This is a genomic window from Streptomyces griseus (assembly GCF_001715295.1).
Taxonomy (GTDB): Bacteria; Actinomycetota; Actinomycetes; order Streptomycetales; family Streptomycetaceae; genus Streptomyces; species Streptomyces griseus_G.
On record NZ_MDKB01000001.1, the window covers coordinates 1,047,550 to 1,105,220 of the forward strand.

Genomic DNA, 57,671 nt, shown 5'->3' on the forward strand with positions numbered 1-57,671 from the left:
CGGCGCTGGAGGCCCTCCCCGCCGACCCCGGGCTCGTCGTCTGCGACGGCTACGGACGGGCGCACCCGCGAAGGTTCGGGCTCGCCAGCCACCTCGGCGTCCTCACCGGCCTGCCGGTCATCGGCGTGGCGAAGAATCCCTTCACTTTCCGCTACCGGGAACCGGGCCCCGAACGCGGTGACTTCAGCCCGCTCCTGGACGGGGACGAGGAGGTGGGGCGGGCGTTGCGCACCCAGCACGCGACCAAGCCCGTGTTCGTCTCCGTCGGCCATCGCACCGGGCTGGACAACGCCTGCGCCCACACCCTGGCGCTGGCCCGCGACTTCCGTCAGCCGGAGACCACCCGCAGGGCCGACGCGCTGTGCCGGGCCGCGCTGCGGGAAGCGGTCGCCTGAACAGCGCCGGAGGCGCGTGCGCGGGACGGCTGCCGTACGCACGCCGGATCGTTTCCGCCCGAGTACGCCGGACTGTTTCCGTCTGAGTACACGGACGGATGTTGGTTGTCGTACCTATGGGGCAGGCTGATACACATGATCGACCAGCACGCACCTCGCATGAGCGCCGGAACCGTACGACTCTCCCAGCGCGGCGTCGCCGTGGGCATGACCCTCGGCGTGGTCGCGGGAGCGGCCTGGACCGTCTCCATGGTGGTCACCCTCGCCTCCTGGATGTTCTGACCGCTTCCCGCCGGCGCCCGGCCACGACGCCCCGCGCCGCGACGGCCGGGACCACGACGCCGACGCCCCGGCCGGGGGAGCGGCTCAGCGCGCCGCCGCGACCCGGAAGCGCAGTCCGGCGGTCCGCAGCCGGGCCAGCAGCGCGTCGCCCATCGCCGCGGCAGTGGTGACCTGGCCGGATGTCGCCGGCAGCTCGTCCAGCGCGAGGGCGAGCGCCGCTTCGGCGAGCATCTTCGCCGTCTCGTCGTAGCCGGGATCCCCGCCGGCCACCTCCGTGAAGACCCGCCGCCCGCCGCCCTCCCCGACGAAGCGGACCGTGAACCAGCTGCGCTTGCGCTGCTCGGCGTCGGGGCCCGAGCCCGGCGCATAACGGCCCGTCAGCCGGTCGCGCACGGCGGGGATCTGTGCGGCTGCCACCAGAGCGCCCACGGCCGCGGTCCCGCCGAGCGCCACCGGCAGGTGCTTCACCGAGGCGAAGTGCCGGTAGCGGAAGTCGGGGCCGTAGCGGTCCAGGGCCCGCGCCGAACGCTCCACGATCCGCGGGTCCAGGGTCGGCAGCGGCAGCGCCCAGGCGCCCGTCGGCGCGCTGAAGTGGGGGGTGCCCTGCGGGGCCCGGACCCGGCGGCCGACGAGGCGGGGCTCGTGCAGCCGGCGTTCCCCGGCGGCCCGCGCCATCTGCGGGCCGCGGGCCATCGCGGTGAGCGCGGAGGCGAACGTACCGCCCGAGAACGCGGCGTTGCTGCGGACGAACCCGTCGACGGTAAGCGGCACGTCCTGCGGGAGCTGCCGGACGGTGAAGAAGACGCCGAGGTCGTGCGGTACGGAGTCGAAGCCGCAGGCGTGCACGAGGCGGGCGCCGGTCTCCCGGGCGCGGGCGTCGTGCGCCAGGTACATCCGGTCGACGAACTCCGCCTCGCCGGTGAGGTCGGCGTAGTCGGTGCCCGCCTCCGCGCAGGCGGCGACCAGCTTCTCGCCGTACCAGAGGTAGGGGCCGACCGCCGACGCCACCACGTGGGCCGATTCGGCGAGCGTGCGCAGGGCCGCGGAGTCGTCCGCGTCGGCCGTCAGCAGGGGCAGGTCCGCACAGCGCGGGTCGATCGTGGCGAGGTGGTCGCGCAGCTCCCGCAGCTTGTCGCGACTGCGGCCCGCGAGGGCCCAGCGGCAGCCGTCCGGGGCGTGCTCGGCCAGGTACGTGGCGGTGAGTCTCCCCACAAAGCCGGTGGCACCGAAAAGGACGACGTCGTAGGGGCGTTCCGCCCCGTTCTGCCTGTTCACGAGTGCCTCCGCGGGAAGTGGCGCCGATGTGGCACGCAGAGGGTAGCGGAGGCTCCGTGGCGTCGTACGTGCGGGCGGGCCCCCGTGGGAGAGGATCCGGGGAAAGGCTAAGCGCTTGCTCGGCCAAAAGGGTTGTGCGGAGCGCGGTCCATTCTTAGCATCGTCGGTGTTACATCGTTTGTGTCATACCGTTGGGGGCTTGATGGCAACGACAGGGCAGGGCCCGCTGTCCGGGGTGCGCGTCGTCGAACTGGCGGGCATCGGCCCCGGGCCGTTCGCCGCCATGCTCCTCGCCGACCTGGGCGCGGACGTGGTACGCCTCGACCGTCCCGGCGGCGCCGTCCTCGGCATCGACCCCGCCCGAGACCTCACCAACCGCAACAAGCGGTCGGTCGTCGTCGACCTGAAGACCGAGGAGGGCGTCCGGCACGCGCTGGACCTCGTGAAGCGCGCCGACATCCTGATCGAGGGCTATCGCCCGGGGGTCGCCGAACGCCTCGGGGTCGGCCCGGACGTCTGTCTGGCCCTCAACCCACGCCTCGTCTACGGGCGGATGACCGGCTGGGGCCAGGACGGCCCACTGGCCCGGCGGGCGGGCCACGACATCGCGTACATCGCCCTCACCGGCACCCTCTCCATGATCGGCAAGGCCGAGGAGCCGCCCACCGTCCCGGCCAACCTGGTCGGCGACTACGCGGGCGGCTCCCTCTACCTCGTCGTCGGGGTGCTCGCCGCGCTCCAGCACGCCCGTACGTCCGGTGGCACCGGCCAGGTCGTGGACGCCGCCATCGTGGACGGTGCCGCCCACCTCGCCACGATGATCCACGGCATGCTCGCGGCGGGTGGCTGGCAGGACCGGCGCGGCTCCAACCTCCTGGACGGCGGCTGCCCCTTCTACGGTACCTACGCGACCTCCGACGGCGGTCACATGGCGGTCGGAGCGCTCGAGGAGCCGTTCTACGAGCAGTTCGCCGCGCTGCTCGGGATCCAGGACCGGGCGCCCGACCGCAACGACCCCGGCCGCTGGGAGGAACTGCGCACCGTCGTCGCCGAGCGGTTCGCGCAACGCACCCGCGCCGAGTGGACCGAGGTCTTCGAGGGGACGGACGCCTGCGTGGCGCCCGTGCTCTCCCTCCGTGAGGCGCCGCACCACCCGCACCTCGCCGCCCGCTCCACCTACGTGGAGCACGGCGGCCTCACCCAGCCCGCCCCGGCCCCCAGGTTCTCGGCCACCCCGGTCTCCGTGCGCTCCGGGCCCGCGCTGCCCGGGGCGGACGCCGAGTCCGTCGCCGCGGACTGGGACGTGCCGGGCCTGCGGGGGAAGGAAGCCACCGGCTGATGCGACCTCCCACGCCACCGCCCAGCGCGGTCCCGCGCGGCCGGGCCGTCACAGGCACCGGCTCCACCGTCCGGAACCAGCCCCAGGGGGCCTGAAGTGCAACGGCAGATCTTCACCGGGGAGCACGAGGCGTTCCGTGAGACGGTACGCACCTTCCTGGCCAGGGAAGTCCTCCCGTCCTACGACCAGTGGGAGCAGGACCGCATCGTCCCGCGCGAGGCGTGGCTCGCGGCCGGGCGGCAGGGGCTGCTGGGCCTCGCCGTACCCGAGGAGTACGGCGGCGGAGGAGAGACCGACTTCCGCTACAGCGCCGTCCTGGCGGAGGAGTTCACCCGGGCCGGCGCCTCCGGGCTCGCGCTCGGCCTGCACAACGACATCGTCGGCCCCTATCTCACCGGTCTCGCCACCGAGGAGCAGAAGCGGCGCTGGCTGCCCGGCTTCTGCAGCGGCGCGACGATCACCGCGATCGCCATGACCGAACCCGGCGCGGGCTCGGACCTCCAGGGCATCCGCACCGGTGCCGAGGACAAGGGCGACCACTGGCTCCTCAACGGCTCCAAGACCTTCATCTCCAACGGCATCCTCGCCGATCTGGTGATCGTCGTCGCCAGGACCTCGCCCGAGGGTGGCGCCAAGGGCCTCTCCCTCCTGGTCGTCGAGCGCGGCGCCGAGGGCTTCGAGCGGGGCCGCAACCTCGACAAGATCGGCCAGAGGTCCCAGGACACCGCGGAGCTCTTCTTCCACGACGTACGCGTCCCCAAGGAGAACCTCCTGGGCGAACGCGACGGCGCCTTCGTCCACCTCATGACCCGTCTGGCCCAGGAACGGATGGGCATAGCGGTCGCTGGCATCGCCGCCGCCGAGCACCTCCTGGAGATCACCACGCGGTACGTCAAGGAGCGTGAGGCCTTCGGCCGCCCGCTCTCCACGCTCCAGCACGTCCGGTTCGAGATCGCCGAGATGGCCACCGAATGCGCCGTCACCCGGGCCTTCCTCGACCGGTGCATCGTCGAACACTCGGACGGCACGCTCGACGCCGTACACGCCTCGATGGCCAAGTGGTGGGCCACCGAACTGCAGAAACGCGTCGCCGACCGCTGTCTGCAACTGCACGGCGGGTACGGGTACATGGCGGAGCACCGGGTCGCCAGAGCCTTCACCGACGGCCGGATCCAGACCATCTACGGCGGCACGACCGAGATCATGAAAGAGATCATCGGCCGCTCGCTGCTCGCCTGACCCCCCTTGCCCCGCTCCCCTTCCGAAAGGCAGCTGTCTTGAGTACCGAAGCGTTCCTCTACGACGCGATCCGCACCCCGCGCGGCCGCGGCAAGGCCGACGGAGCCCTGCACGGCACCAAGCCGATCGACCTCGTCGTCGGCCTCATCCACGAGATCCGTGCCCGCTTCCCGGGCCTGGACCCGGCCGCCATCGACGACATCGTCCTCGGCGTGGTCAGCCCGCTCGGCGACCAGGGCTCCGACATCGCCCGGATCGCGGCCATCGCGGCCGGACTCCCGGACTCCGTCGCCGGCGTGCAGGAGAACCGCTTCTGTGCCTCCGGACTGGAGGCCGTCAACCTGGCCGCGGCGAAGGTCCGCTCCGGCTGGGAGGACCTCGTGCTGGCCGGCGGCGTCGAGTCGATGTCCCGCGTGCCGATGGGCTCCGACGGCGGCGCCTGGGCCATGGACCCGATGACCAGCTTCGAGACGGGCTTCGCCCCGCAGGGCGTCGGCGCCGACCTCATCGCCACCATCGAGGGCTTCTCGCGCCGGGACGTCGACGAGTACGCCGCCCTGTCCCAGGAGCGTGCCGCCACCGCGTGGAAGGAGGAGCGCTTCGCTCGCTCCGTCGTCCCCGTCAGGGACCGCAACGGCCTGCTCGTCCTCGACCACGACGAGCACATGCGGCCCGGCACCACGGCCGACTCGCTCGCCTCCCTCAAGCCGTCGTTCGCCACCATCGGCGAGATGGGCGGCTTCGACGCCGTGGCCCTGCAGAAGTACCACTGGGTCGAGAAGATCGACCACGTCCACCACGCCGGCAACTCCTCCGGCATCGTGGACGGCGCCGCTCTCGTCGCGATCGGATCCAAGGAGGTGGGTGAGCGCTACGGCCTCACCCCGCGCGCCCGGATCGTCTCCGCCGCCGTCTCGGGCTCCGAGCCGACCATCATGCTGACCGGTCCCGCGCCCGCGACCCGCAAGGCACTGGCCAAGGCGGGGCTCACCATCGACGACATCGACCTCGTCGAGATCAACGAGGCGTTCGCCGGAGTCGTCCTGCGCTTCGTCCGGGACATGGGCCTCTCCCTCGACAAGGTCAACGTCAACGGCGGTGCCATCGCGCTCGGACACCCCCTCGGGGCGACCGGCGCCATGATCCTCGGCACCCTCGTCGACGAGCTGGAGCGGCGCGACCGGCGCTACGGCCTCGCCACCCTCTGCGTCGGCGGCGGCATGGGCGTCGCCACCGTCATCGAGCGTCTCTGACCGTCCTGGCCCCTTCCTGCCGGACCCTCTCTAACGGAGAAGACAAGCAATGACCGAGAGCACGACCATCCGCTGGGAACAGGACGGGACCGGCGTCGTCACCCTCGTACTCGACGATCCCGGCCAGTCCGCGAACACGATGAACCAGGCCTTCAGGGACTCCATCGCGGCCGTCGCCGACCGCGCCGAGGCCGAGAAGGACTCCATCCGCGGCATCATCTACGCCTCCGCGAAGAAGACCTTCTTCGCGGGCGGCGACCTCAAGGACATGATCACGGTCGGGCCGGAGAACGCGCAGGCCGCGTTCGACACGGGCATGGCCATCAAGAAGGCGCTGCGCCGCATCGAGACCCTCGGCAAGCCCGTCGTCGCCGCGATCAACGGCGCCGCGCTCGGCGGCGGTTACGAGATCGCCCTCGCCTCCCACCACCGCGTCGCCCTGGACGCCCCCGGATCCCGCATCGGGCTGCCCGAGGTCACCCTCGGCCTGCTGCCCGCGGGCGGCGGCGTCACCCGGACCGTACGGCTCATGGGCGTCACCGACGCCCTGCTCAAGGTGCTCCTCCAGGGAACCCAGTACACCCCGCGGCGGGCGCTGGAGAACGGTCTGGTCCACGAGGTCGCCGACACCGCCGAGGACATGCTCGCCAGGGCCTACGCGTTCATCGACGCGCACCCCGAGTCGCAGCAGCCCTGGGACGTCAAGGGATACCGGATTCCCGGCGGGACCCCGGCCAACCCGAAGTTCGCGGCCAACCTGCCGGCCTTCCCGGCCAACCTGAAGAAGCAGCTCGCCGGCGCACCCATGCCCGCGCCGCGCAACATCCTGGCCGCCGCCGTCGAGGGATCGCAGGTCGACTTCGAGACCGCGCTGACCATCGAGGCCCGTTACTTCACGGAGCTGGTCACCGGCCAGGTCGCGAAGAACATGATCCAGGCGTTCTTCTTCGACCTCCAGGCCGTGAACTCCGGCGCCAGCCGCCCGCAGGGGATCCCGGAGCGTCAGGTACGCAAGGTCGCCGTCCTGGGCGCCGGGATGATGGGCGCGGGCATCGCGTACTCCTGCGCCCGCGCCGGCATCGACGTCGTCCTCAAGGACGTGTCCACCGAGGCCGCCGCCAAGGGCAAGGCGTACAGCGAGAAGCTGCTCGCCAAGGCGCTCTCCCGGGGCCGCACGACCGAGGCACGGCGTGACGAGCTGCTGGCCCGCATCACCCCGACCGGCGACCCGGCCGACCTCGCGGGCTGCGACGCCGTGATCGAGGCCGTCTTCGAGGACACCGCGCTCAAGCACAAGGTGTTCCAGGAGATCCAGGGCATCGTGGAGCCCGACGCGCTCCTGTGCTCCAACACCTCCACCCTGCCCATCACCGTGCTCGCCGAAGGGGTGGAGCGGCCGGACGACTTCATCGGGCTGCACTTCTTCTCGCCCGTCGACAAGATGCCGCTCGTCGAGATCATCAAGGGCGCACGCACGGGCGACGAGGCTCTGGCGCGCGCCTTCGACCTCGTACGGCAGATCAGGAAGACCCCGATCGTCGTCAACGACTCGCGTGGCTTCTTCACCTCCCGTGTCATCGGGCACTTCATCAACGAGGGCGTCGCGATGGTCGGTGAAGGCGTCGAGCCCGCGTCGGTCGAACAGGCGGCGGCACAGGCCGGATACCCGGCCAAGGTGCTCGCCCTCATGGACGAGCTGACCCTCACCCTGCCGCGCAAGATCCGCAACGAGACCCGGCGCGCCGTCGAGGAGGCGGGGGGGACCTGGACCCCGCACCCCGCGGACGAGGTCGTCGACCGCATGGTCGAGGAGTTCGGGCGCCCCGGGCGCAGCGGGGGAGCGGGCTTCTACGAGTACGGCGAGGACGGCAGCCGCGGCGCGCTCTGGCCGGGGCTGCGGGAACACTTCGGGCCTTCCGGGGACGGGCCCGGGGCCCGGCCGGGGATCCCGTTCGAGGACATGAAGGAGCGGATGCTCTTCTCCGAGGCGCTGGACAGCGTCCGCTGCCTCGAGGAGAACGTCCTCATGACGGTCGCCGACGCCAACATCGGCTCCGTCATGGGCATCGGCTTCCCCGCCTGGACCGGCGGCGTCCTCCAGTACATCAACGGGTACGAGGGTGGGCTGCCCGGCTTCGTGGCCCGCGCCCTGGAGCTCGCGGAGCGCTACGGCGACCGCTTCCTGCCGTCCCCGCTCCTGCTGGAGAAGGCGGAGAAGGGCGACACCTTCCACGACTGACCGTGGCGCCCCCGCGGGCCGTGTCCACGCGGTTCACTCCGCGGTGAACGCGGCCCGCAGCTCCTCCTTCAGGGACCGCTGGAACGCCGTCACCAGCGCCTGGAGCACCATCGGCTGCATATGGGCCGACAGCGACTTCATCGCCTTGACGTGCTCGGGGTCCGCCTCCCGCTCCCGGTACGGATTCCACACCTCGTCCCGGAACAGCCGGGTCATCTCGTGCGCTGCCGACCGGGTGTGTTCCAGCAGGACCGTGCGCGCCGCCAGGATCGTCTCGTGCGCGATCGGCACGTCCAGGAGCTCGACCCCGAGCCGCAGCAGCCCCACATCCACCCGGTAGGCGTCCTCGGCGTCCTCCGGGCGCTCCAGGACGCCCATGGCGGCCAGCCGGTCCAGGTCGGGCCCGGTGAGCGCCCGCCCCGCGCGCCGCTCCAGCTCCGCCCGCCCCACGGACTCGTGCGAGTCGGGCGCCCACGACGCCACCAGGGCGCGGTGGATCGCCAGGTCGTGCGCGCTCAGATCGGGCGGCAGCTGCTCCAGATACCGTTCGATCGCGGCGAGCGTCATGCCCTGGTGCTGCAGCTCCTCGATCAGCGCGAGCCGCGAGAGGTGGTCCGGCCCGTAGTGCCCGACGCGGCGCGGCCCGATCACCGGGGGCGGCAGCAGCCCGCGGGTGCTGTAGAAGCGCACCGTACGCACGGTCACCCCGGCGCGCGCCGCCAGTTCGTCGACGGTGAGCGTCGGTTCCTCGGCCCCGGTGGCCATGTCTGCTGCTCCTTGTCGTCGGACGGGCGTCGGACAGGTGCAACAGTATTGCTGTCTCACCACTTCGGTGAAAGGGCTCGTTGTCAGTGGGGGACCCTACGGTGGTCGCATGCCGGAGATCACGTACGTACGGGGCGACGCCACAGCCCCCCAGGGCAAGGGCGTCAAGCTCGTCGCGCACGTCTGCAACGACCTGGGCGGCTGGGGCAAGGGCTTCGTCCTCGCCCTCTCGCGGCGGTGGCCCGAGCCGGAGGCGGCCTACCGCCGCTGGCACCGCGAGCGCGCGGACAACGACTTCGGCCTCGGGGCCGTGCAGTTCGTCCAGGTCCAGCCGCACCTGTGGGTCGCCAACATGGTGGGCCAGCGGGGCATGCGCACGGGCAGCAAGGGCGTACCGGTGCGCTACGAGGCGATCGACACGGCCCTGGGCGCCGTGGCCGACCGGGCCGAGGAGCTGGGTGCCTCGGTGCACATGCCGCGCATCGGATGCGGTCTGGCCGGGGGCAGGTGGTCCCGGATCGAACCGCTGGTCGAGCAGCGGCTGTCGCGCCGGGGCATACCGGTCACGGTGTACGACATCGGCTGACGCGGGCCCCGGCCCACCGTGGGGCGCAGCCGGAGGGCCGCCCCGGGGGTGCCCCGCCTGCTCCGACACCCGCCCTCCCCGCATACTGGACCGCAGGGGGCGGGCAGCGAAGCCGTCGCGCCCGTCCGCCGTGGGGAGCACCGTATGAGCAGCGCAGCAGCCGGGGGCGACGCGCCCGCCCCGCCTCCGCCGGGCGGCGTCCTGTGGAGCCTCACGGGCGACATCCGGTCGCTGCTCATGCTGCCGGCCGCCCTCACACTCCAGGTCGCCCACCCGGCGGTGGGCGCGGGGGTCGACGAGCACTCGGTCTTCCGCACCGACCCGTGGGGCCGCGGCGAACGCTCCCTGCGCTCCCTCCAGCTCTGGGTGTACGGAGGCGAGGCCGCCGCCGAGGAGGGGCGCAGGCTCCGGAAGCTGCACCGCACCGTCCAGGGCACCGACACCCGCGGCCGCCGCTACCACGCCCTGGCGCCCGAGAACTACGCGTGGGTCCACGCCACGGGATTCCCCGTGTACCAGCACGCGGCGCGCTACCTCGTACGCCCGCTCACCGGGGCGCAGGAGCGTGCCCTGTACCGCGAATGGCTCCAGGTCGGCCGGATACTCGGCATCCACGACCGGGACATGCCCCGGACCATCGAGGAGTTCTGGCCGTACTACCGCACGATGCTGGCCGAGGAGATCGAGGCGACCGCCGTCGTACGGGAACTGGTCGCGCCCGACGCCTCGGTGCCGCCGCCCGACCGCGGCCCCGCCGCCGTACGGCTGCTCCTGCGGGCGGCGTGGCCGCTGCTGCTCCCGCCGCTGGCCCGGTTCCGCGCCTTCGTCACCGTCGGGCTGATGCCGCCGGACGCGCGCGAGGCCATCGGCCTGCGGTGGAGCCCCGCCCAGGAGCGCAGACTCCGCCGCCTGTGCGCCGTGGTCCGGCTGGTGGTGCCGGTGCTTCCGGAGCGGCTGCGCTATCTGCCCCTCGCCCGTTCCGCCCGGGCCGCGTGGCGGGCCGAGCGGAACGGGGTGCGGTCGGGCCTGACGGGGAACCCCGGTGCCGTCGGCGTGACCGGCCGTCGTTGACGACACGGGAGACCGTCGCCGACGCGGAGCGGTGCCAGGGGCGCCGGAGACGAACCCGCCCCGCACGGCGTCACGGCCCGCCGCGCCGGTGACGGAGCGTACGCACCGCTCCGGCAGCCCGGCCCGGAGGCGACGCCGCCGTCACCGGCCGGGCGGGCCGCGTATCACCGCGTAAACGGGCACGACCATACGGCTTGTTGCTCCCGTGTGATCCGATGTCCATGTGGTACTGCCTACGGAGAGCGAAATTCCGTACCGCGTGAAAGGTGCCATCTGTGTCACAGGACGAGCAGGGATCCGGCGACCGGGGGGAGCCGCCGGCGGTCACGGCCGATCTGCCCGCCGAGCCGCACCACGGCCGGCGTCCCACTACCGACCGGGTGGTCTTCGGCGTCACGGCCGTGCTCACTGTCGCGTTCGTGGTGTGGGGTTCCGCAGCCACCGAGTCGTTGGAGGACGCCTCCAACACTCTGCTCAACGGGCTCATCCACAACGGTGGCTGGGCCTTCATGCTGGCGGCCTCGGGCTTCGTGGTCTTCGCCCTCTGGCTCGCGATCAGCCGGTACGGGAACATCTCGCTCGGCCAGGAGGGGGAGGAACCGGAGTTCCGGACGATCTCCTGGGTCGCCATGATGTTCAGCGCCGGCATGGGAATCGGCCTGATGTTCTACGGCGTGAGCGAGCCGCTGGCCCACTTCATCCATCCGCCGCCCGGCACCCACCCCGCCGACGCCGCCGAGGCCATGCAGACGGCGATGGCGACCACACTCTTCCACTGGACACTGCACCCCTGGGCGATCTACGCCGTGGTCGGGCTCGCCATCGCGTACAGCACCTACCGCAAGCGCCGGCGCCAGACGATCAGCGCGGTGTTCGAGCCGCTCATCGGGGAACGGCACGCACACGGCGGCGGTGGCCGGGTCATCGACATCCTCGCCATCTTCGCCACGCTCTTCGGCTCCGCGACCTCCCTGGGCCTGGGCGCGCTCCAGGTGGGCAGCGGCTTCCAGGAGCTGAACTGGATGGAGAAGACGGGCACCGGCCTCCTGATCGTGATCATCGGTGTCCTGACGGCCGCCTTCGTCTTCTCCGCCGTCACGGGCGTGGAGAAGGGCATCCAGTGGCTGTCCAACATCAACATGGTGCTCGCGCTGGTCCTGGCGGTCTTCGTCTTCATCGCCGGACCCACCATCATCGTGCTGGACCTGCTGCCCACCTCGATCGCCGCGTACGTCGGCGAGCTGCCGCAGCTCGCCGGACGCACCGAGGCGACCGGGGAGGGGGAGGTGGCCCAGTGGCTCGCCAGCTGGACCGTCTTCTACTGGGCCTGGTGGATCTCCTGGACCCCCTTCGTGGGGATGTTCATCGCCAGGATCAGCCGCGGCCGGACGATCCGTCAGTTCGTCGGCGGGGTCATCCTGGTGCCCAGCGCGGTCAGCCTCATCTGGTTCGCCATCTTCGGCGGTTCGGCGATCCGCCTCCAGGAGGCCGGCCGGCTCGGGGGGGTCGGAAGCACCCCGGAGGCCCAGCTCTTCGGAGTGCTCCGCGAGTTCCCGATCCCCACGGTCATGAGCGTGCTCGTCATGGTCCTGGTCAGCATCTTCTTCGTTTCCGGCGCCGACGCCGCGTCGATCGTCATGGGCACGCTCTCCCAGAAGGGGGTCCTGGAGCCTGCCACCTGGGTCGTCATCTTCTGGGGTGTCGTCACGGGGGCCGTCGCCGCCGTCATGCTGCTCATCGGCAACGGGCAGGGCGACGCGCTGGCAGGGCTGCAGAACCTGACCATCCTGGTGGCCGCGCCGTTCACCCTCGTGATGATCGGCATGTGCGTCGCCCTGATGAAGGACCTGCGCCGGGACCCCATGATCATCCGGAGGGAGTTCGGGGTGGAGGCCGTCGAGAGCGCGGTCATCCAGGGGCACGCCAAGTACGACGGGGACTTCGAGATCCGGATCGGCCCGGGTCCCGCGGAGGTCACGTCCGACGAGCGCCACAAGCACGAGCCACCGGCCTGACCGGTCCGGCGCCCGCCGTACGGCCCGGCCCCGTTCGTGGCCGGCTGTTCTCCTCGTTCCGTTCGCCGGGATCGGTGCGGTATCGGGCGGGTGGTGCGAGCAGGGTGTCCCTCGGCCGTGCGCTGTCGGCGAGGTGCTTCTTCCCGCTGTGCCGGTGCCGGCCGTTCCGGCTGCGGGCGGGGCCCGTTCGTGCCGGTCGTCCCCTCGTGCCGCCCGTCCGGATCGGTCCCGGACCAGGGGGGCGGGTGGCGCGAGCAGGGGCGCTTGGCCGGCGCTCGCCGTTCGGCGCGCGCCTTCCCGCCGTGCCCGCGCCGGCCCCGCCAGGGCCTGCGCCGTGGTTCAGCCCACCAGCTCGGCAGCGGCCCGCGCACAGCCCCAGGCCACCGTCACCCCGGCGCCGCCGTGCCCGTAGTTGTGCACCAGCAGCCCACCGCCCGGCAGCTCCTGCGTCTCGATCCGCACTCCCGCGTCCCGGGCGGGCCGTAGCCCGACCCGGTGACCGATGATCCGCGCCCCGGCTATCTCCGGCCGCACCCGCGCACAGCGCGCCACGATCTCCGCAGCGGTACGCGGATCCGGCTCCGTGCGCACGTCGTCCACCTCGGCGGTACCACCCAGGACCAGCCCGCCCGGCTGGGGGAAGAGGTACGTCGTCGCGCTCGAAGCCGGATCGGCCCGGGTGAACCACTCCTCGATGCCCGGGTTCTCCACCACCACCAGCTGCCCCCGCACCGGCCGTACCCCGGGGTCCGGTACCAGATCCCGCGCACCGAGCCCCGTGCAGTTGACGACCACGGGTGCCTCGGCCGCAGCCTCCGCGAAGCCACGCACCGTCCGCCTCTCGACCGCACCGCCCACTGCGGCCAGCCGGCCTTCCAGCCAGGCCAGGTGGACCGGCATGTCGATCAGCGGCAGCGTCATCCGCAGGCCCTCCGCCACCTCGGACACGTCATCGAGACCGCGGGCCCACGGTCCGAGCGCGGACAAGCGCTCACCCCCGTGCACCCCGGCGACCATCCGTACACCGGTCCGCCCGGGCCCGTCGGCCAGCTTCTGGTAGACCCGGAGCGTCTCCAGCGACCAGTCACCGACACGGGCGGCGGGCTCGATCCGGTACGGCCACCACAACGCACCCGCCACCGCCGACGTCGTGGCCGAGGCCGCGACCCGCGACCAGACGCGTACCCGGTGGCCGCCCTCCGCCAGCAGCAGCGCCGTGGTCAGCCCGCTGACCCCGCCGCCCACCACGATCACATCCGTCACCGTGTTTACCCCTCCCGGACCTCCCCCGGCGCCGGGGGCAGCAGGGGCCATGCTCCCATCCGCCGTCCGGCGGGAACACGGCCCCACCGGTTCGTTAGGATCGGCACCCTGATGACTGCCACCCTCGTCGCCAAGGAACTCGCCGCCGGGCACGGCGACCGCACCCTCTTCGCCGGCCTCGACCTCGTCGTCGCGCCCGGTGACGTGATCGGTCTCGTCGGAGCCAACGGCGCCGGAAAGTCCTCCCTGCTCCGCCTGCTCGCCGGCCTCGACCGGCCGGAGGAGGGCGACATCCGGCTCTCCCCGCCCACCGCCACCGTCGGGCACCTCCCGCAGGAGCCCGAGCGCCGGGCGGGGGAGTCCGTTCGGGCGTTCCTCGCCCGCCGCACCGGGGTGGCCGACGCACAGGCCGCGATGGACGCCGCGACCCAGGCCCTGGTCGACGGAGCGCCCGGCGCCGACGACGCGTACTCCGAGACCCTGGAGCGCTGGCTCGCCCTCGGCGGCGCCGACCTGGACGAGCGGGCGGAGGAGGTGGCCGCCGACCTCGGCCTCACCGTCGGCCTCGACCTCCCGATGACCGCACTCTCCGGCGGCCAGGCGGCCCGCGCCGGCCTGGCCTCGCTCCTGCTCTCGCGCTACGACGTCTTCCTGCTCGACGAGCCCACCAACGACCTGGACCTCGACGGCCTGGAGCGGCTCGAGCGCTTCGTGTCCGGACTCCGGGCCGGCACCGTGGTCGTCAGCCACGACCGCGAGTTCCTGATGCGCACGGTCACCAAGGTCCTGGAACTCGACCTGGCCCAGCAGCAGATCACCCTCTACGGCGGCGGCTACGCTTCCTATCTGGAGGAACGCGAGCGGGCGCGGGCGCACGCCCGCGAGGAGTTCGAGGAGTACGCCGACAAGCGCTCCGCGCTCGAAGGGCGCGCACAGACCCAGCGGGGCTGGATGGAGAAGGGCGTCAAGAACGCCCGGCGCAAGGCCACCGACAACGACAAGATCGGCCGCAAGTTCCGCAGCGAGGCCAGCGAGAAGCAGGCGGCGAAGGCCAGGCAGACCCAGCGCATGATCGAACGCCTCGACGTGGTCGAGGAACCGCGCAAGGAGTGGGAGCTGCGGATGGAGATCGCCTCCGCACCCCGCTCGGGATCGGTCGTCGCCACTCTCCGTGACGCCGTGGTCGCCCGCGGTGACTTCTGCTTCGGTCCCGCCACCCTGCAGATCGACTGGGCCGACCGTGTCGCCATCACGGGGGCCAACGGGTCGGGCAAGTCCACACTCCTCGCCGCGCTCCTCGGCCGGCTCCCGCTCGACGCGGGCCACGCCTCGCTCGGCTCGGGCGTCGTGGTGGGCGAGGTCGACCAGGCCCGCCGGCTGTTCCACGGGACGGAGAGCCTGCTGGACGCCTTCTGCGCGGCGGTCCCCGACACCGAGCCCGCCGAGGTCCGCACGCTCCTCGCCAAGTTCGGCCTGCGCGCCGACCACGTGCTGCGCCCCGCCACGACCCTCTCCCCGGGCGAACGCACGCGGGCGGGCCTCGCGCTCCTACAGGGCAGGGGAGTCAATCTCCTCGTTCTGGACGAGCCGACCAACCACCTGGACCTGCCCGCGATCGAGCAGCTGGAGTCGGCGCTCGACGCGTACACCGGGACCCTGCTGCTGGTCACGCACGACCGGCACATGCTCGACGCCGTCCACGTGAACCGCCGCGTCGAGGTCGCCGACGGCAAGGTCACCGAGGCCGGCTGAGAGGCCGCCCGGTTCCAGGCCCCCGCGAGCGCGTCACCGCGCCCGGCCTTCCGCCCGGAGCCCGCCGGACGGGCGGGGATGCGGCGAGGCCGGTGCGCGGACGGGCGGGCAGGAGTGACCTCCCGCCCGCCCGCCTCTGCTCAGTGCTTACGGCCGCCCGGTTCGGAGCCCCCCAGCCCGGCCCGCCGCAACGCGTCCGCCATCGCGCTGTTGGCCGGCGCGGCCGCCGGACGCGGAGCGCCGCCCTGGCCGCCGCCGCGCCGGTCCCCGCCCTGGCCGCCGCCCTGACGGGCCCCCTGGCCGCCGTTCCTGCCCTGCCGCTGGCGCGGCGGACGATCGCCGCCGCCCTGCCCGGCCTTCTCGCGGCGGGGGCCCTGACCACCGCCCTGGGAGGCCCCCGCCTCGTCGTCCAGCCGCAGCGTCAGCGAGATGCGCTTACGCGGGATGTCGACCTCCATGACCTTGACCTTCACCACGTCGCCCGGCTTCACGACGTCCCGCGGGTCCTTGACGAACGTCCGCGACATGGCCGACACATGCACCAGGCCGTCCTGGTGGACGCCGATGTCCACGAAGGCGCCGAAGGCGGCGACGTTCGTGACGACCCCTTCGAGCACCATCTCGGGAGCGAGGTCGCCGATCTTCTCGACGCCCTCCCTGAAGGTGGCCGTCCGGAAGGCCGGCCGCGGGTCGCGGCCCGGCTTCTCCAGCTCCCGCAGGATGTCCGTCACCGTCGGCAGGCCGAACTTATCGTCCACGAAGTCGTCGGGCCTGAGCGACCGCAGGACGCCGGTGTTGCCGATCAGTGCGGCGACGTCACCGCCCGTCCGCTTCACCATGGTCCGCACCACCGGGTAGGCCTCCGGGTGGACACTCGACGCGTCCAGCGGGTCGTCGCCCTCCCGGATCCGGAGGAAGCCCGCACACTGCTCGTACGCCTTCGGTCCCAGGCGCGGCACGTCCTTCAGGGCCCGGCGGGAGCGGAACGGGCCGTGCGCGTCCCGGTGCGCCACGATGTTCTCGGCCAGCCCCGCACCGATGCCCGACACCCGTGAGAGCAGCGGCGCCGAGGCGGTGTTGACGTCGACTCCCACACCGTTCACGCAGTCCTCGACCACCGCGTCCAGCGACCGCGACAGCTTCACCTCGGACAGGTCGTGCTGGTACTGGCCGACGCCGATCGACTTCGGGTCGATCTTCACGAGCTCGGCCAGCGGGTCCTGCAGCCGCCGTGCGATCGACACGGCGCCCCGCAACGAGACGTCCATGTCGGGGAGTTCCTGTGAGGCGAAGGCCGACGCCGAGTACACGGAGGCGCCGGCCTCCGACACCATCACCTTGGTGAGCTTGAGTTCGGGGTGTCTCTCGCACAGTTCACCGGCGAGCTTGTCCGTCTCGCGGGACGCCGTGCCGTTGCCGATCGCGATCAGGTCGACGTGGTGCTCCCGCGCGAGCCGCTCCAGCGTCGCCAGCGCCTGGTCCCACTTGTTCGCCGGCACGTGCGGGTGGATGACGTCCGTCGCGACCACCTTGCCGGTCGCGTCCACCACGGCCACCTTCACACCCGTACGGAAACCCGGGTCGAGCCCGAGCGTCGCCCGCGTCCCCGCGGGGGCGGCCAGCAGCAGATCACGCAGGTTCGACGCGAAGACGCGTACCGCCTCGTCCTCCGCCGCGGTACGCAGCCGCAACCGCAGATCGATTCCCAGATGCACGAGGATCCTGGTCCGCCAGGCCCAGCGCACCGTGTCGCCCAGCCACGCGTCCCCCGGCCGGCCGCGGTCCGCGACACCGAACCGGCGGGCGATCATGCTCTCGTACGCCGACGGGCCCGGCCGGTCGGCGTCCGCCGGGTCCTCGGGCTCCAGGACGAGATCGAGGACGTCCTCCTTCTCGCCCCGGAGCATCGCCAGCACGCGGTGGGAGGGAAGAGCGGTGAACGCCTCGCCGAAGTCGAAGTAGTCGGCGAACTTGGCGCCCACCTCCTCCTTGCCCTCCCGCACCCTGGCGACCACCCGGCCGCGCGACCACATGCGTTCACGCAGCTCACCGGTGAGGTCGGCGTCCTCCGAGAAACGCTCGGTCAGGATGGCGCGCGCACCGTCCAGCGCCGCCGCCGCGTCGGCCACTCCCCGGGCTTCATCGACGAACGCGCCCGCCGCGGCGCGCGGATCGGTGGACGGGTCGCCCAGCAGCCGGTCGGCGAGCGGTTCGAGCCCCGCCTCGCGTGCGATCTGAGCCTTCGTCCGGCGTTTGGGCTTGAAGGGAAGATAGATGTCCTCGAGCCGCGCCTTGGTGTCGGCCGCCCTGATCCGCGCCTCCAGCGCCGGGTCCAGCTTGCCCTGCTCGCGTACGGACTCCAGGACCGCCGTACGACGGTCCTCGAGCTCCCGCAGGTACCGCAGCCGTTCCTCGAGCGTGCGCAGCTGCGCGTCGTCGAGCATCTCGGTCGCTTCCTTGCGGTAGCGCGCGATGAACGGCACGGTCGACCCGCCGTCGAGCAGCTCGACGGCCGCCCTCACCTGACGCTCGCGTACGCCGAGTTCCTCGGCGATCCTGCCTTCGATGGACGTCGTCACGGTTTTCCCGACTCGCCTTCTCGTACTGGCTCTGCTGGCTGTGCCACTGGGGACCCCATTCGCGGTGGTCCCCTTCGCCTGCATTGTGCCGGGTGGCCGGGGGCCGTGTCGCGTGACCTCCACCGACACGGCCCCCGGCGCGTCCTCTTCTACGCGCGCCGGGTCCTGCCACCGCGCGACGCGCCGCCGAACAGGCTTGCCAGAAGCCTGAACGGCAGGGTCACCACGGTGGCCACGGCGGAACCGACGGAACTCAGCGCGTGGGAGATCGCACGGAACACGGGTGCCTCCTTCGTCGGGGTGTGCCCGAGGGCTGTCCCCTGTCGCGTACTCCGTACCGGACGCCCTAAACGCCCCCGCGCTCAGCCCTTGCCGACCAGATCCTCCGGGTACGCGCCGGCCGAGGCCGCCGCGAACAGGAAGCCGCGCCCCAGCTCCGTGAGCCGGGCCACCCCGTCCGTGCCCAGATGCTCGTACGGCGCCGCGTCCATCCGGTCCGTCGCCTCCTCCAGCTCCGCCCGCAGCGCGGTGCCCGCCTCCGTCAGCTCGCCCTCGGCGTCCAGCAGACCGCGCCCGCGCAGCCGCTCCGCGGCGGCGTCCCAGTCCGCGCGCCGCCACCCGCGGGTGGCCAGGACCCAGCGCGGCGACATGCCCTTGCCCGTCGCGGTGTGGCTGACCAGGGCCTCCAGCGGATCGAGGTCCGCGGTGAGCAGCGCGGCGAGATGGGCGTCACCACGGTGCTCGCGCAGCAGCGTGGCCGCGTGCCAGTACGCCAGGTGCGAGGGCTCCGGCACCGGCAGGTCGGCGTGGGCGGCGTACAGCGGGCGGGCGTGCCGCGTGCACGCCTCCGTCGCGCGCAGGGCCAGTTCCGCCGCCTCCGTCATCTCGGCGGAGGCGATGATCTCCTCGCCGAGCACCCGGCGCAGTGTCGCGTCGGCGGCCCGGAGCCGCGCGTCGAGCACCGCCGCGGGCGATGCGACCGCCCACACGCCGGGCAGGTGGCGGGCCACCAGCTCGTGGTTGAAGTTGTAGAAGGCGGCCGTGACCGTGCCCGGGCCGACGGCGCCCAGTGCGGCGCCGCGCGCGGCGAAGTAGGCGGCGCGCGGGTCCTCGATGCCCAGCCGTGCGAGCTCCTCGGCCAGGTCGGGGGAGAAGTAGACGGTCGAGTGCAGCGGGTTGAGGGCGTTGTGGCAGCGCCGGCCGGCGCGCGGCGGGAGAGTGCTCATACCCCGCACGTTACCGACTGGTTGGTACGCCGGGTGGTCCGGGGCCGACCGAAGGTTCCGCGGTCCAGGTGAAGCGGGGCTCCCGGCGCTCCAGGAAGGCGGTGACGCCCTCCGCGGTGTCGCCGCTCCCGCGAGCCTGGGCCGACCAGTGGCCGTCCCGGTCCTGCCGGCCGTCGGCGAACTCCTTCGCCGCGGCCTGGGTCAGCTGGGAGCGCGAGGCGAGGACCCGGGCGAACGCCCGTGCACGGGCGTCGAGCCCGCCCGCCGGCAGCACCTCGTCCACCAGCCCGGTCCGCAGGGCGCGCTCGGTCCCGATCAGCTCCCCGGAGTAGAGCAGGTACTTCGCCGTGGCCGGCCCGACCAGCGAGACGAGCCGCCGGGTGGACGAGGAGGGGTAGACGACGCCCAGCTTGGCAGGGGTGACCCCGAAGGAGGCGCCCTCCTCCGCGAAGCGGAGATCACAGGCCGCCGCCAGCTGGCTGCCGCCGCCGACGCAGTACCCGCGCACGGCGGCGAGGGTCGGCCGGGTGAACGCCGCCAGGGCCTCCTCGGCCCGGACGGCGAGTTCCTGCGGCCGGCTACCGGGATCCCGGAGCGAGGATATGTCCGCGCCGGCGCAGAACGTGTCCCCGGCGCCGGTGAGGACGAGTACCCGCACCGAGCTGTCGGCCGCCAGCCGGTCCAGGAGAGGGGGCAGGGCCTGCCACATGCCGGCGGTCATCGCGTTGCGCTTGGCGGGGTTGCTGATGACCACGGTGGCGACGCCGTCCACGACGGTGTGCTCCAGCCGCGGCTCTCCCTGGGGGTCCATGCGCCGGATGCTATCCGCAGGGTCCAAACCTATGATCAAGGAGGGGTCACGAAGCGGACGCACACCGTGAGGAGCTGTCGATGGCCGGACCCACGACCGAGGGCAGGAAGCTCCACCGCAGGTTCGGCGGACTGACCCTGCTGGGCGTCCTGCTGGTCGTCGCCGGGCTCGTCGGCCTCGTCTACACCGGCGTCGCCACCCTCACCTCGATGATCCTCTTCGGCTGGCTGCTCCTGATCGGCGGGCTCGTCGGCCTCCTCCACGCGATCGAGGCGCGCGGCACGCCGTACTTCTGGCTGGGCGTGGTGGTCGCCGCCCTGAACATCGCCGCCGGGGTCGTCGTCATCCGCCATCCGGGTGGTACGGCCGAGGCCCTGACGATGTTCGCCGCGCTGCTGTTTCTCACCGGCGGGGTCTTCCGGCTGGTCGGCAGCGTGGTCGTACGCGGCCCGCAGTTCGGCTGGACCCTGCTGCAGGGGGCTTTCGGGCTGCTGCTGGGACTGCTGGTGCTCTTCGACTGGCCGCACAGCAGCCTCTACGTACTCGGCCTGTTCTTCTCGCTGGCCCTGCTCTTCGACGGGCTCGGGCTGATCGCCGTCGGGATCGGCGGGCGCCGTATCGTCAGCCTGGTGGAGGACCGGTTCACGCCCGAAGAGGACCAGAAGTAGTCCGATCGCCTGACGCCTTCACACTCGAACGGTCATTTTCCTTCTGTCCATGGCCACTTGTGGTCAAGGGTGAGGTGCGCACCACGCTGTTCCCGACACTCGTCACCCGGTGGTCAGTGAGGTGCGAGTCGAGAGCGGGTGCCGGTCCATGGAGAGCCGCGGGAGTGTTTCGGCCCATCCGGTGCCGTACGGGAGCGTGTGGCGGTTCACCGCGCCCGCCGTCGACGCCTCGGTGCCGCAGGCCCGGCACGCGGTGCGCGACCTGCTGCACCGGCAGGCCGTACCCGTGGACGGCGACCTCCTCCACGGCCTGCTGGTCATCGTGTCCGAACTGGTCACCAACGTGGTCCGGCACGCGGCGCTGCTCTCACCCGAGTTCGCCGTGGAGGTGGCCGTCGGGGCGGGGTGGATCAGGGTCTGCGTCGAGGACGACCATCCCTACCGCCCCACGGCCCTGGTCACGGACCACGGGCAGACGGGCGGTCGGGGGCTGCTGCTCGTGCGGGAGATCACCGCCGAGGCGGGCGGAACCTGCGACGTGGAGCACACGACCGGCGGCGGCAAGGTCGTCTGGGCGGCGCTGCCGCTCCCGACACGGCTCTGACCGCCCGGCGCTCCCGGCCCGGTACTCTACGCCGGAGCTCTTCGCACGGTCTCACCAGCCCGCGGACGCTCCCGTCAGCTCCCTGATCGCCGGCCGGGCCGCGTCGAGAACCGTCATGAACCACGCCGAGAACGGTGTGGCGGCATGACGTGCGGCCAGCTCGTCGGCGGTCACGAAGGCCGTCTCACCGACCTCCTCCGGGTCCGGCCGCAGCCGCTCCTGCGCCATCCCGACGAACAGATGGTTGAACTCCTGCTCCACCAGGCCCGACGCCGGGTCGGGGTGGTTGTACCGGACGGTCCCGGCCTCGGCGAGCAGCGAGGGCGAGATCCCCAGCTCCTCGTACGTACGCCGGGCCGCCGCCGCGAAGGGCGCCTCACCCGGGTACGGATGACCGCAGCAGGTGTTCGACCAGACACCGGGGGAGTGGTACTTGCCGAGGGCGCGGCGCTGCAGCAGCAGCCGCCCCCGCTCGTCGAAGAGGAAGACGGAGAAGGCCCGGTGCAGCTGACCGGGGGCCTGGTGGGCGGCGAGCTTCTCCGCGGTACCGATGGTGGTGCCGTCCTCGTCGACCAGTTCGAGCATGATCGCGTCTGCTGTGCCGTTCGGCGAACTGTGCGCCGCGGTGGCTGGTGTGGTCGGCATACCCATCCTTCGCTTTGGTTCCCGGCCTCGTGCGCCGGGCCCCTCGAGTGCGGTCAAGTCTGCCGTACAAAAGCCGCTTGTCCGCACTACGGGTGTGGGCATGTCCGCCCCGCCGTACCCCGTGGGGGCGGCGGGGCGGACACCGCGCGGGACTCCGAAGGCCGTCGGCGCCGGGATCATGCCCGCCGGGACCGGAACGGAACCGTCCGGTGTCCGGCGCGGCCGCAGCCGCGCCGGACACCGTAACCGCGTCAGCGGGGTGCGGGCTCCGCTCCCTCCCGCCGGGCCGTGTCCGCCGCCGTCTCCGGGCCGGAAGCGGAGGTCCTCAGCACATAGCCCGCGTAGCCGTACTCCGCGCCGTACTCACGGCGCACCGCGAGTTCCTCACGCGTGGCCGCGAGAGCCGCCTCCATGCCGGGGACCGCCGGGTCGGCCGCCGCGACCCGTTCGGCGAGCGGGAGGTAGTACTCGTCCCAGTCGCTGTCGGGCTGGACCAGCACCCCCCGCACGTCGTAGCCCGCGGCCACCGCGGCGGCGGTGTTGTCCGCGACGGGACGCAGCGCGGCGTGCCGCTCCCAGAAGGCGCGGGCCCCGTCGGACGGGGCATCGGTGGTCCAGACGCAGTCGGTGATCACCATGGAGCCCCCCGGAGCCAGGAGCCGGCGCCAGTCGCGCAGCGCGGTGTCGAAGCCGATGATGTACGCCGACCCCTCGGCCCAGACCAGGTCGAAGGAGGCGTCGGCGAACAGGGGACCGGTGAGTTCGGCCATATCGGCCCTGACGGTACGGATCCGCTCGCCGAGCCCGCGGGCGTCGGCGGCCTCGCGGAGCTCGTCGAGGAACGGCTGGTGCAGATCCACCGCCGTCACCTCGGCGCCCGCCTCGGCGGCGAGCAGCAGTGCGGCCCGGCCGGGGCCGCAGCCCAGGTCGAGGACGCGCGGACGGGCCGGCCGGGGACCGGTGAGAGCGAGCAGCCGCCGCGTGGTGGCGTCGGAGCCCGGGCTCTGCCGGGGCAGAGCGTGGTGCAGTGCGAAGAACGCGTCGAGCAGATGGTCGGTCAACGTAGGAACCCTTGGGTGAGAGGGCCCCGGCCGACGCGGCGACGTGAGAACGGCCGAGTGGCTAGCCGGGAACCCGGAGAACGGGGAAGGCCGGATTGCTGCGCCGGGCAGCGGCTGTCGCGACCGTCATCAACCTCAGCTCCTCTGTTCCCACGGGTTCGTGCTCGGGACTCGGACGTACGGCCGGGAGATCCCTCCGTACGGCGACGACCCTAGCACCGGGCCGCCCGCGGGGTCAGTGGCAGAGCCGGGCCTCGTGCGCCGCGTGCCCGCTCGGTTCCAGCTGGAAGGTGCAGTGCTCGACGTCGAAGTGGTCGCCCAGGCAGCCCTGCAGCTCGTGCAGGAGTTTCTCGTGCCCGATCGAGTCGAGCATCTCCTGCTGCACGACCACGTGCGCGGACAGCACGGGCATGCCCGAGGTGATCGTCCAGGCGTGCAGGTCGTGGACGTCCAGCACGCCCGGCAGAGCGGTGATGTGGGCGCGCACCTCGTCCATGTCGACGCCCTTGGGCGCCGCCTCCAGCAGGACGTCGAGCGTCTCCCGCAGGAGTTTCACCGTACGGGGGACGATCATCAGGCCGATGAGGAGCGAGGCGATCGGGTCGGCGGCCTGCCAGCCCGTGGCCATGATCACGCCGGCGGCCACGAGCACCGTCACCGAGCCGAGCGTGTCCGCCACGACCTCGAGGTAGGCGCCCCGCACGTTGAGGCTGTCTCGCTGCCCGCGCATCAGCAGGGACAGGGAGACGACGTTGGCCACCAGCCCCACCGCGGCGAACACGAGGGTCAGGCCGCCTCTGGTCGCGGCGGGGGTGAGGAAGCGGTCCACGGCCTCGAAGACCAGATAGCCGCCGACTCCCAGGAGAAGGAGGCAGTTGGCCAGGGCGGCGAGGATCTCCGCGCGGGCGAAACCGAAGGTGCGGTTGGGGCCCGCGGGCCTGTTGGCGAAGTGGATGGCCAGCAGTGCCATGCCCAGGCCCAGCGCGTCCGTCGCCATGTGGGCCGCGTCCGCGATCAGCGCCAGGGAGTCGGCGAGCAGCCCGCCGGTGATCTCCATGACCATGACGCCGAGCGTGATGCCGAGGGCGACCCGGAGCCGGCCCCGGTACGCGGCGGCGGCCGTTCCCGTCGGGGGCGGCCCGGCGTGCGTGTGCCCGTGATCGTGGCCAGCCCCCATGAGAACGCCTCCGCAACGCGGTCGCAGTACGCCGGGCGCCCACCGCCCGACCGTGCCAGTGAACTACGGGAGGGGGGTACCGGGCAACACGGTACTGAACACCGTTGTCATCGGCTCTGACCTGCGGAAAAGGCGGCGGGCCAGGGCCCGCGCGACGAGGCCGCCGCTCAGCGTGCGCGGGCCTGCGGATGGTTCAGGCGCCAGCCCTCCCAGGCCGACTCCACCATGTCGCGTACCCCGAGCCGGGCGGTCCAGCCCAGCTCCGCGGTCATCCGGGCGGCCGACGCGACGGCCCGCGGCGCGTCCCCGGGCCGGCGTGGTTCGGTCACCGGTGCCGTCGGCAGGCCGGTGACCTCGCCCACCACGTCGGCCAGCTCGCGTACGGAGACTCCCTCCCCCCGGCCGACGTTCAGGGTGAGGTCCCCGCCCGCCGGCTGTTCCGTGAGGGCCCGGACCACCGCGAGATGCGCGTCCGCCAGGTCGGCGACATGGATGTAGTCGCGGACGCAGGTCCCGTCCGGTGTCGGGTAGTCGGCACCGAAGATCCGGAGCGCCTCGCCGCGCGTCAGCCGGTCGAAGAACATCGGCACGACGTTGTCGACGCCCGTGTCGGACAGCCCCGGCTCGGCGGTTCCCGCCACGTTGAAGTAGCGCAGGCAGGCGGTGGAGAGCCCGTACGCCCGCCCCGCCGCCCGGACCAGCAGCTCCCCGGCCAGCTTCGTCTCGCCGTAGGGGTTGATCGGCACGCACGGAGCCGCCTCGTCGATCAGGTCCATGTCCGGCACGCCGTAGACCGCGGCCGACGAGGAGAGGACGAACCGGCGCACACCGGCCGCCACCACGGCCTCGAGCAGGGCACCGAGCCCGCCCACGTTCTCCCGGTAGTAGAGCAGCGGCTGCTCGACGGACTCGCCGACCTGCTTCTTCGCCGCGAGGTGCACCACACCCGTCACGGCGTACTCGGCGAGCACCCGGTCGACCCGGTCCCGGTCGGAGACCGAGCCGCGGACCAGCGGGATCTCGGCCGGCAGCCGCTCCTCGACGCCCGTGGACAGGTCGTCGAGCACGACGACCCGCTCCCCGGCGCCCGCCATGGCCTTCGCCACATGTGCCCCGATGTAACCCGCTCCGCCGGTGATCAACCACGTCATGCCCGTCAGCCTATGCGCTGACCGGTCGCGGTTTGTGGGCCGAGGCGGCGATCGACGATGATGATCGCGGACGACGCCGTACGGCGCCACGGCCGACCCGAACGGAGCACGAACGGGCGGTGAACTCGGTCTTCCGTTCATCCGATAGCCTCTGGGCCTGTCGGGTGACCTTCGACCGGGCGGCCACGCCCTGGCACGCACGCTTCCCGCGTTGCCGAAATGCCCTGGTAGCGGCGCTACGAGGACCTTCCGGCACCTTTGGAATCGCACGCACAGGACCGCGTCCGCCCTCCGGCCGGAGGTCACCCGGAAGACTCAGCCGATCTGCCGCCGGTACCTCCGGGACCGCCGCGGTCGTGCGCCGTTCCCGTCAGCACCCAAGGAGTGAGTTCGTCTGTCGACCGCCATCCTCACCGGTGCGCCGGTACCCGGATCGTCGCTCGAGGACGATCTGCGGTCGCTCGGCTTCCACGTGACCGCCGCCGCCGACGCCACCGAGGCCGCCGGACTGCTCGCCGCGGTCCCCGCCGACCGGCGCGTCGCACTCGTCGACCCGCGGTTCGTCGGACACGTCCACGCCCTCAGGCTCGCCCTGACCGACCCCCGCTTCGCCGCCGCCGCCGTTCCCGGCGCGCTCACCGCGCAGCCCGAGGCGCGGGGCGCGCTGCTGCGCGCCCTGCGCAGGACCGTCGTCGCCGTCGGAGCCGGGAGCCCCGTCACGCCGCAGGGCGCGGAGCCCGCCGCCGAGGACCGTACGGTGCCCGGCCGGCTCGCCGCGGCCCTGGACGCGGAGGGCACCCCCGTGCACCGTCCCGAGCTCGGCTCCCTCACGGCCGTGGTTCCCACGGACGCGGCGGACCGGAACGCCGCACGGGCCGCCGTGGACGCCGTGGACGACGAGGCCGTGCGGCTGCGCAGCGCCGTGAAGGCCCACGACGGCTTCTTCACCACCTACTTCATCAGCCCGTACTCCCGCTACATCGCCCGCTGGTGCGCCCGCCGGGGCCTCACCCCCAACCAGGTCACCACCGCCTCCCTGGTCACCGCTCTCGTCGCGGCCGGCAGCGCGGCGACCGGCACCCGCGGCGGCTACGTCGCGGCCGGCGTGCTCCTCCTCCTCTCCTTCGTCCTGGACTGCACGGACGGGCAGCTCGCCCGCTACTCCCTGCAGTACTCCACGATGGGCGCATGGCTGGACGCCACCTTCGACCGGGCCAAGGAGTACGCGTACTACGCGGGACTCGCCCTGGGGGCGGCCCGCGGCGGGGACGACGTATGGGCCCTCGCGCTCGGCGCGATGGTGCTCCAGGCCTGCCGTCACGTCGTCGACTTCTCGTTCAACGAGGCCAACCACGACGCCGTCTCCAACACGAGCCCCACCGCCGCGCTCTCGGACAAGCTCGACAGCGTCGGCTGGACCGTCTGGCTGCGGCGGATGATAGTGCTGCCCATCGGTGAGCGATGGGCCATGATCGCCGTACTGACCGCGGTGACCACACCGCGTGTCGTCTTCTACGCCCTGCTCGTCGGCTGCTCGCTGGCTGCCTGCTACACCACGGCCGGCCGGCTGCTTCGCTCCCTCACCCGCAAGGCGCGGCGCACGGACCGCGCGGCCCGTGCGCTCGCCGACCTCGCCGACTCGGGTCCGCTCGCCGAGGCCGTCGCCGCCGTGGTGCGCCGCCCGGGCGGCGGCTTCACGGCCCCGCTCACGGCACTCCTGGCAGCCCTGACCATGGTCGCGGCCGCACTGTTCACCCCGTACGGCGGATGGCTCGTCGTCGGTGCGGCGGCTGTCTACGCCGTGCTGGCCGGTCTCGCGGTCTCCCGGCCGCTCAAGGGCGCGCTCGACTGGCTCGTCCCCCCCTTCTTCCGGGCCGCGGAGTACTGCACGGTCCTCGTGCTGGCCGCCCGCAGCGAGGTCCCGCACGCCGTGCCCGCGGCCTTCGGCCTGGTTTCGGCGGTCGCCTACCATCACTACGACACCGTCTACCGCATCCGGGGCGGCACCGGTGCGCCGCCCCGGTGGCTGGTGCGCGTCATCGGCGGACACGAGGGCCGGACCCTCGTCGTGGCCGTGCTCGCCGCCGTACTCGCCCGGAGCACGGACCTCACCACGGCTCTCACCGCGTTCGCGGCCGCCGTGGCTCTCGTGGTGGTCGTGGAGTCCATCCGCTTCTGGGTGTCCTCCTCGGCGCCCGCTGTTCACGACGAAGGAGAACTCGCATGATCGGCCTCGTACTGGCTGCCGGTGCCGGACGCCGTCTGCGTCCCTACACGGACACGCTGCCCAAGGCCCTGGTGCCGGTGGACGGCGAGAAGACGGTCCTGGACCTGACGCTGGCCAACTTCGCCGAGGTCGGCCTCAAGGAGGTCGCCGTCGTCGTGGGCTACCGCAAGGAAGCCGTCTACGCGCGCAAGGCCGAGTTCGAGGCCACGTACGGCGTGACGCTGACGCTCATCGACAACGACAAGGCCGAGGAGTGGAACAACGCCTACTCCCTGTGGTGCGCGCGTGAGGTCCTGAAGCAGGGCGTCATCCTCGCCAACGGCGACACCGTGCACCCGGTCTCCGTCGAGAAGACCCTCCTGGACGCCCGCGGCAGGGGTCAGAAGATCATCCTCGCCCTCGACACGGTGAAGAACCTCGCCGACGAGGAGATGAAGGTCATCACCGAGGACGGCAAGGGCGTCCGGCGGATCACCAAGCTGATGGACCCGGCCACCGCGACCGGTGAGTACATCGGCGTCACGCTGATCGAGCCCGAGGCCGCCGAGGAACTCGCCGACGCGCTGCGGACCACCTTCGAGCGGGACCCCGACCTCTACTACGAGGACGGCTACCAGGAGCTCGTGAACCGCGGCTTCACCGTCGACGTGGCGCCCATCGGCGAGGTGACCTGGGTCGAGATCGACAACCACGACGACCTCGCCCGCGGCAGGGAGATCGCGTGCCGGTACTGACCCGTCTCATCCCGTCGCCCGTCGTCGTCGACATCCGGCGCGGGGCCATGGACGACCTGGCCGGCCTCCTCGCCGACCAGCGGATCTCCGCCTCGGGCAAGCTCGCCATCGCGATCAGCGGGGGTTCCGGACGCGCCCTGCGCGAGCGGCTCGCCCCGGTGCTGCCTGGCGCCGACTGGTACCCCGTCTCCGACGGCACGCTCGACTCCGCGGTACGCCTGGCCGACGGCATCAAGGGCAACCGGTACGACGCCCTCGTGGGCCTCGGCGGCGGCAAGATCATCGACGTGGCGAAGTACGCCGCGGCACGCGTGGGCATGCCCATGGTCGCCGTCGCCACGAACCTCTCCCACGACGGCCTGTGCTCCCCGGTCGCCACGCTGGACAACGACAACGGACGGGGCTCCTACGGGGTCCCCACCCCGATCGCCGTCGTCATCGACCTCGACGTGATCCGTGCGGCACCCGCGCGGTACGTGCGCTCGGGCATCGGGGACGCGGTCTCCAACATCTCCTGCGTCGCCGACTGGGAACTCGCCCACGCGGTGCGCGGCGAGAGCATCGACGGTCTGGCGGCCGCCATGGCCCGGCAGGCGGGGGAGGCGGTGCTGCGCCACCCCGGCGGGGTCGGCGACGACGCCTTCCTCACGGTGCTCGCCGAAGGTCTCGTCCTGACCGGCATCTCCATGTCGATCGCCGGGGACTCACGGCCGGCCTCGGGCGCGTGCCACGAGATCAACCACGCCTTCGACCTGCTGTTCCCGAAGCGCGCGGCGAGCCACGGGGAACAGGTCGGGCTCGGTGCGTGCTTCGCCATGCACCTGCGCGGCGCCCGCGCGGACGCGCTCGGCATGGCGACCGCCCTGCGACGCCACGGGCTGCCGGTCCTGCCCGACGAGATCGGATTCACCGCCGAAGAGTTCGTGAGGGCCGTCGAGTACGCCCCGCAGACGCGCCCGGGACGTTTCACGGTCCTGGAGCACCTCAACCTGTCCACCGACCAGATCAGGGACGCGTACGCCGACTATGCACAAGCCATCCATAGCTGAACTCCGTCCCGTCGTGCACCCGCCGGGCGTGAAGGACCGGCGCAGCGGAGAGCACTGGGCGGGCCGGCTCTACATGCGCGAGATCTCGCTGCGCATCACCCGGCGTCTGGTGACCACCAAGGTCACGCCCAACCAGCTGACCTACGTGATGACCGTCGCCGGTGTGCTCGCGGCTCCGGCTCTGCTGGTCCCGGGTATCCCCGGCGCCCTGCTCGGCGTGCTCGCGGTCCAGCTCTACCTGCTGTTCGACTGCGTCGACGGCGAGGTGGCCCGGTGGAAGAAGCAGTTCTCGCTGGGCGGGGTCTATCTGGACCGGGTGGCCGCCTACCTCTGCGACGCGGCGGTGCTGGTCGGCTTCGGCCTGCGTGCCGCCGACCTGTGGGGCCCGGGGCGCGTCGACTGGCTGTGGGCCTTCCTGGGCACACTCGCCGCGCTGGGTGCCATCCTGATCAAGGCCGAGACCGACCTCGTCGGCGTCGCACGCCACCAGGGCGGGCTGCCCCCCGTCAAGGAGGCCGCGTCCGAGCCGCGCTCCTCCGGCATGGCGCTCGCCCGCCGTGCCGCCGGGGCGCTCAAGTTCCACCGGCTGATCCTCGGCATCGAGGCGTCCCTGGTCATCCTGGTGACGGCCGTGCTCGACACGGTCAGGGACGACCTCTTCTTCAGCCGTCTCGCGGTCGCGGTGCTGGCCGGCATCGCGTTGCTGCAGACCCTGCTGCACCTGGTGTCGATCCTGGTGTCCAGCAGGCTGAAGTGAGTTCCGCCATGAAGCTCGGCGCGGTCGTCATCACGATGGGCAATCGCCCCGACGAGCTGCGCGCGCTCCTCGACTCGGTCGCCGGGCAGGACGGTGACCGGATCGAGGTCGTCGTCGTCGGCAACGGTGCCCCCGTTCCCGACGTCCCCGCGGGCGTCCGGACGGTGGAACTTCCGGAGAACCTGGGCATTCCCGCCGGCCGCAACGTCGGCATCGAGGCCTTCGGCCCCTCCGGCGCCGACGTGGACGCCCTGCTCTTCCTCGACGACGACGGTCTGCTGCCGAACACCGACACCGCCGAGCTTTGCCGGCAGGCGTTCGAGGCGGACCCGAAGCTCGGCATCATCACCTTCCGCATCGCCGACCCGGACACCGGGGCCACCCAGCGCCGGCACGTGCCGCGGCTGCGCGCCTCCGACCCGATGCGCTCGTCCCGGGTGACGACGTTCCTCGGCGGCGCCAACGCCGTGCGGACCCAGGTGATCGCCGAGGTCGGCCCGCTGCCCGGGGGCTTCTTCTACGCGCACGAGGAGACCGACCTGGCCTGGCGTGCCCTGGACGCGGGCTGGATGATCGACTACCGCGCGGACATGGTGCTCAACCACCCCACGACCGCCCCTTCGCGGCACGCGGTCTACCACCGTATGGTCGCGCGCAACAGGGTCTGGCTCGCCCGCCGCAACCTCCCCGCCCCGCTGGTCCCCGCGTACCTCGGGGTGTGGCTTCTGCTCACCCTGGTCCGCAGGCCGTCGCTGCCCGCGCTCAGGGCCTGGTTCGGGGGTTTCCGGGAGGGCTGGGCGAAGCCCTGCGGACCGCGGCGCCCCATGAGGTGGCGTACGGTATGGCGGCTGACCAGACTGGGCCGACCACCTGTGATCTGAGAGGCTTCCCTCTGAGACCATGAGCCGTATTCATCCGTACGGGGAACCTGTCCGCCCTCGGCCGTGCCCGGCTGCGCATTGTGAAGACGAGAGTTCTGACTTGTGAGTGACACGACCCACGACGGCGGGCTTGCGCTGAGCCCCCCGCCGTCCGCCGACGAGGGGCTGAGCGCCTCCCGGCTGGCCGACAAGTACGGCCTGACGGTGAGCGGCGCCAGACCCGGGCTGTTCGCGTACATCCGGCAGCTCTGGGGCCGCCGCCACTTCATCCTGGCGTTCTCCAGAGCCAAGCTGACCGCCCAGTACAGCCAGGCCAAGCTCGGCCAGCTGTGGCAGGTGGCCACCCCCCTGCTGAACGCCCTGGTGTACTTCCTGATCTTCGGGCTGATCCTGGGGACGAGGAAGGGGATGAGCCAGGAGGTCTTCATCCCCTTCCTGGTGACCGGCGTGTTCGTCTTCACCTTCACCCAGAACTCCGTCATGGCGGGGGTGCGGTCCATCTCCGGCAACCTCGGCCTGGTCCGCGCCCTGCACTTCCCCCGGGCCTCCCTGCCGATCTCGTTCTCGCTCCAGCAGCTCCAGCAGCTGCTGTTCTCGATGATCGTGCTGATCGCGGTGGCGGTGGGCTTCGGAAGCTATCCGACGCTGTCCTGGCTGCTGGTCGTGCCGGCGCTGGGGCTCCAGTTCCTCTTCAACAGCGGCCTGGCGCTGATCATGGCCCGGCTGGGCAGCAAGACCCCGGACCTCGCGCAGTTGATGCCGTTCATCATGCGTACCTGGATGTACGCCTCGGGCGTCATGTTCTCCATCCCGGTGATGCTGGCCGACAAGCCGCAGTGGATCGCCGACGTGCTGCAGTACAACCCGGCGGCCATCTACATGGACCTGGTCCGCTTCGCGCTGATCGACGGCTACGGCTCCGAGAACCTGCCGGCGCACGTCTGGGCCGTCGGTCTCGCCTGGTCGCTCGTGGTGGGCGTCCTGGGCTTCGTGTACTTCTGGAAGGCAGAGGAACGGTACGGCCGTGGCTGACGAATCGTCCCAGGGACACATCCCCACCGTGATCGCCGACGAGGTGCACATCGTGTACCGGGTCAACGGCACGCGCGGCGGCAAGGGCAGCGCCACGGCCGCACTGAGCCGCATGGTGCGCCGTGGCAAGGGCGAGCAGCGCGGTGTGCGCAAGGTGCACGCGGTGCGGGGAGTGTCGTTCACCGCCTACCGGGGCCAGGCGATCGGTCTCATCGGTACGAACGGCTCCGGCAAGTCCACCCTGCTGCGGGCCATCGCGGGACTGCTGCCGACGGAGTCCGGCAAGGTCTACACGGACGGCCAGCCGTCGCTGCTGGGTGTCAACGCCGCACTGATGAGCGATCTGACCGGTGAGCGCAACGTGGTGCTCGGCGGCCTCGCCATGGGCATGAGCCGCGAGGAGATCCGCGAGCGGTACCAGGACATCGTGGACTTCTCGGGGATCAACGAGAAGGGTGACTTCATCACGCTGCCGATGCGCACGTACTCCTCCGGTATGGCGGCGCGGCTGCGGTTCTCGATCGCGGCGGCCAAGAACCACGACGTGCTCATGATCGACGAGGCGCTCGCCACCGGTGACCGCAAGTTCCGGGTCCGCTCCGAGGAGCGGATCCGTGAGCTCCGCAAGGAGGCCGGCACCGTCTTCCTGGTCAGCCACAACAACACGACGATCAGGGAGACCTGCGACCGGGTGCTGTGGCTGGAGAAGGGGGAGCTCCTGATGGACGGCGGCACCGACGAGGTGCTGAAGGCGTACGAGCGGGAGACCGGGAAGTAGGCCGTCGCGACCGCGTGGCCCCCGCCGGAGCAGAGCGGCGGGGGCCACGCGGTGTGCGGATCCGCACGGTGCGGCGGGCCGGGAGGAGACCGGTGGGACTATCTCCTCCCGTCGGATGACGTCAATCAGCCGCGATACGGGGATCGTTGGCGGAGATCAGCGTGGTGAGCCAGGCGCGCTGGACCCCGCAGCGGCCCTGTGAGCTGTACAACGTAAGCTGTACCGGTGCTGATTCGCGGCAGTGTGGGCCGATACGTCCCCCGGTGCCTCACCCGTTGTACGCCTGTCGCACTCGGGAAGACGAGCGGCGTGTCCGAAAAGGGATGTTTTGGGTCAGCAGTGTAGAACGGGAGATATGACGGCAATGATGGGGAATCTCCAGCTCCGACGTGGTGTCGCCGTCCCCGCGTCGGGCGGTACGCAGTGACCCCTACCCAGCAGGCGCGTACCGACGCCGCCACCGGCACGCTCGACAAGGCCGCGGCCGAGAACTTCCCCGTGGCGCCCTTCTTCCTGCCTCGAGCCTGGCGCGACGACCTGATGGCGGTCTACGGATTCGCCCGCCTCGTCGACGACATCGGCGACGGCGACCTGGCACCCGGCGGCGCCGACGCCCGCCACCTCGGCCTGGACGCCGGCCGGACCGAGGACCGGCCGGCCATGCTGGACGCGCTGGAGGCCGACCTGCACCGGGTCTTCGCCGGCCGCGGCGAGGGCCCGCGCCACCCCCTGATGCGCTCCCTGCGTCCCACCGTGCGACGCTGCGCGCTCACCCCCGAACCCTTCCTCGGCCTCATCGAGGCCAACCGCCAGGACCAGAAGGTCCGCCGCTACGCGACGTACGAGGAGCTCGTGGCCTACTGCGAGCTCTCCGCCAACCCCGTCGGCCGGCTCGTCCTGCAGATCACCGGCACCGCGAGCCCCGAGCGCATCCGCCGCTCCGACGCGGTCTGCACCGCCCTGCAGATCGTCGAACACCTCCAGGACGTGGCCGAGGACCTCGGCAGCGACCGGATCTACCTGCCCGCCGCCGACATGGCCCGGTTCCACGTGGGCGAGGCCGACCTGGCCGTGCCGTCCGCGGGCGCGTCCCTGCGCGCCCTGATCGCGTTCGAGGCCCAGCGCGCCCATGACCTGCTGGACGAGGGCATCCCCCTGGTGGGGAGCGTCCACGGCAGGCTCAGGCTGCTCCTCGCCGGCTTCGTCGGCGGCGGACGGGCCGCCCTCGACGCGATTGCGGCCGCCGGCTTCGACGTACTGCCCGGACCGCCCGGACCCACCGCGCCCGGCCTGCTGCGCGCCGTGGGAACCGTCCTGCGAAGAGCGCACAGAGAGAGGTGAGCCGGACCGTGGAGGGACAGACGACGTACATGTCGGCACCGGTACAGGCCGCATACAGCTACTGCGAGGCCGTCACCGGACAACAGGCCAGGAACTTCGCGTACGGCATCAGACTGCTGCCGTACGCGAAGCGTCAGGCCATGTCGGCGCTGTACGCCTTCTCCCGTCGTGTCGACGACATCGGCGACGGCGAGCTGGATCCGGCGACCAAGAGCACCCGGCTGGAGGGCACCCGCGCACTGCTCGACCGGATCCGGGAGGGTGCCGTCGAGGAGGACGACACCGATCCGGTCGCCGTCGCGCTCGCCGACGCCGCGCGCCGGTTCCCGCTGCCGCTCGGCGGCCTCGACGAGCTCATCGACGGCGTGCTGATGGACGTCCGCGGCGAGCACTACGAGACCTGGGACGACCTCAGGACCTACTGCCGGTGCGTCGCCGGTGCGATCGGACGGCTCAGCCTGGGCGTCTTCGGCACGGTGCCGGGCGCACGCGGTACCGACCGGGCCGCGGAGTACGCCGACACCCTCGGCCTCGCCCTCCAGCTCACCAACATCCTGCGCGACGTCCGCGAGGACGCGGGCAACGGGCGTACGTACCTGCCCGCCGACGACCTCGCCAAGTTCGGCTGCGCCGCCGGGTTCCGGCGGGCCACCCCGCCACCCGGCTCCGACTTCGCCGGACTGGTGCACTTCGAGGTGCGGCGCGCCCGGGCCCTGTTCGCCGAGGGATACCGGCTGCTGCCCATGCTGGACCGGCGCAGCGGTGCCTGTGTGGCCGCCATGGCGGGCATCTACCGCAGGCTCCTGGACCGGATCGAACGCGACCCGGAAGCGGTCCTGCGCGGCAGGGTCTCGCTGCCCGGCCACGAGAAGGCGTACGTTGCCGTACGCGGCCTCTCGGGACTCGACGCGCGCTCCATCTCGCGCCGGACGGCCGGGGGGCGGGCCCGATGACTCACCGCCGGCCCGGCTCCGGGCGCACCTGGCGGGCAACCTCCCGGCCGTGCACCGCGTCCAGGACAGCGACACCACGGCGAGAGGGGAACCCATGACCGGCCGTGACCCGCACCGTGCGGTGGTCGTCGGCGGCGGCCTCGCCGGAGTCACCACCGCCCTGCGCCTCGCCGACGCGGGGGTCGGCGTAACCCTCCTCGAAGGCCGGCCCAGGCTCGGCGGGCTGGCGTTCTCCTTCCGCCGCGGCGAACTGTCCGTCGACAACGGCCAGCACGTCTACCTGCGCTGCTGCACCGGCTACCGCTGGTTCCTCGACCGCATCGACGGCACCCACCTCGCACCGCTCCAGGACCGCCTCGACGTGCCCGTACTCGACGTCGCACGGCCCGCGGGGCCGAGGCTCGGACGGCTGCGCCGCACCGGGCTGCCCGTCCCGCTGCACCTCGCGGGCGGGCTCGCCGCCTACCCGCACCTCTCCCTCGCCGAGAAGGCGGGCGTCGCACGGGCCGCGCTGGCCCTGGGCCGCCTCGACCCGGCCGACCCCGCGCTCGACGGCATCGACTTCGCCACCTGGCTGCGCCGCAACGGGCAGTCCCCGCGCACCATCGAGGCGCTCTGGGACCTCGTCGGCGTCGCCACCCTCAACGCCACGGCGCCCCACGCCTCCATGGCGCTCGCCGCCATGGTGTTCAAGACCGGCCTGCTCTCCGAGCCGGGCGCCGCCGACATCGGCTGGGCCGCCGTCCCGCTCGGCGACCTGCACGGCACCCTCGCCCGCAGGTCCCTCGACTCGGCGGGGGTACGCACCTGCCTGCGCAGCCGGGTGGACTCGATCACCCGGACCGAGGACGGCCGGTGGGCCGTCGGCACGGGTGGCGAGCGGATCGAGGCGGACACCGTCGTCCTCGCCGTCCCGCAGGGCGAGACGCACCGCCTGCTGCCCGAAGGGGCGCTCGAGAACCCCGACCGTCTGCTGGACATCGCGGACGCGCCGATCCTCAACGTGCACGTCGTCTACGACCGCAGGGTTCTGCGCAGGCCGTTCTTCGCCGCTCTCGGCTCTCCCGTCCAGTGGGTCTTCGACCGCACCGCACCTTCCGGCCTCCAGGGCCCCGGTCAGTACCTGGCGGTCTCCCAGTCCGCGGCGCAGGACGAGATCGACCTGCCCGTCGCCGAACTGCGCAGCCGCTACCTGCCCGAACTGGAACGGCTCCTCCCGGCCGCGCGTGGTGCCGGGATCCGCGACTTCTTCGTGACCCGCGAACGCACCGCGACCTTCGCCCCCGCACCCGGCGTAGGGCGCCTGAGGCCGGACACGCACACCCGTGCCCCTGGACTCCACCTGGCGGGTGCGTGGACCGCCACCGGCTGGCCCGCCACGATGGAGGGCGCCGTCCGCAGCGGCCTCGGTGCCGCCGACGCCGCGCTGCGCGCCCTCGGCCGGACCCACGAACATCCGCTGCAGGAGGCGGCATGAGCAGTACCACCGGAACAAGAGGAGAGTCTGTGACCCCGGCGAATCCGGCTTACGGCACCGTGGTGGACACCACGGATGTCACCGCGCTTCTGGAGCGCGGAAGGGCCCTGTCAGCGCCGGTGCTGCGAGCTGCCGTGGACCGGCTCGCGCCGCCCATGGACACCGTCGCGGCCTACCACTTCGGCTGGATCGACGCCCAGGGCCGGCCCGCCGACGGCGACGGCGGCAAAGCCGTGCGGCCCGCGCTCGCCCTGCTGTCCGCGGAGGCGGCGGGTGCCCCCGCCGAGGCCGGCATCCCCGGCGCCGTCGCGGTCGAACTCGTGCACAACTTCTCACTGCTGCACGACGACCTCATGGACGGCGACGAACAGCGCCGCCACCGCGACACCGTATGGAAGGTGCACGGCCCGGCGCAGGCCATCCTCGTCGGCGACGCGCTCTTCGCGCTGGCCAACGAGATCCTGCTGGAGCTCGGCACCGTGGAAGCCGGGCGAGCCGCCCGCAGGTTGACCACGGCGACCCGCAAGCTCATCGACGGCCAGGCCCAGGACATCTCCTACGAGCACCGTGAGCGGGTCACCGTCGAGGAGTGCCTGGAGATGGAGGGCAACAAGACGGGCGCCCTGCTCGCCTGCGCCGTCTCCATCGGCGCGGTGCTCGGAGGCGCCGACGACCGCACCGCCGACGTCCTGGAGGCGTACGGCTACCACCTCGGTCTCGCCTTCCAGGCCGTCGACGACCTGCTCGGCATCTGGGGCGACCCGGAGTCCACGGGCAAGCAGACCTGGAGCGATCTGCGTCAGCGCAAGAAGTCCCTGCCCGTCGTCGCCGCGCTCGCCGCCGGCGGACCGGCCTCCGCCCGGCTCGGCGAGTTGCTCGCCGCCGACGCGAAGAGCAGCGACTTCGACAGCTTCTCCGAAGAGGAGTTCGCCGCGCGCGCGGCACTCATCGAGGAGGCGGGCGGCCGTGAATGGACCGCCCAGGAAGCCCGCCGTCAGCACACGGTAGCCATCGAGGCGCTGAACGGCGTCGACATGCCGGAACCCGTTCGGGCGCAGCTCACCGCGCTCGCCGACTTCGTCGTCGTACGAAAGAGATGATGACCATTCAGATATGACTCGCAGTCGCCGGCGGGCGCCCATCCGGGTGCCCGCCGACGGAGACCCCAGCACAGCAGAGGACCACACTGCACGAAGGGGAAGCCATGACAGCGACGACCGACGGAAGCACCGGAGCCGCGCACCTCCGCGCAGCTCCGGCCAGCCGACCGACCGAATCAACCACCATCACCGCCGCGGACGACGCGTTCGCCGCCGCGCGGCACGCCGCGGAACGCTCGGTGCAGCACCTCCTCGGCAGGCAGGACGAGCAGGGCTGGTGGAAGGGCGACCTCGCCACCAACATCACCATGGACGCCGAGGACCTCCTGCTCCGCCAGTTCCTCGGGATCCAGGACCCGTCCACCGTGCAGGCGGCAGCCCGCTTCATCCGCGGCGAACAGCTCGGCGACGGCACCTGGGCCACCTTCTACGGCGGGCCCCCCGACCTCTCCGCCACCATCGAGGGATACGTCGCCCTCCGGCTGGCGGGGGACAGGCCGGACGACCCTCACATGATCCGGGCGGCCCGCTGGGTCAGGGAAGAGGGCGGCATCGCGGCCTCCCGGGTCTTCACCCGTATCTGGCTCGCACTCTTCGGCTGGTGGAAGTGGGACGACCTGCCGGAACTCCCACCCGAGCTGATGTTCTTCCCTCCGTGGGTACCGCTCAACATCTACGACTTCGGCTGCTGGGCCCGCCAGACCATCGTCCCGCTCACCATCGTCTCCGCGAAGCGGCCCGTCCGCCCCGCACCGTTCACCCTGGACGAACTGCACACCGACCCGGCCTGCCCGAACCCGGCCAGGCCCATGGCGCCCGCGGTCAGCTGGGACGGCGTCTTCCAGCGGCTCGACAAGGCACTGCACGCCTACCACAGGGTCGCCCCGCGCCGGCTGCGCCGCGTCGCCATGAACGCCGCCGCCCGCTGGATCATCGAGCGCCAGGAGAACGACGGCTGCTGGGGCGGCATCCAGCCGCCCGCCGTGTACTCCGTCATCGCCCTGCACCTGCTCGGGTACGACCTCGACCACCCGGTGATGCGGGCGGGGCTCGCCTCGCTCGACCGGTTCACCGTCTGGCGCGAGGACGGCGCCCGTATGGTCGAGGCCTGTCAGTCACCGGTCTGGGACACCTGCCTCGCCACCATCGCGCTCGCCGACGCCGGGGTGAGCCCCGACCATCCGGCGCTCGTGAAGGCTGCCGACTGGATGCTCGGCGAGGAGATCGTACGGCCGGGCGACTGGGCCGTACGCAAGCCCGAACTAGCCCCCGGGGGATGGGCGTTCGAGTTCCACAACGACAACTACCCCGACATCGACGACACCGCCGAAGTCGTCCTGGCGCTCCGCCGCGTCCGTCACCCGGACCCGGACAGGGTCGAGGCCGCCATCGAGCGCGGAGTGCGCTGGAACCTCGGCATGCAGTCCCGCAACGGGGCCTGGGGCGCCTTCGACGCGGACAACACGAGCCCCTTCCCGAACCGGCTGCCGTTCTGCGATTTCGGTGAGGTCATCGACCCGCCCTCGGCGGACGTCACCGGGCACGTGGTGGAGATGCTCGCGGTCGAGGGCCGGGCCCACCATCCCCGTACCCGCCGCGGTGTCGAGTGGCTGCTGGCCGAACAGGAGCCGTCCGGGGCGTGGTTCGGCCGCTGGGGCGTCAACTACATCTACGGGACGGGCTCCGTCGTGCCCGCTCTCGTCGCGGCGGGACTTGCGGCCTCGCACCCCGCCGTCCGCCGGGCCGTCGGCTGGCTCGAGTCCGTGCAGAACGACGACGGAGGCTGGGGCGAGGACCTGCGCTCCTACCGGGAGGAGAAGTGGATCGGGCACGGCGCCTCGACCGCCTCCCAGACCGCGTGGGCACTCCTCGCGCTTCTCGCGGCCGGGGAACGCGAGAGCAGGGCCGTGGCACGCGGCATCGCCTGGCTGGTCGGGACCCAGCAGGCCGACGGTTCCTGGGACGAGCCGTACTTCACCGGCACGGGCTTCCCCTGGGACTTCTCCATCAACTACCACCTCTACCGGCAGGTGTTCCCCCTCACCGCCCTCGGCCGGTACGTGTACGGCGAGCCGTTCGCCGCCCGCGACGGTGCGGGCAGCGGAAAGGGGGCCTGAGCCGATGGGCGATCCCCAGGCGCCGCCCGGCCCCGCCGTGCCGCTCCTGATCGCCTGCGCCCTGGGTATCGAACGGCTGGCCCTGCGCACCGGCAGGGCCGGTGACGGGTCCGGCCCTGTCACCGTCGTCAGGACCGGGATGGGCCCCAGGGCGGCCGAGGAAGCGGTCCGCGGCGCACTGGGGCGGCCCGGGGCCGGGGGCGCCGCGGTCATCGCCTCCGGCTTCTGCGCCGGCCTCGCCCCCGGCATGCACCCCGGCGACCTCGTGGTGGCCGAGGAGACGAGGGACGCCGCGGGCACCACGGCCTGCACCGGCGCCGGTCTGCTCGTCGAGGCACTGACCAGGGCGGTACCCGGCAGCACCGTCCACACCGGCCCGTTGTCCGGTTCGGGCCACGTCGTCCGCGGGGCCGAACGGGCAGGACTGCTGGCGACCGGCGCCATCGCGGTGGACATGGAGTCCGCCGCGACACTCCGCACCGCCGTACGGACCGGGCCGCGCCCGGTTGCCGCCGTACGGGTGGTCGTGGACGCTCCAGAGCATGAGCTGGTCCGCATCGGCACGGTGCGCGGTGGAATATCGGCATTCCGCGTTCTCCGTGCCGTCCTTCCCGCTTTCCACGAATGGCACCGATCTTTGCTGCTCCCCAGGAGGTGAGCCCAGATGGCCATGCCGCTCCGTCAGTCCATCAAGGTTGCGACGTATCTCGTCGAACAGAAGATCCGCAAGCGGGACAAGTTCCCGCTGATCGTCGAGCTGGAACCCCTGTTCGCCTGCAACCTGGCGTGCGAGGGGTGCGGGAAGATCCAGCACCCCGCCGGAGTGCTCAAGCAGCGCATGCCGGTCGCCCAGGCGGTCGGCGCGGTGCTCGAATCAGGTGCCCCGATGGTCTCCATCGCCGGCGGCGAGCCGCTGATGCACCCTCAGATCGATGAGATCGTGCGCCAGCTGGTTGCCAAGAAGAAGTACGTGTTCCTCTGCACCAACGCCATGCTGATGCGCAAGAAGCTGGACAAGTTCACCCCGTCGCCCTACTTCGCCTTCGCCGTGCACATCGACGGACTGCGCGAGCGGCACGACGAGTCGGTCGCCAAGGAGGGCGTCTTCGACGAGGCGGTGGCGGCGATGAAGGAGGCCAAGCAGCGCGGCTTCCGGGTCACCACCAACTCCACCTTCTTCAACACCGACACCCCGCAGACCATCATCGAGGTACTCAACTACCTCAACGACGACCTGCAGGTCGACGAGATGATGATCTCGCCCGCCTACGCCTACGAGAAGGCGCCCGACCAGGAGCACTTCCTGGGGGTCGAACAGACCCGTGAACTCTTCAGGAAGTCCTTCGCGGGCGGCAACCGGGCCCGCTGGCGGCTCAACCACTCCCCGCTCTTCCTGGACTTCCTGGAAGGCAAGGCGGACTTCCCGTGCACCGCCTGGGCGATCCCCAACTACTCCCTCTTCGGCTGGCAGCGGCCCTGCTACCTGATGAGCGACGGTTACGTCCCTACCTACCGCGAGCTCATCGAGGAGACCGACTGGGACAAGTACGGCCGCGGCAAGGACCCGCGGTGCGCCAACTGCATGGCGCACTGCGGATACGAGCCCACCGCCGTGCTCGCCACCATGGGATCGCTCAAGGAGTCCCTGCGCGCCGCACGGGAGACCATCGGCGGCAGCCGGTGACGTCATGACCCACGGAGAACCGGTCGCCCCGGGGCTCCCCTGCCGCCGGCCCGGCCGCTCGCGGCGCACCGCTCCTCGCGGCGCGTCCGGGCGGGCCGGCGGCGGGAGCCCGGTGATCGCGGGATACCGGCCGTGACCGTGAGCTGAGGAACAGGACCAGAGAGGGGGCCGAGCGTGACGTTGCTGGAATCCATCAAGGGGCCGAAGGATCTCAAGGCGCTGAGCCGGCAGGAGCTCGGCGGACTCGCCGACGAGATCAGGACGTTCCTCGTCCGGGCCGTGACGAGGGCGGGGGGACATCTCGGACCCAACCTCGGCGTGGTCGAACTCTCCATCGCGCTGCACCGGGCCTTCGACTCGCCCGCGGACCGCATCCTGTGGGACACCGGGCACCAGAGCTACGTACACAAGCTCCTGACCGGACGGCAGGACTTCTCCGCCCTGCGGAGCAAGGGCGGACTGTCCGGCTACCCCTCGCGGGAGGAGTCGGAGCACGACGTCATCGAGAACTCCCACGCCTCGACGGTGCTGGGGTGGGCCGACGGACTCGCCAAGGCCAACGAGGTACGGGGCCGGCGCGACCACGTGGTCGCCGTGATCGGCGACGGGGCGCTCACCGGGGGAATGGCCTGGGAGGCGCTGAACAACATCGCCGCCGCCAGGAACCGCCCGCTCATCATCGTGGTGAACGACAACGAGCGCTCGTACGCCCCGACCATCGGCGGCCTGGCCGACCACCTCGCCACCCTGCGTACCACGGACGGGTACGAGCGCTTCCTCTCCTGGGGCAAGGGGGTGCTCCAGCAGACGCCGGTCATCGGGCAGCCGCTGTACGGGTCGCTGCACGGCGCCAAGAAGGGGTTCAAGGACACCTTCGCTCCGCAGGGCATGTTCGAGGACCTGGGGCTGAAGTACGTCGGCCCGGTCGACGGGCACGACACCGCCGCGGTGGAGTCGGCCCTGCACCGCGCGAAACGCTTCCACGGTCCCGTCCTGGTGCACTGCATCACCGAGAAGGGGCGGGGCTATCCGCCCGCCCTCGCCGACGACGCCGACCGCTTCCACACCGTCGGCGCCATGGATCCGCGGACCTGTGAGCCGCTCGTGGTGCCCGCGGCGCCCTCCTGGACCTCTGTGTTCGGCGACGAGATCGCGGCGATCGGCGCGGAGCGCCCCGACGTCGTCGCCGTCACCGCGGCGATGCTGCACCCCGTCGGACTCACCCGGTTCGCCGAGAAGTTCCCCGACCGGGTGTGGGACGTGGGGATCGCCGAGCAGCACGCGGCCGTCTCGGCGGCCGGGCTCGCCACCGGCGGGCTGCACCCGGTCGTCGCCGTCTACGCGACCTTCCTCAACCGGGCGTTCGACCAGGTGCTGATGGACGTCGCACTGCACCGGTGCGGTGTCACGTTCGTCCTGGACCGGGCCGGTGTCACCGGTACCGACGGGCCTTCGCACAACGGGATGTGGGACATGTCCGTACTCCAGGTCGTCCCCGGCCTCCGGATCGCCGCGCCGCGCGACGCGGACCGGCTGCGCGAGGAACTGCGGGAGGCCGTGGGCGTCGACGACGCCCCGACGGTGATCCGGTTCCCCAAGGAGTCGGTGGGCGAACCGGTCACGGCCGTCGGGCGGATCGGCGGCATGGACGTCCTGCACACGGCCGAGGACCCCGAGGTGCTGATCGTCGCGGTCGGGGTGCTGGCTTCCGTATGCCTGCGGGCGGCCGACCTGCTCGCCGGAGCCGGCATCCGCTGCACCGTCGTCGACCCGCGCTGGGTGAAACCCGTCGACGCCCGGCTGCCCGCCCTCGCCGCCCGGCACCGGCTGGTCGCGGTCGCCGAGGACAACAGCCGTACAGGCGGGGTCGGCTGGGCCGTCGGGCAGGCACTGCGGGACGCGGAGGTGGACGTACCGCTGCGGACGTTCGGCATCCCGGAGCGGTTCCTCGCGCACGCCAGGCGCGCCGAGGTCCTCGCCGACATCGGGCTCACGCCCGAGGAGATCGCCGGACGGATCGGCGAGGCGCTGGCGGGGCCCGGAACGGCGGGGGAGCGGGACGTGCCGAAGGAGAGTGGGGCATGACGAACGACGACGACCGGCCCCAGGGCTTCGACCTGACGCGGCTCCTGGCGGAGCGCGGCGCCGAACGCTACGACCTGCACACCCGCCACCTCAACCACCAGCTGCCGCGCATGCTGCGCACCATCGGCTTCGACAGGGTCTACGAGCGGGCCGAGGGCGCGTACTTCTGGGACGCGGAGGGCAACGACTACCTCGACATGCTCGCCGGTTTCGGGGTGATGGGGCTCGGCAGGCACCACCCCGTCGTACGCAAGGCCCTCCACGACGTCCTCGACGCCTCGCTCGCCGACCTGACCCGCTTCGACTGTCAGCCGCTGCCCGGACTGCTGGCCGAGAAGCTCCTGGAGCACAGCCCGCACCTGGACCGGGTCTTCTTCTGCAACAGCGGCACGGAAGCGGTCGAGACCGCGCTGAAGTTCGCCCGGTACGCCACCGGGAAGCCCAGGATCCTCTACTGCACGCACGCCTTCCACGGGCTGACGACCGGATCGCTCTCCGTCAACGGCGAGTCCGGGTTCCGGGACGGTTTCGCACCGCTGCTGCCCGACACGGCGATCCGGCTCGGCGACCTCGACGCCCTGCGGCGCGAACTGAAGCGCGGCGACGTGGCGGGGCTCGTCGTCGAGCCCATCCAGGGCAAGGGCGTGCACGCCTCGCCGCCCGGCTTCCTGCGGGCCGCGCGGGAACTGCTGCACCGCCACAAGGCGGTACTCATCGCGGACGAGGTACAGACGGGGCTCGGCCGGACCGGTGACTTCTACGCGTACCAGCACGAGGAGGGGGTCGAGCCCGACCTGCTCTGCGTCGCCAAGGCGCTCTCCGGCGGATACGTGCCGGTCGGGGCGACCCTGGGCAAGGAGTGGATCTTCAAGCGCGTCTACTCCTCCATGGACCGGGTTCTCGTCCACTCCGCGAGCTTCGGCTCCAACGCCCAGGCCATGGCGGCCGGGCTCGCGGTCCTGTCGGTGATGGAGGACGAGGGGACCGTCGCCAACGCCCGGCGTACCGGGGACCTGCTCCGCGAGCGGCTCGCCGCCCTCGTCGGCCGCTACGAGCTGTTGCACGAGGTGCGGGGGCGCGGGCTGATGATCGGCATCGAGTTCGGGCGGCCGTCCTCGCTGAAGCTCCGCAGCCGCTGGACGATGCTGCAGGCGGCACGCAAGGGGCTTTTCGCGCAGATGGTGGTCGTGCCGCTGCTGCGGAAGCACCGAATCCTCACGCAGGTGTCCGGCGACCACCTGGAGGTGATCAAACTGATCCCGCCCCTGGTCATCGGTGAGCGGGAGGTCGACCGCTTCGTGACCGCCTTCACGGCCGTGATGGACGACGCGCACGACGGCGGCGGACTCATGTGGGACTTCGGCAGGACGCTGGTGAAGCAGGCCGTCGGCAACCGCTGAGACCCGTTACCCGGCCGTCCTGCTACGCCCTCCCGCAGGCGCCGGCCATTTTTGCCTCACAGGTAAGAAATTTGCCTGTGAGGAAAGTTCCTGGCCCAATGGAGGTATGAATCCTCCTGAGGCGGGGGTGGCCGACGAACTGCCGGGCATCGCACCACGCCTGCGTGACCTGCGCCGCAACCGGGGTCTCACCCTGGAGGGCGCCGCCCGGCGGGCCGGTCTCTCCCCGGCCCACCTCTCCCGGCTGGAGACCGGCAACCGGCAGCCTTCGCTGCCCATGCTGCTCGGCCTCGCCAGGATCTACGGTACGACGGTCTCCGAGCTCCTCGGCGAGATGCCGCCCGAACGTGACGCGATCGTCAGGGGCGGCCCGCTCGGCGGGGCGGGCGCCGAAGCCGACGGCTGGCAGTACCGGCAGGCGGGCGGCCCGGGCCGCGCCATGCAGGCCCTGCGGGTGCGTGTGACGTACGGCGTCCAGGGAGATCTGGTCCGCGTCCATCCCGGCGAGGAGTGGCTGCACGTCCTCGACGGCCGGTTGAGGGTCGTGCTCGGGGAGACCGTCCACGACCTCGAACCGGGGGACAGCGCGCACTTCGACTCGCTCACCCCGCACCGGATCGCGGCGCTCGACCCCGGGGGCGTCCAGCTCCTCTTCGTCCACACGCTGCTGCAGAGCCCCGTAGCGGAGCTGTGCCTGGGCAGCGGAACCCATCGCTTCTGACCCCGCACCCGCCCCCTCGCTCTCTCCGCCGAACGGCCGAGAGGAAGGACTGTCATGTCTGACTCAGAGGATTACGACCCGCTCACGCCCCGCCGGCAGGAGGGCCAGGACACCCACGAGCGCAAGATGCCACGGGGTGTGATCATCCGTCTCTTCGCCTATCTGGTGGCGGGACACGTCGTGGCCGCCTTCCTCTTCCTGCTGTTCACCGTGGCGGGCAAGGGCTGACCGGCCGATTTCCCCCGGCGTGGGGGTGTGACGGCACGGGGGCGTGCCGAGGTGCCCGCCCGGGAGGCGGGGTGCCGGCGGGGGGCGGCGTCCGGCGGTTCAGGCCGGTGCCATGTGCCGCCTGCCAGGTGCCCGGTGCCGCCCGCCGTGCCGGGGTGTCGTTTCGGCGCCGGGGGTGGGGGCGCCCGGTGTGTCGTCGGAGCGGCGGTCACGCGTCCTCGACGAGGCGCTCGCGCAGCCTCTCCCGCGTCTCCGGTGAGAGCTTCAGGCCGTCCCGGAGGTAGCGGTCCGTGCTGCCCCAGTTCTCCTCGATGGTGGCGAAGGCGGCGGCGAGGTACTCGGAGCGCGCTCCGAAGAGCGGGTTCAGAAGATCCAGGACCTCCTGCGACATCCCCACCGACGACGTGTCGCTCCGCCGGATCCTGTACCGGCGGCGCGTGTCGTCGGACTTGAGGTAGTCCGCCTCGATGGCTTCCCTCTCGACGCCGACGGCGAGCAGCGAGACCGCCACCGACAGGCCGGCCCGGTCCTTGCCCGCCGCGCAGTGCATGAGCGCCGGAACGCTGTCCTCGGCCAGCGCGTGCAGCACACGGCTGTGTTCCGCGGTGCGGTCCGTGATGATGGCCCGGTAGGAGGCGATCATCCGCGCGGTCCCCTTGCCGTCGGCGAGGATCGAACGCAGCTGCTGGAGATTGCCGTCCCGCACCAGCCGCCAGAACTCGGCGCCGTCGGCCGGGTCGGAGAGCGGAATGCTGACGTTGCGGACGCCCGGCAGTTCCACGTCGTGACCGTCGAGCTTGTGGTCGGCCGCGTTGCGGAAGTCGAAGACGGTGTGCAGGCCCAGGCCGGCCAGGAACGCGGCGTCCGACTCGGTGGCGTGCGCCAGGTGGCCGCTGCGGTAGAGGCGCCCCATGCGCACCCTCCCGCCGTCGACGGTCGGGAGCCCGCCCACATCACGGAAGTTGCGCACACCGGTGAGCTCGACGTCGGTCGGCGGAACCTCTGGCAGCTGCGTCACAAGGACTCCTGGAGTGTCTGGCGCCGGCGCCGCTCGCCGACGAAGGGCACGCTCGCGACGATACGACATGGGCGCAGCAGGCAATGGCTATGCCCTCGACGGGTAAGGGTCGCCCCGCACTGCACGGCGGGCGCGACGACAGCTACGGCACCTCGCCGCGTTGTCGGAACATCCACAGGCGCAACCGGTATACGGACGTCCCCCCGCCGTGCGACGCACCGCATCCGGCGCCGCGCGCCGATCCACCGGGAAAGGTGGACACCCCCTTGGGTGAGCGCTCACCTGGGTGTGCCGGAGGTGTGGGCATCGTGTCCGTCTTGGGGCATTTAGGCGAACATGCCGGTCTTGTGCGGGAGATGGAGGGTCCTGGGTGAGCGGGATCATATCCGTGACGGTGTGTGGCGGAAAGGCCGACGGGCATTCCCCGTCCCGCGCGGAAAGCCAAGATCCGTAATCCACGGAGTGTGACGGGAATTCCGTGCCGGAATTGCGGCGGGCATTCCGGTCCGCAACCGGTGGCTTGTTCACCGCGTCCCGCCTCGCTTACGGTCACCGTCAATCCGGGCGGAACGCCTAATCCTGCCGCCGCCCGGAATCCGCACCGACCCACGTGTGGCAGGAGCGGGGGAACCAGGTAAGCCGCCGACCGGGAGATCCGGACGGCTCGGGGTCAAGTCGCGTCCGACGCGGCCGGGCATCTCCAGTCCGCACCCGACAGCTCACCTCGCAGGCGCCGGAGAGGAAAGCACCATGCCCGCAAAGGGTAAGCACCGCCGTACGAGGACCGGGCCGATCTCCCGAGGCGTTCTCGCCGCGGGGACCGGCGGCGCCGTCCTCGCCCTTCCGCTGATCGGCGCCACCGGCGCCCACGCCGCGGAGCAGTCCGCTCCGGCCACCAGGCCCGCGGCCGCAGCCGCCGCGCAGTCCGCCCCGGCCACGCCGGCCGCGAAGAAGGACAGCGCCACCACGACCTACTCCGTGGTCCCCGGCGACTACCTGGCGAAGATCGCGTCCGCCCAGAAGATCAAGGGCGGCTGGCAGAAGCTTTACCAGGACAACCGCGAGGTCGTCGGTGACAACCCGAGCCTGATCTTCCCGGGCATGAAGCTGACCCTCGGCGCCGAGGCGCCCGCGCCCGCCACCAAGGCCGCGCCCACCAAGGCCGCGCCCACCAAGGCGGAGCCGGCCCCGAAGGCTGCCGCTCCCGCCGGGAAGACGGCCGCGGTGCCGGCCGCCGCCGACTCCACCGCCGCCGCGAGCAACAGCTCCGGCTACACCACCCCGGTGGCCGGCGCCAACGTCACCACCCAGTACCGCGCCTCCGGTTCCAGCTGGGCCAGCGGCTACCACACGGGCTCCGACTTCCAGGCGGCCTCCGGTACCAGCGTCCGGTCCATCGGCCCCGGCACCGTCGTCTCGGCCGGGTGGAGCGGCTCGTACGGCAACGAGGTCGTCATCCAGCACAGCGACGGCATGTACTCCCAGTACGCCCACCTGTCCTCGCTCGACGTCTCCGCCGGCCAGACCGTCACCGGCGGCCAGCAGATCGGCCTCTCCGGCAGCACCGGCAACTCCACCGGCCCGCACCTCCACTTCGAGGTCCGCACCGGCCCGAGCTACGGGTCGGACGTCGACCCGATCGCCTACCTGCGCTCGCACGGCGTCTCCATCTGACGCGACCGCGAAGGTCCGGTAGTACAGCAGATGGTCCGCAGAGAGGGGCGGTGCGCGACGGCGCACCGCCCCTCTCCTTATTCCTGCTTTACCAAAACCTGACCGGGTGGTCTTTCTCACCACCCGTCAACCCCTTATTACGGTCGCGTAGGTCACAATCGACGGTGCAGGATATGCGCTTGTGGCAGACGATTCGAGAAATAGACAACGAGGCGTCATCGGGTCGTACGCGGCGATCGGCGACAGCTTCACCGAAGGCGTCGGAGACCCCGGTCCCGACGGGAGACTCGTCGGCTGGGCGGACCGGCTCGCGGTCCTCCTCGCGGACCGGCTCCCGGTTCCGGAAGCAGCGGCCGGGCCGGTGGACGACCCGCACGGGCATTTCCGGTACGCCAATCTCGCCGTACGCGGACGCCTCCTCGACCAGATCGTCGAGGAACAGGTGCCCCGCGCCAAGCAACTGGCCCCCGACCTGGTCAGCTTCTGCGCGGGCGGCAACGACATCATCCGGCCGGGCTCCGACCCGGACGACGTGGCCGAACGCTTCGAGCGCGCGGTCGCCGACCTGACGCAGGCGGTCGGCACCGTCATGGTCACCACCGGCTTCGACACCCGGGGCGTCCCGGTGCTCCGGCATCTGCGCGGCAAGATCGCCACGTACACCGCCCACGTCCGGTCCATCGCCGACCGCTACGACTGCCCGGTCCTGGACCTGTGGTCGCTGCGGTCCGTCCAGGACAGGCGAGCCTGGGACGCCGACCGGCTGCACCTCTCCGCCGAGGGACACACCAGGGTCGCGCTCCGTGCCGCCCAGGTCCTCGGGATCGAGGTGCCGGCCGATCCCGACCAGGGGTGGCCGCCGCAGCTGCAGCGCGGCACGCTCGAGGTGCGCCGCGACGACATCCTCTGGGCGCGCGAGTACCTCGTCCCGTGGATCGGGCGGAGGCTGCGCGGCGAGTCGTCCGGAGACCACGTCGAGGCCAAGCGTCCCGATCTGCTCCCGCTGTGAGAGCGGGTGCGTGACCGGGACCGGGGCGGTCGCGGACACGGGGCCCCGGCCCGCCCGGCTCACGCCGGCGGTGAGAGGGCCGGCCGGGCGAACCGCGGCCCGACGCGCTGCTCCCTTCCCGGTGCGGCAGACGACCCGTCAGGTACGCCGTCCAGGTACGCCGCCTCCCGCGGGGCGGCGTACCGGCCGGCGGCCGCGACCCGCGCCGGACGAACTCCGCTACGGAGTGATCAGGGGCAGGAGAGGACGCGTCGCGACCGCCGGTACGGCTCCGCCCGGGAGGGGTATCCGCAGCGGGCGGGCGGGTATCCGCTCCAGCACGCCACCCGCGAAGACGTCGTACAACGGCAGCGTCTCCAGGTGTACATAGCCGATATGGCAGTCGCACACCTCGAGCGGACAGCCGCGCGGGCCGAGGGCCCGGCGGTAGCTGCCGTCGTAGAGATTCCCCAGCTCGGCGGGGACGAAGTGACAGCGGCGCACCGTGCCGTCCCCGTCCACGGAGATGACCGACTCGCCCGTCCGGCAGGGCAGTCCGGCCGAGGAGTGCGGATACCGGCTGTACGGGAAGAGGGGGTCGAGGTCCGTCCAGCGGTCCGCCTCCTCGTCCGTGTAGGTGTGGCCCTCGGCGGCGTTGACCCACAGGTACACCTCCGGAGGAAGGTCGGCACGCAGCCGCCGGGCCTCGTCGAGATGGCCGTCGAGGCCGACGACTCCGACGCTGTGGCGGACGCCGAGCGCCGACAGCTTCCCGCAGGAGCCGAGGAACCGCTCGTACGGGGTCTGACCCGGGTGGTACGTGCACCAGAGGGCGACCTTCTCCCGGTCGGCGTCCGCCAGCCAGTCGGTGCGGCCGCCGAGATTGGTCTGGATGGCGACCCGGCCCACGTGCGGAAGCCGTGACAGTTCCACGATCGCCCTCCGGTACCAGGACCGCACCAGCCCCTCGCCCCACGGAGTGAACAGCACCGACAGCCGGTCGCCGGTCTGTGCGGCGGCCCATGCCGTGAACCGCTCCAGGGCCGCCCGGTCGGCGCGCAGCTGCTCCCGGCTGTCGCGCCGCTTCGCGAACGGGCAGTAGGGGCAGTCGTAGTCGCACGAGGCCAGCGGGCCCCGGTAGAGGATCGTCAGGTCCACGGTCATCGGCCCCCGCTCATCGGACTGCTCACTTCTGTTCGTAGGCGGCCATGGCGGCCCGCACGGCGGGGGAGAACAGCTCGGGGCCCAGCGCGTCGGAGTGGGCCAGACCTTCCGGCGAGAGACTGAGCAGGCCGGGGCCCGCGGAGTCGTCCAGCCAGCCGCGGTCGGCGAACAGCCCGAGTTCGGCCGGGAAGTCGGCGCAGGGGTCCGTGCCGAACCGCTCGCGGTAATCGGCGGGCGGCAGGCCCTCCGCCTGGAGCAGGGACTGGAGGAGGTGGCGTCGGCGCGCCTCGTCGCCGTCGACGTACCTGCCGACCTCCGCCCGGGAGAAGTCCTCCGTCGCGGTGAAACCGTCGATGATGCCCCGGATCTCCCGCATCTCCACGGCGTAGTCGAAGGAGTAGTGCAGGGACGAGGTGTACGAACGGGCACCGCAGCCCAGCCCGATCATGCCGTCGGTCTGGCACGCGTAGTCGTCCGGGCCCGTCCGCGGGGCGTCCGCACGGCGGAACATCCGCATCGAGACCTGCTCGTAGCCCCGCTCCAGCAGATGGTCCCGGCCCGCGCGGTACAGGCGCAGCCGTTGCTCGTCCCAGGCGGCGTCCGCGCCGTCCGCGCCGTCCGGGACGGCCGGTGCTTCGGTGGCGGCCTGCGTGCCCGCCGGGCCTCGCGCGCCGCCCAGCCGGCCGAGGCCGGTCAGCGGGCGCACGTACAGCGGGTAGAGGTAGAGCTCCTCGGGGTGCCAGGCGAGGGCCGCGTCCAGCGACGTGCGCCAGCTCGCCTCCGTCTGCCCGTCGATGCCGTAGATGAGGTCGATGTTGAGTACCGGGACGCGGGCGTCACGGATGCGGCCCAGGGCTGCCTCGACCTCGGACCGGCGCTGAGGGCGGACCGCCGCACGGGCCTCCGCGTCGACGAAGCTCTGCACCCCGATGCTGATCCGGGTGGCGCCGCGTTCGGCCAGCACCGCGAGCCGGTCCGCTGTCGCGGTGGACGGCGAGGTCTCCACCGACAGGGGTACGGACCGCAGATCGGCGCCCATCCGCTTCTCCGCGATGTCGCAGAGGCGGTCCAGCTCGCCGGCGGTGAGGAAGGTGGGGGTTCCGCCACCGAAGGCGGCGGCGGCGAAGCGTACCGGCTCGACGTCGCCCAAGGCCTCACGGACAGCCGTCGCCTGGCGCTCCAGCGCGTCGAGGTACCGCGTCGTCAGCTCGTCGGGTGCGCCGATGCGGGTGAACAGATTGCAGAAGCCGCAGCGGACCTCGCAGAACGGTATGTGCAGATAGAGGGAGAGGGCGTCCTTGCGCTCACCCGCCCACAACTCGCTCAGCGAAGGACGTCCGGCCGGGTGGTCGCCGAGCGGGCGGTAGGCGGTCTTGTGCGGGTAGGCGTAGACGTAGCTCCCGTAGGGCCTGACGTCCGTGCTCGTGGTGCCCGTCGTGTGCGTCGTGCCCGTCCGGCCGGTCGCGCTGGTCATCGGTTCGTCCCATGCTCGAGGAAGAAGTGGGCGTAGGGCACGGTCCAGACGGCTTCGTGGCCGATCCGGTGTCCGGTGTACCCGTCCTCGCCGTAGGCCGTGCCGTGGTCGGAGCAGACGATGGCGAAGCAGCGGCGGCGGCTGCTCGCGGCGGCGAAGAGCCGGCCGATATGCCGGTCCACGTACTCCAGAGCGGCGGCGTGGGTGGCCCGGGAGTCGCCTGCCTCGGCGGTGGCCCCGGGCAGGTGGAACCAGTTGGGCTGATGCAGGGCCGACACGTTGACGAAGAGGAACAGCCTTTGACCGGGCGCGAGTGCGGCGACGACCTGCTCGGCGCGGGTCACCTGGTTCTCGAAGGACGTGGGAGAGGCGACACCGAATCCGGGCTCCCAGTGGCTCTCCTGGAACATACCGGGCAGTACCGAGCCGAGCGGGGGGTGCCGGTTGAAGAAGCCGACACCGCCGATGCACACGGTGCGGTACCCGGCGTCCGCGAGCCCGGCGAGCAGATCCGGCGCGTCGTGGACGAACGTACCGTCCGCCGTGGACTCACTGCCCGCGAAGCGCGCCGCGAACAGCCGCGGGTGCGGGCCGGGGGCAGCGGGTGTCGGAAGGAATCCGGCGAACATGGCCTGGTGGGAGGCGTAGGTGAAGCTTCCCGGTGCGTGTCTTCTCTCCCAGACGCCCCCAGGCAGGTGCCGGGCGAGATGGGGAATGCGCCCGGCGGCGGCCAGCTCCACGGCCACGTCGTAGCGCAGGGTGTCCAGGGTGACCAGCAGCAGATCGTGGGTGCCCACGACCGCGTTCATATCGGGGTCACGGGCGTCCATGACGCCGTACGCGGAGTCAGGCGGCGTGGGTGGCACGGTGGTTCCTCGTTCGGTCGTTCTTCGACGGGTCGGGGTCGGACCGCCCCGTCCTCGGCGGCTGGTGGTCGGACGGTTCGTGGCCGGACTGCCTGTTGCCCGAGGACTCCGCGCTCGACGACGGTCCGTAGCGCGACGGCTCGTCGCCCGGAGGCTCGTTCCCGGACGGTTCGTGGCCGGACGGTTCGCGGCCGGACGGTACGTGGCCGGACGGTTCGTGGAGCGGCGGATGCCGCATCGACGGGCCGATTCCCGGCGGGGCCCCGTGCCGCAGTACGGCGGCGACCTGCGCCCGGTAGGTGTCCATGCCCTCGGCGCCGCTGCCCGGCAGGCCGGTCAGGCGCGGCAGGAGATCCCCGAACGCGTTGACCTCGCCGACGGCGAAGCGCCGCCAGCCGGTGGAGGGCAGGAGATCGACGCCCACGCACAGCGTGTCCGGGAAGCAGGCGGCGGCCCGCTCGCACATCTCCAGAGCCTCGTCCCAACTGCCGCCCGCCGCCTCGACGGCTGCCCGGACCTCGTGCAGATCGCCGCGGCCACCGCCCAGGTGCAGATTGGTCATGGGGGAGCGGCTGGTCCGTACGACCGCGTGGGTCGCCCGGCCCGCGATCACCACGACCCGGAGATCGGCCACCCGGCCGCCCCGTACGGAGGCCTTGGGCAGCCAGCGCTCGATGTGCAGGCCGTCCGGTGCGAGAGCGTCGACGACCGCGGCCACCTCGCGCTCCGAGGTGTACGTGCGCAGCCGCAGCGAGTTGAAGAGGCGGCCGGCCGCGTCCGTCTCCACGGACGTCGTCGCACGCACCCGGCCGGGGCCGGCCGTCTCCAGCGCCAGCACACCGGAGGCGGAGGAGCCGTGCGCGAGCTTCACGAACGCCCGCGGCATGCGGTGGCCGTCCAACAGCCGGCGTACGTCCGTCCAGCCCCCCACGGGGGCCGCGGCCGCGGCGGCGCCCGACGTGGGGGAGTCCGGTACCCGCACCCCGGCGGAGTCCAGGGCAGCGTGGCAGAGCCGCTTGTCGAAGAGCACCGCGATGTCGCGGGGACCGTCCAGCAGCACGGCGCCGGCCGCGTCGGCCGCCCGGGCCACGTCCCGTACCGCAGAGGTGAACCGGGTGTACCAGAGGGACGACCCCTCCACCCTGGCCGGGTCGTCGACCTCACGCAGCAGCCGCTCGACCTCGGCGTCCTCGCCGGGCGAGTCGATACGGACCAGCTCGCCCGGCAGGAACGCCGCTCCGCCCCGCAGCACCTCACGCCAGGGGACGGTGCGCGCCGGTGGCAGCCCGGCGGTGCTCAGTGCCTCCTGGAACAGGGCCACCCTGCGGTTGCCGGGATTGCCGACGACCGCGAGGGGCGGCGCGCTACTCGCTGACGACGACATAACGGCTCTCGTCGTCCTCGGGGTCCCAGTCCTCCGCCTCGGTCAGATCGACCTGCACGCCCGCCTCGGCGCAGACGTCACGGATCCGGGACATCAGCGGTTCGGTGAGGTAGTGGTGGTGGAGGTCCAGACAGGAGAGATGGGTGAGCGGCTGCCCTTCGAGCAGGGCCAGGGCACCCGGGTCGCCGAGGGTGCCCATCGACAGCGCGAGGGAGTCCAGCTGGGCGACGACCGGGGCCGAGGCGAGCGCGGCCGCGAACTCGTCCTGGATCTCGCTGTTCTGCAGACCGAGGTGGCGCAGGGCCGGAAGGACGGTGCCCGACAGAACCGGCCGTATGTCCTCGACCGTGGCGTCGCCCCCGTACCACTGCGTACCGAACCAGAGTTCCAGTCGCTCCAGGGCGGGCAGCTCGGACGCGCCGAGCGCCCGGACGACGTGGCCCGGCAGTCCGCCGGACTCGAACCGGAGCGTCCTCAGGGCCCGATGCCTCACCGGTCGCAGCCGCAGGTTCTCCTCGTCCGGGAACTGGCCGCCCCCGCCGCGCACGACCAGCTCCTCGAGGAGGGGGAAGGCCTCGAACACCAGGGTGATGTCGCACATCCGCAGCCAGGAGACCTCGCACTCCTCGCTGGTGACATCGGCGAGGAACAGCCCGCGCAGCTCCGGGAAACGGTCCGCGTCGGACGCGATGAGCTGGACCACGGGGGCGATGGACGTGTAGTCGCCCTCCCACCACGGCCCGATCAGCAGGGCACGGACCCGGCTCGTGTCGACGGCCGACAGGAACTGCCGCCACACCTGCGGGAACAAGGGGCCGTCCGGCTCGCACTCCAGCCGCCAGGCGACCGTGTCGGCCGCGGGCAGCGGTGCCGCCGTGGCGTCGGGGGCCGGGAGGGTGAGGACCGGCAGGCCGTGGAAGACGTCCGGGTGCTCGACGTCGAGATGTTCGATCTCGGTCATCGCCGCATCACTCCGCGACCATGGTGTAACGCCCCTCGGCGCCGAGGTCGTCCCACGGGGTGCAGCGCTCGGACAGATCCACCCGCACCCCGTGAGGCTCCAGGGCCTCCTTGACCCGGCGCTCCATCGGCTCGGTCAGGAAGTGGTGGTGCAGGTCGAGCGAGGAGAGGTGGTGGAGCGGCTGGCCCTCCAGCAGAGCCGCCGCCCCTTCGTCACCGAGGGTGCCGAAGGACAGGTCGAGGGTGCGCAGACGCGCGACGACGGGTGCGGAGCCGATCGCGGCCGCGATCTCGTTCTGCAACTCGCTGTTGCGCAGGCCCAGGTGGTGCAGGCGGGGGAAGCGGGTGCCGCTGAGGAGGGGAGCCAGGTCCGGCAGGGTCGCGTCACCCCCGTAGTTCGAGACGCCCAGCCACAGGTCGAGGCTCTCCAGTGCCGGGAGTTCGCTGTCCAGGATCCCGCGCACCACTTCGGCGGGGAGACCGCCGGCCTCTATGGAGAGGGACCGCAGGGAGGCGTGACGTGTCGGGGGGAACTCGAGGCCCGTGCCTCCCCGCACGCCGAGGGTCGTCAGCCCCGGGTAGGCGGTGAGCAGGGCCGTGACGTCGGACTGCTCGATCCAGGAGATCTCGGCCTCCTCCATCACCAGATCCCCGACGAAGACGGCTTCGAGCGAAGTCAGCCGGTGGGCCGCGGCCACGACGAGGCCGACGGGGTAGGAGGACGGGTCGTCGTACACCTCTCCCCACGGGCCGATGACCAGGGCCTTGACCGCGGACGGGTCGACCGTGTCGAGGAAGGCGGCGAACCGGTCCTCCCACGTTCCGCCCTCGTCATCCATGTCGTACGGGTCGACGCCGATACGCCAGGCCACGGCGTCCGCCGCCGGAGGGTCGGCCTCCTCGGACTTCTGCTGGAAGGTGACGACCGGGAGGCCGAACAACTCGCGCAGGTGTTCCACACCGGACATGGCACTGAGCTCCTGATGCTGAGGACGGTTGATGTCCGCAAGGTGTATCAAGTGCCACTGACAATCGTGCAGGCGGCCCCTCGACGGCGTAAGGCCGGTTGTCGGACCCCCGTCGTAGCGTTGCCTCCACGGTCGGCACACCGGGTGCCGCCGTGGAGGGGAGACGTCTGTGTACCGGCAGGGCGATGTGCTGATCATGGCGCTGGAGGAGTCGGAGGTTCCCGCACGGTTCCTCGACGCACCGGGCGAACTGCGCGACGGGCGGGGGCGCCTGGTCCTCGCGCTGGGTGAGGTGACCGGACACGCGCACGCCGTCCAGGGGCCGGGCCGGCTGGTGCGCGAGGCGGGGCCGTTCGACCCGATGCTTCTCCATCTCCCCGAAGGCGGGCGGGTGGTGCACGAGGAGCACGCCGCGATCGCGCTGCCCAAGGGCTGGTTCCGCGTCGTGCGCCAGCGGGAGTACGCGCCGGGGGCGGTCCGCATCGTCGCGGACTGAGCCCGCGCCGCGGTGGGCGGCGAACGGCGTCGTCGTACAGGGGCGACGGAGTGCGGGACGAGCGGACGCGGCGACGGGAACGCGGCCGTGTGACACACGGCGCCGTCCGGACGGACGGCTACGGGACGAACCAGGGGACGGGAAGAACGATGCAGTACGTGAACACATGGCGGGCCGTTGCCGCAGCGACGGGAGAGGGGGACCGGAGTGCCGCCGAGGACGGGGTGCGACTCGCCTACCGCGGCGCCGGACTCGCCGAACCGGAGCGCATCATCTGGGCGGACTCGCCCAGGGCCGCGGTCGAGACGGTGGAGAAGCTGACCGACGCCGGCCGATCGGTACGCGAGGAGGTGCGCACCCGCCCCTGGGCGGAGGAGCGCCGACGGATGCACGACGAGCTGGGCCCGGCCGGCTGGTCCGCGCTGTGGTCGGCCACCGGAGCCCAGCTGTGGGAGACCACGGCCGCACTGGCGGAGCGGATACGTACGGGTGTCGTCGCGGAGCTCGCCACGCTGCCCGAGGACGAATCCGACATCCGGCTGGTGCTGCTCGACGCCGTACTCGGCCAGCACGACGCGGCCTGGCTCGCCGCCTTCGACGGCCGGGGCGACCGGCTGACAGGACTGGCCGAGGTCGCCAGGAACGCCGGATGGTGGTGGCCGTACGAGCGTGTCGTAGTGATCAGCGAACGGCCCGTGGCCCTGCACCGCGACGAGGCG

Annotated in this window: 51 protein-coding genes, 1 pseudogene and 1 riboswitch (2 of these 53 only partly in view); of the genes and pseudogenes, 34 read left to right on the top strand and 18 right to left on the bottom strand. The window is 72.1% G+C overall.

Annotation, left to right across the window (positions count from 1 at the left end):
• Window positions 1-395 carry the 3' portion of an endonuclease V gene (locus BA175_RS04045; RefSeq protein ID WP_069169806.1) on the top strand. It extends 283 nt beyond the left edge of the window, so 395 of the gene's 678 nt are visible here — the last part of the coding sequence; its start codon lies off the left edge, out of view; its stop codon occupies window positions 393-395.
• Window positions 396-530: 135 nt separating this feature from the next.
• Entirely contained in the window at window positions 531-677 is a 147-nt protein-coding gene (mmpA, locus tag BA175_RS31030) for a morphogenic membrane protein MmpA (RefSeq protein ID WP_175420735.1), read from the top strand.
• Between the two features lie 84 nt (window positions 678-761).
• Here mmpA and BA175_RS04050 read toward each other — a convergent pair whose 3' ends face one another.
• A complete protein-coding gene (locus BA175_RS04050; protein ID WP_069169807.1) occupies window positions 762-1,952 on the bottom strand; it encodes a saccharopine dehydrogenase family protein in 1,191 nt (396 codons plus the stop codon).
• A 202-nt stretch (window positions 1,953-2,154) separates the two neighbouring features.
• Here BA175_RS04050 and BA175_RS04055 point away from each other — a divergent pair, with 202 nt between their 5' ends.
• The 4 genes from BA175_RS04055 (at window position 2,155) to BA175_RS04070 (ending at window position 8,022) form a co-directional block, all read left to right on the top strand.
• Window positions 2,155-3,291, top strand: a complete 1,137-nt coding sequence (locus BA175_RS04055) for a CaiB/BaiF CoA transferase family protein (RefSeq protein ID WP_069169808.1) — start codon at window positions 2,155-2,157, stop codon at window positions 3,289-3,291.
• Window positions 3,292-3,387: 96 nt separating this feature from the next.
• Complete coding sequence (locus BA175_RS04060) at window positions 3,388-4,530, top strand: acyl-CoA dehydrogenase family protein (RefSeq protein WP_069169809.1); 1,143 nt, start codon at window positions 3,388-3,390, stop codon at window positions 4,528-4,530.
• A gap of 38 nt (window positions 4,531-4,568) precedes the next feature.
• Window positions 4,569-5,783 (top strand): acetyl-CoA C-acetyltransferase, encoded by a 1,215-nt coding sequence (locus BA175_RS04065; protein ID WP_069169810.1) that lies wholly within the window; start codon window positions 4,569-4,571, stop codon window positions 5,781-5,783.
• Window positions 5,784-5,832: 49 nt separating this feature from the next.
• A complete protein-coding gene (locus BA175_RS04070) occupies window positions 5,833-8,022 on the top strand; it encodes a 3-hydroxyacyl-CoA dehydrogenase NAD-binding domain-containing protein (RefSeq protein ID WP_069169811.1) in 2,190 nt (729 codons plus the stop codon).
• A gap of 33 nt (window positions 8,023-8,055) precedes the next feature.
• Here the strand turns inward: BA175_RS04070 and BA175_RS04075 are convergent, their stop codons facing one another.
• A complete protein-coding gene (locus tag BA175_RS04075) occupies window positions 8,056-8,787 on the bottom strand; it encodes a MerR family transcriptional regulator (RefSeq protein ID WP_069169812.1) in 732 nt (243 codons plus the stop codon).
• A gap of 109 nt (window positions 8,788-8,896) precedes the next feature.
• Here BA175_RS04075 and BA175_RS04080 point away from each other — a divergent pair, with 109 nt between their 5' ends.
• The 3 genes from BA175_RS04080 (at window position 8,897) to BA175_RS04090 (ending at window position 12,459) form a co-directional block, all read left to right on the top strand.
• Window positions 8,897-9,373 (top strand): macro domain-containing protein, encoded by a 477-nt coding sequence (locus BA175_RS04080; protein ID WP_069169813.1) that lies wholly within the window; start codon window positions 8,897-8,899, stop codon window positions 9,371-9,373.
• Between the two features lie 144 nt (window positions 9,374-9,517).
• Window positions 9,518-10,444, top strand: a complete 927-nt coding sequence (locus BA175_RS04085) for an oxygenase MpaB family protein (RefSeq protein WP_069169814.1) — start codon at window positions 9,518-9,520, stop codon at window positions 10,442-10,444.
• Between the two features lie 275 nt (window positions 10,445-10,719).
• Window positions 10,720-12,459: a BCCT family transporter gene (locus BA175_RS04090; protein ID WP_069169815.1), complete on the top strand. Its 1,740-nt coding sequence runs from the start codon at window positions 10,720-10,722 to the stop codon at window positions 12,457-12,459.
• Window positions 12,460-12,798: 339 nt separating this feature from the next.
• Here the strand turns inward: BA175_RS04090 and BA175_RS04095 are convergent, their stop codons facing one another.
• The gene (locus tag BA175_RS04095; RefSeq protein ID WP_069169816.1) at window positions 12,799-13,773 is read right to left on the bottom strand and encodes an FAD-dependent oxidoreductase; all 975 of its coding nucleotides are present in this window, start codon (window positions 13,771-13,773) and stop codon (window positions 12,799-12,801) included.
• A 60-nt stretch (window positions 13,774-13,833) separates the two neighbouring features.
• On the opposite strand from BA175_RS04095, the gene BA175_RS04100 reads away from it, so the two are divergent.
• A complete protein-coding gene (locus BA175_RS04100) occupies window positions 13,834-15,474 on the top strand; it encodes an ABC-F family ATP-binding cassette domain-containing protein (protein WP_069169817.1) in 1,641 nt (546 codons plus the stop codon).
• A gap of 140 nt (window positions 15,475-15,614) precedes the next feature.
• Here BA175_RS04100 and BA175_RS04105 read toward each other — a convergent pair whose 3' ends face one another.
• The 4 genes from BA175_RS04105 to BA175_RS04115 form a co-directional block, all read right to left on the bottom strand.
• Entirely contained in the window at window positions 15,615-18,053 is a 2,439-nt protein-coding gene (locus BA175_RS04105) for a Tex family protein (RefSeq protein ID WP_069169818.1), read from the bottom strand.
• A gap of 149 nt (window positions 18,054-18,202) precedes the next feature.
• Window positions 18,203-18,334 (bottom strand): LPFR motif small protein, encoded by a 132-nt coding sequence (locus BA175_RS31555; protein ID WP_254667802.1) that lies wholly within the window; start codon window positions 18,332-18,334, stop codon window positions 18,203-18,205.
• A gap of 81 nt (window positions 18,335-18,415) precedes the next feature.
• Entirely contained in the window at window positions 18,416-19,279 is an 864-nt protein-coding gene (locus tag BA175_RS04110; RefSeq protein ID WP_069169819.1) for an SCO6745 family protein, read from the bottom strand.
• A 10-nt stretch (window positions 19,280-19,289) separates the two neighbouring features.
• Window positions 19,290-20,090: an enoyl-CoA hydratase/isomerase family protein gene (locus BA175_RS04115; RefSeq protein WP_069169820.1), complete on the bottom strand. Its 801-nt coding sequence runs from the start codon at window positions 20,088-20,090 to the stop codon at window positions 19,290-19,292.
• Window positions 20,091-20,170: 80 nt separating this feature from the next.
• On the opposite strand from BA175_RS04115, the gene BA175_RS04120 reads away from it, so the two are divergent.
• Window positions 20,171-20,758 (top strand): HdeD family acid-resistance protein, encoded by a 588-nt coding sequence (locus tag BA175_RS04120; RefSeq protein ID WP_069169821.1) that lies wholly within the window; start codon window positions 20,171-20,173, stop codon window positions 20,756-20,758.
• Between the two features lie 148 nt (window positions 20,759-20,906).
• Complete coding sequence (locus tag BA175_RS04125; RefSeq protein ID WP_079159362.1) at window positions 20,907-21,362, top strand: ATP-binding protein; 456 nt, start codon at window positions 20,907-20,909, stop codon at window positions 21,360-21,362.
• Window positions 21,363-21,413: 51 nt separating this feature from the next.
• Here the strand turns inward: BA175_RS04125 and idi are convergent, their stop codons facing one another.
• The 4 genes and pseudogenes from idi to galE all read right to left on the bottom strand — a co-directional run bounded on the left by idi (window position 21,414) and on the right by galE (window position 25,396).
• The gene (gene idi / locus BA175_RS04130; protein ID WP_069169823.1) at window positions 21,414-22,007 is read right to left on the bottom strand and encodes an isopentenyl-diphosphate Delta-isomerase; all 594 of its coding nucleotides are present in this window, start codon (window positions 22,005-22,007) and stop codon (window positions 21,414-21,416) included.
• Between the two features lie 290 nt (window positions 22,008-22,297).
• Window positions 22,298-23,068 (bottom strand): annotated as a pseudogene (locus BA175_RS04135) (SAM-dependent methyltransferase); the annotation flags it as partial.
• Between the two features lie 235 nt (window positions 23,069-23,303).
• Window positions 23,304-24,245 carry a cation diffusion facilitator family transporter gene (locus BA175_RS04140; protein ID WP_069169824.1) on the bottom strand — a complete coding sequence of 314 codons (942 nt, stop codon included), beginning with the start codon at window positions 24,243-24,245 and terminating at the stop codon, window positions 23,304-23,306.
• Between the two features lie 167 nt (window positions 24,246-24,412).
• Complete coding sequence (galE, locus tag BA175_RS04145) at window positions 24,413-25,396, bottom strand: UDP-glucose 4-epimerase GalE (RefSeq protein WP_069169825.1); 984 nt, start codon at window positions 25,394-25,396, stop codon at window positions 24,413-24,415.
• 472 nt (window positions 25,397-25,868) lie between these two features.
• On the opposite strand from galE, the gene BA175_RS04150 reads away from it, so the two are divergent.
• From BA175_RS04150 to BA175_RS31035, 18 genes are all read left to right on the top strand, one after another.
• A complete protein-coding gene (locus BA175_RS04150) occupies window positions 25,869-27,623 on the top strand; it encodes a DUF5941 domain-containing protein (RefSeq protein WP_069169826.1) in 1,755 nt (584 codons plus the stop codon).
• Window positions 27,620-28,357: a sugar phosphate nucleotidyltransferase gene (locus BA175_RS04155; protein ID WP_069169827.1), complete on the top strand. Its 738-nt coding sequence runs from the start codon at window positions 27,620-27,622 to the stop codon at window positions 28,355-28,357. The genes BA175_RS04150 and BA175_RS04155 overlap by 4 nt, the downstream gene beginning before the upstream one ends.
• Window positions 28,345-29,406 (top strand): iron-containing alcohol dehydrogenase family protein, encoded by a 1,062-nt coding sequence (locus BA175_RS04160; RefSeq protein WP_069169828.1) that lies wholly within the window; start codon window positions 28,345-28,347, stop codon window positions 29,404-29,406. Before BA175_RS04155 ends, BA175_RS04160 begins: the two co-directional genes overlap by 13 nt.
• Window positions 29,384-30,163, top strand: coding sequence for a CDP-alcohol phosphatidyltransferase family protein (locus BA175_RS04165; RefSeq protein ID WP_079159416.1), 780 nt, complete (start codon window positions 29,384-29,386; stop codon window positions 30,161-30,163). The genes BA175_RS04160 and BA175_RS04165 overlap by 23 nt, the downstream gene beginning before the upstream one ends.
• Before the next feature lie 8 nt (window positions 30,164-30,171).
• Window positions 30,172-31,044, top strand: coding sequence for a glycosyltransferase family 2 protein (locus BA175_RS04170; RefSeq protein WP_175420764.1), 873 nt, complete (start codon window positions 30,172-30,174; stop codon window positions 31,042-31,044).
• Between the two features lie 102 nt (window positions 31,045-31,146).
• A complete protein-coding gene (locus tag BA175_RS04175) occupies window positions 31,147-32,076 on the top strand; it encodes an ABC transporter permease (protein WP_069169831.1) in 930 nt (309 codons plus the stop codon).
• Window positions 32,069-32,854, top strand: coding sequence for an ABC transporter ATP-binding protein (locus BA175_RS04180; protein ID WP_069169832.1), 786 nt, complete (start codon window positions 32,069-32,071; stop codon window positions 32,852-32,854). The genes BA175_RS04175 and BA175_RS04180 overlap by 8 nt, the downstream gene beginning before the upstream one ends.
• A 423-nt stretch (window positions 32,855-33,277) precedes the next feature.
• Window positions 33,278-34,195, top strand: coding sequence for a squalene synthase HpnC (gene hpnC / locus BA175_RS04185; RefSeq protein WP_069169833.1), 918 nt, complete (start codon window positions 33,278-33,280; stop codon window positions 34,193-34,195).
• Window positions 34,196-34,224: 29 nt separating this feature from the next.
• A complete protein-coding gene (gene hpnD, locus BA175_RS04190) occupies window positions 34,225-35,148 on the top strand; it encodes a presqualene diphosphate synthase HpnD (RefSeq protein ID WP_175420765.1) in 924 nt (307 codons plus the stop codon).
• Between the two features lie 94 nt (window positions 35,149-35,242).
• A complete protein-coding gene (gene hpnE, locus BA175_RS04195) occupies window positions 35,243-36,625 on the top strand; it encodes a hydroxysqualene dehydroxylase HpnE (protein WP_069169834.1) in 1,383 nt (460 codons plus the stop codon).
• Window positions 36,622-37,725 (top strand): polyprenyl synthetase family protein, encoded by a 1,104-nt coding sequence (locus BA175_RS04200; protein ID WP_175420736.1) that lies wholly within the window; start codon window positions 36,622-36,624, stop codon window positions 37,723-37,725. The genes hpnE and BA175_RS04200 overlap by 4 nt, the downstream gene beginning before the upstream one ends.
• 104 nt (window positions 37,726-37,829) lie before the next feature.
• Entirely contained in the window at window positions 37,830-39,842 is a 2,013-nt protein-coding gene (shc, locus tag BA175_RS04205; RefSeq protein WP_069169836.1) for a squalene--hopene cyclase, read from the top strand.
• A 4-nt stretch (window positions 39,843-39,846) separates the two neighbouring features.
• The gene (locus tag BA175_RS04210; protein ID WP_069169837.1) at window positions 39,847-40,500 is read left to right on the top strand and encodes a phosphorylase family protein; all 654 of its coding nucleotides are present in this window, start codon (window positions 39,847-39,849) and stop codon (window positions 40,498-40,500) included.
• Window positions 40,501-40,506: 6 nt separating this feature from the next.
• On the top strand, window positions 40,507-41,526 hold the full coding sequence (hpnH, locus tag BA175_RS04215) for an adenosyl-hopene transferase HpnH (protein WP_069169838.1): 1,020 nt from the start codon (window positions 40,507-40,509) through the stop codon (window positions 41,524-41,526).
• Window positions 41,527-41,700: 174 nt separating this feature from the next.
• A complete protein-coding gene (gene dxs / locus BA175_RS04220; protein ID WP_069169839.1) occupies window positions 41,701-43,611 on the top strand; it encodes a 1-deoxy-D-xylulose-5-phosphate synthase in 1,911 nt (636 codons plus the stop codon).
• Complete coding sequence (locus BA175_RS04225) at window positions 43,608-45,011, top strand: aspartate aminotransferase family protein (protein ID WP_069169840.1); 1,404 nt, start codon at window positions 43,608-43,610, stop codon at window positions 45,009-45,011. Before dxs ends, BA175_RS04225 begins: the two co-directional genes overlap by 4 nt.
• 106 nt (window positions 45,012-45,117) lie before the next feature.
• Window positions 45,118-45,732: a helix-turn-helix domain-containing protein gene (locus BA175_RS04230; RefSeq protein ID WP_069169841.1), complete on the top strand. Its 615-nt coding sequence runs from the start codon at window positions 45,118-45,120 to the stop codon at window positions 45,730-45,732.
• A gap of 54 nt (window positions 45,733-45,786) precedes the next feature.
• On the top strand, window positions 45,787-45,960 hold the full coding sequence (locus BA175_RS31035; RefSeq protein ID WP_175420737.1) for a DUF6126 family protein: 174 nt from the start codon (window positions 45,787-45,789) through the stop codon (window positions 45,958-45,960).
• Between the two features lie 208 nt (window positions 45,961-46,168).
• On the opposite strand, the gene BA175_RS04235 is transcribed toward BA175_RS31035, so the two are convergent.
• Window positions 46,169-46,978 (bottom strand): tyrosine-protein phosphatase, encoded by an 810-nt coding sequence (locus BA175_RS04235; protein ID WP_069169842.1) that lies wholly within the window; start codon window positions 46,976-46,978, stop codon window positions 46,169-46,171.
• A 589-nt stretch (window positions 46,979-47,567) separates the two neighbouring features.
• Window positions 47,568-47,726: riboswitch (cyclic di-AMP (ydaO/yuaA leader) on the top strand.
• Between the two features lie 2 nt (window positions 47,727-47,728).
• On the opposite strand from BA175_RS04235, the gene BA175_RS04240 reads away from it, so the two are divergent.
• Together BA175_RS04240 and BA175_RS04245 are read left to right on the top strand one after the other, a co-directional pair.
• Window positions 47,729-48,652 (top strand): M23 family metallopeptidase, encoded by a 924-nt coding sequence (locus BA175_RS04240; RefSeq protein WP_069169843.1) that lies wholly within the window; start codon window positions 47,729-47,731, stop codon window positions 48,650-48,652.
• 181 nt (window positions 48,653-48,833) lie between these two features.
• Window positions 48,834-49,661, top strand: coding sequence for an SGNH/GDSL hydrolase family protein (locus tag BA175_RS04245; RefSeq protein ID WP_069169844.1), 828 nt, complete (start codon window positions 48,834-48,836; stop codon window positions 49,659-49,661).
• A gap of 219 nt (window positions 49,662-49,880) precedes the next feature.
• Here the strand turns inward: BA175_RS04245 and BA175_RS04250 are convergent, their stop codons facing one another.
• Genes BA175_RS04250 through BA175_RS04275 form a run of 6 tightly spaced genes read right to left on the bottom strand, consistent with a single transcriptional unit; the run spans window position 49,881 to window position 56,456 of the window.
• Window positions 49,881-50,798: an STM4011 family radical SAM protein gene (locus BA175_RS04250; RefSeq protein WP_107407530.1), complete on the bottom strand. Its 918-nt coding sequence runs from the start codon at window positions 50,796-50,798 to the stop codon at window positions 49,881-49,883.
• A gap of 28 nt (window positions 50,799-50,826) precedes the next feature.
• Window positions 50,827-52,278, bottom strand: coding sequence for an STM4012 family radical SAM protein (locus BA175_RS04255; protein WP_069169846.1), 1,452 nt, complete (start codon window positions 52,276-52,278; stop codon window positions 50,827-50,829).
• Window positions 52,275-53,087, bottom strand: coding sequence for an STM4013/SEN3800 family hydrolase (locus BA175_RS04260; RefSeq protein ID WP_107407531.1), 813 nt, complete (start codon window positions 53,085-53,087; stop codon window positions 52,275-52,277). The genes BA175_RS04255 and BA175_RS04260 overlap by 4 nt, the downstream gene beginning before the upstream one ends.
• Window positions 53,088-53,124: 37 nt before the next feature.
• On the bottom strand, window positions 53,125-54,528 hold the full coding sequence (locus BA175_RS04265) for an STM4014 family protein (RefSeq protein WP_254667803.1): 1,404 nt from the start codon (window positions 54,526-54,528) through the stop codon (window positions 53,125-53,127).
• Window positions 54,509-55,489: an STM4015 family protein gene (locus tag BA175_RS04270; protein WP_069169848.1), complete on the bottom strand. Its 981-nt coding sequence runs from the start codon at window positions 55,487-55,489 to the stop codon at window positions 54,509-54,511. Before BA175_RS04270 ends, BA175_RS04265 begins: the two co-directional genes overlap by 20 nt.
• Window positions 55,490-55,496: 7 nt before the next feature.
• Window positions 55,497-56,456 carry an STM4015 family protein gene (locus tag BA175_RS04275; RefSeq protein WP_069169849.1) on the bottom strand — a complete coding sequence of 320 codons (960 nt, stop codon included), beginning with the start codon at window positions 56,454-56,456 and terminating at the stop codon, window positions 55,497-55,499.
• A gap of 169 nt (window positions 56,457-56,625) precedes the next feature.
• On the opposite strand from BA175_RS04275, the gene BA175_RS04280 reads away from it, so the two are divergent.
• On the top strand, window positions 56,626-56,952 hold the full coding sequence (locus BA175_RS04280; RefSeq protein WP_069169850.1) for a hypothetical protein: 327 nt from the start codon (window positions 56,626-56,628) through the stop codon (window positions 56,950-56,952).
• A gap of 149 nt (window positions 56,953-57,101) precedes the next feature.
• On the top strand, window positions 57,102-57,671 hold the 5' portion of the coding sequence (locus BA175_RS04285; protein ID WP_069170318.1) for a DUF6745 domain-containing protein. Its footprint extends 432 nt past the window's final position; 570 of the gene's 1,002 nt are visible here — the first part of the coding sequence; its start codon is at window positions 57,102-57,104; its stop codon lies beyond the right edge, outside the window.

Coding starts and splice junctions, on each gene's coding strand:
- BA175_RS04165 (WP_079159416.1), top strand. CDS start 29,384: ATGCACAAGCCATCCATAGCTGAACTCCGTCCCGTCGTGCACCCGCCG.
- mmpA (WP_175420735.1), top strand. CDS start 531: ATGATCGACCAGCACGCACCTCGCATGAGCGCCGGAACCGTACGACTC.
- BA175_RS04275 (WP_069169849.1), bottom strand. CDS start 56,456: ATGTCCGGTGTGGAACACCTGCGCGAGTTGTTCGGCCTCCCGGTCGTC.
- BA175_RS04055 (WP_069169808.1), top strand. CDS start 2,155: ATGGCAACGACAGGGCAGGGCCCGCTGTCCGGGGTGCGCGTCGTCGAA.
- BA175_RS04140 (WP_069169824.1), bottom strand. CDS start 24,245: ATGGGGGCTGGCCACGATCACGGGCACACGCACGCCGGGCCGCCCCCG.
- galE (WP_069169825.1), bottom strand. CDS start 25,396: ATGACGTGGTTGATCACCGGCGGAGCGGGTTACATCGGGGCACATGTG.
- hpnD (WP_175420765.1), top strand. CDS start 34,225: ATGTCGGCACCGGTACAGGCCGCATACAGCTACTGCGAGGCCGTCACC.
- idi (WP_069169823.1), bottom strand. CDS start 22,007: ATGCCGACCACACCAGCCACCGCGGCGCACAGTTCGCCGAACGGCACA.
- BA175_RS04125 (WP_079159362.1), top strand. CDS start 20,907: ATGGAGAGCCGCGGGAGTGTTTCGGCCCATCCGGTGCCGTACGGGAGC.
- BA175_RS04110 (WP_069169819.1), bottom strand. CDS start 19,279: ATGAGCACTCTCCCGCCGCGCGCCGGCCGGCGCTGCCACAACGCCCTC.
- BA175_RS04085 (WP_069169814.1), top strand. CDS start 9,518: ATGAGCAGCGCAGCAGCCGGGGGCGACGCGCCCGCCCCGCCTCCGCCG.
- BA175_RS31035 (WP_175420737.1), top strand. CDS start 45,787: ATGTCTGACTCAGAGGATTACGACCCGCTCACGCCCCGCCGGCAGGAG.
- BA175_RS04170 (WP_175420764.1), top strand. CDS start 30,172: ATGAAGCTCGGCGCGGTCGTCATCACGATGGGCAATCGCCCCGACGAG.
- BA175_RS04255 (WP_069169846.1), bottom strand. CDS start 52,278: ATGACCAGCGCGACCGGCCGGACGGGCACGACGCACACGACGGGCACC.
- BA175_RS04095 (WP_069169816.1), bottom strand. CDS start 13,773: ATGGCCCCTGCTGCCCCCGGCGCCGGGGGAGGTCCGGGAGGGGTAAAC.
- hpnE (WP_069169834.1), top strand. CDS start 35,243: ATGACCGGCCGTGACCCGCACCGTGCGGTGGTCGTCGGCGGCGGCCTC.
- BA175_RS04210 (WP_069169837.1), top strand. CDS start 39,847: ATGGGCGATCCCCAGGCGCCGCCCGGCCCCGCCGTGCCGCTCCTGATC.
- BA175_RS04080 (WP_069169813.1), top strand. CDS start 8,897: ATGCCGGAGATCACGTACGTACGGGGCGACGCCACAGCCCCCCAGGGC.
- BA175_RS04260 (WP_107407531.1), bottom strand. CDS start 53,087: ATGAACGCGGTCGTGGGCACCCACGATCTGCTGCTGGTCACCCTGGAC.
- BA175_RS04225 (WP_069169840.1), top strand. CDS start 43,608: ATGACGAACGACGACGACCGGCCCCAGGGCTTCGACCTGACGCGGCTC.
- BA175_RS04155 (WP_069169827.1), top strand. CDS start 27,620: ATGATCGGCCTCGTACTGGCTGCCGGTGCCGGACGCCGTCTGCGTCCC.
- BA175_RS04200 (WP_175420736.1), top strand. CDS start 36,622: ATGAGCAGTACCACCGGAACAAGAGGAGAGTCTGTGACCCCGGCGAAT.
- hpnH (WP_069169838.1), top strand. CDS start 40,507: ATGGCCATGCCGCTCCGTCAGTCCATCAAGGTTGCGACGTATCTCGTC.
- BA175_RS04270 (WP_069169848.1), bottom strand. CDS start 55,489: ATGACCGAGATCGAACATCTCGACGTCGAGCACCCGGACGTCTTCCAC.
- BA175_RS04075 (WP_069169812.1), bottom strand. CDS start 8,787: ATGGCCACCGGGGCCGAGGAACCGACGCTCACCGTCGACGAACTGGCG.
- shc (WP_069169836.1), top strand. CDS start 37,830: ATGACAGCGACGACCGACGGAAGCACCGGAGCCGCGCACCTCCGCGCA.
- BA175_RS04240 (WP_069169843.1), top strand. CDS start 47,729: ATGCCCGCAAAGGGTAAGCACCGCCGTACGAGGACCGGGCCGATCTCC.
- BA175_RS04230 (WP_069169841.1), top strand. CDS start 45,118: ATGAATCCTCCTGAGGCGGGGGTGGCCGACGAACTGCCGGGCATCGCA.
- BA175_RS04100 (WP_069169817.1), top strand. CDS start 13,834: ATGACTGCCACCCTCGTCGCCAAGGAACTCGCCGCCGGGCACGGCGAC.
- BA175_RS04115 (WP_069169820.1), bottom strand. CDS start 20,090: ATGGACCCCCAGGGAGAGCCGCGGCTGGAGCACACCGTCGTGGACGGC.
- BA175_RS04120 (WP_069169821.1), top strand. CDS start 20,171: ATGGCCGGACCCACGACCGAGGGCAGGAAGCTCCACCGCAGGTTCGGC.
- BA175_RS04070 (WP_069169811.1), top strand. CDS start 5,833: ATGACCGAGAGCACGACCATCCGCTGGGAACAGGACGGGACCGGCGTC.
- BA175_RS04265 (WP_254667803.1), bottom strand. CDS start 54,528: ATGTCGTCGTCAGCGAGTAGCGCGCCGCCCCTCGCGGTCGTCGGCAAT.